This is a genomic window from Cellulomonas sp. SLBN-39 (genome assembly GCF_006715865.1).
GTDB lineage: Bacteria > Actinomycetota > Actinomycetes > Actinomycetales > Cellulomonadaceae > Cellulomonas.
On sequence record NZ_VFOA01000001.1, the window covers coordinates 2,858,712 to 2,916,382 of the forward strand.

A 57,671-nucleotide genomic window follows, 5' to 3' on the forward strand; every position below is an offset into this window, starting at 1 on the left:
GGCGGTCAGGGCCGCCACGATCTCGCCGGTCGTGGCGTCCAGCTCGGCCGACGCCGCGGCGAGGTCCGCGGACGAGCGCTGCGTGGCGCGCACCAGCTCGGACATCGCGTCCAGGGAGCGGTTCAGCGACCGCGCCATGCCCGCCACCTCGTCCTGGCCGCGCACGTCCACCCGGCCCGAGAGGTCGCCCTCGGCCACGGCGTCCAGCACCGTGGTCACCCGGGCGAGCGGACGACGCACGCCGGACGCGACGCGGGTGGCGACGACACCCGCCGCGACCAGGCCGAGCGCCGTGACGAGTGCCACGACGAGCGTGACGCGCGCTCCCTCCGCGCGGGCGTCCGCGACGGCCTGCGCACCGCGCTCCTGCTGGGAGGCGACCGCCGAGGCGAGGGCCTGCGAGACGCCGGCCGAGAGCTCGTTGTACCCGGCGATGCCCTCGTCGGCGGCCGCGACGTCGCCCGCCGCCATGGCGGCGCCGATGCTGTCGAGCATCGCGAGCATGCCGGCGAGGTTCTCCTCGACGAGCGTGAGGGAGGCCTGCGCCTCGTCCGTCAGCGGCATCGCGTGCGCGGCGGCGATCCCCTCCTCCACCCGGGCCAGGGCGGCGTCGGCCTCGGCCTGCGTGACCGCGGCCTGGTCCGGCGTGATGCCGACCAGCCGCGTGCGCGCCGACCAGGTCTGGTACTCCCAGTACGTGCGCTCGATCGTCAGGAGCGAGGCCAGCGGCACGCTGGACCCCTCCTGCACGGTGGTGGTCTGCGCGACCGCGGACCGCAGGCCGACGACGCCGACGGTGCCGACGAGCGCGGTGAGGAGGGACAGCGCGGCGAACGCCAGCAGCAGCCGGGCGTGCACGGAACGGCGGGGCGACATCGTCATCGAGGGGCTCCTGGTCTGAGGGTCTCGACGTCCGGTCGACCGCGCGCACCCCGCCCCTGAGCGGTGCCGCCCCGAGATCACCCCGGCGGGGCGTCACGATCACCCGCGGCGGCGCACCAGGTCCACCACACCCACGCCCAGCGCGACCACGAGCAGCGCCACGGTGGCCAGCAGCCCGTGCGTGACACCGCCGGTGCCGTCGCCGCCCGCAGCCCCCGCGAAGTACAGGGCACCCACGGCCGCGATGCCCACCGCCGAGCCGAGCCGCTGACCGGTCTGCAGGACGCCGCCCGCGGCGCCCGCCTGCCCGACGGGCACGTGCTCCAGCGCCAACGTCTGGTTGGGCGAGATCACGAGCCCGCTGCCCAGACCGGCCAGCAGCAGCGGCAGCGCCAGCACCCAGCCCGTGCCCGGTCCGGCGTCCGTGACCCGCACGAGCACGTCGGTGAGGACCAGCCCGACGATCACGACGACCAGCCCCGCGACCACGACGGCCCGCCCGCGGCCCGAGACGAGACGGCCCCCCACCGCCGACGTCACGGCCGAGCCGAGGGCGAACGGGGTGATGACCAGGCCCGCGAGCAGCGGGGAGTAGCCGACCTCACCCTGCAGGTAGAGCGTCAGCACGAAGAAGATGCCCGTGAACCCGGAGAAGTACACGAGCCCCAGCAGCGCACCGCTGGCGTAGCCCGGCACCCGGAACAACGACCCGCGCACCATGGGGGTGCCGCCGCGCGCGACGACCCGCCGCTCCCAGCCGACGAACGCCCCGAGCAGCACCAGGCCCAGCGCGAGCACGGCCGCGTCGACCGGCTCCCAGCTCTCGCTGACCAGCGGCCAGAGCACGCCCACGACCCCGCCCCCGAGCAGGAGCGCGCCGACCGCGTCGAGGTCCTTGACGGGCTCCGGGTCCGCCCGCCCGGGCAGGTACCGCAGCGACAGCAGCACGGCGAGCGCACCGACGGGCAGGTTGACGAGGAACACCCACCGCCAACCCTCCTCAGGTCCCACCACGGCGAGGATCACCCCGCCCAGCACGGGCCCGATCGCGGTCGAGATGCCGATGGTCGCCCCCAGCCGGCCGAACGCCCGGCCCCGCTCGGCACCGGTGAACATCTGCTGGATCACGCCGGAGACCTGCGGGTTGACGATCCCGCCGCCGACGCCCTGCACGAGGCGGGCCACCACCAGCCACTCGGCCGTCGGTGCCAGGCCGGCCGCGAGGGACGCCAGCGTGAACAGCACCACGCCGACGACGAACAGGGTCCGGCGGCCCCGGGCGTCGCCGAGCCGCCCGGCCGCCACCAGCACGAGGCCGAACGTCAGGGCGTAGCCCGACACCACCCACTGCAGGGCCGCGTCGGACGCGTCGAGCTGGTCGGCGATCGACGGCAGCGCCACGTTGACGATGCTGACGTCGAGGAGCGTCATGAACCCCGCGGTCAGGCAGACGCCCAGCGCCTTCCAGCGGCGGGGGTCGGGGGAGCCGTCCCCGGTCGAGGGGGTGGGCGGGTGCGCGTGCGCGCGGGGGTCGGTCACGCAGGGACTCTAGGTCGCCCCGCGTCGACCCACCCGTCGGGAGCGGCGGCCGGGCGTGGCGCGGGCCGCGTCCGCGTCCTGCGCGAGCCCGTGGTCAGCGCGGCGCAGGCCACGGCGATCACCGACGCCAGCACGAGCGCGCCCGCCGGTGCCGCGGTGGCCCACGGGGCGCGCTCGACGTAGTCGATGCCCTCCGCGAGCAGCAGCCCCCAGTCGGGCGTCGGCGGCTGGGCGCCCAGGCCCAGGAACCCCAGCGACGCGAGCGCGAGGACGACCCCGGGCAGGCGCAGCACCGCGTGCCGCACGAGCGGCAGGACGACGAGCGGCAGCACGTGCCGCACGGCGATCTCGAGACGGCCGGCGCCCGCCACGGGCAGCCACCGCACGTGCGGTGCGGCCCGGGCCTCGTCCACGAGGGCCGCGGCGTGCGCGACCATCGGCGGCCAGCTCACCCACAGCACGGCCACCGCCGCGCCGAGCAGGCTCGGGCCCGCGAGGGCGGCCACGAGCACGCCCGCGACGACGGGCGGCGTCGCGTTGGCGACCTCCACCGGGCCGCGCACCGCGTCGACCGCGAAGCCGAGCCCGAGCGCGACCACCGTGGCGACCGCCACGACCGCGACGGCCGGCACGAGCGTGCCGACGGTCCCGTGGGCCACCCGGGCCAGCAGGTCGCGCCCGCTGGCGTCCGCCCCGAACGGCAGACCGGGCGCGGGCGGTGCCAGGCGCCCGTGCACGGTGGCGTACGGGTCGCGGGGCAGGCCCGCGACCAGCAGCACGGCCAGGGCGCCCACCGCGGCGACGAGCGTGCGCCGCGCCCCCCGCCCGTCGCGCACGGGTTCGGGCGGCGGGGGCAGCGCACCGGGCGGCAGCGTGCCGCCGAGCAGGGCGCGCCGGGCGAGCGCCGTTGCGGTCCCGACGAGCACCGCGACCAGTGCGACCGCGAGGATCCCGGCCTGCAGGGCGGGCAGGTCCTGCGCGTTCGCCGCCCCGAGCAGCAGGCGCCCGATGCCGGGCACCGCGAAGACCTGCTCGACCGCGACGGCGCCGCCCAGCAGCCCGATCGCGACGAGGCCCACCTGGTCGACGACCGAGGCCCCCGCGCGTCGCAGCACGCCGGCGGCCACGGTGCGCCCGGGTGCCCCGGCGGACCGCCACACCCCGACCCACCGCTCGCCGGCCGCCCCGGCGACGGCGTCGGCCAGGAGCCGCCCGAGCAGCCCGCCGGCCGGCAGCCCCAGCGCCAGCGCCGGCAGCACGGTGTGCGCGGGCGTCGACCAGCCGTACGGCGGCAGCCACCGCAGCTGCACCGCGACGACCACGAGCAGGGCGCTGGCCAGCAGGAACTCCGGCAGGGCGGTGAGCACGACACCCGCCGGCCCGGGCGTGCGGACGGGCCTGTCCCGGGCCACCCGGTCGAGCGTCGGCCAGACGAGGAGCGTGGCCACGACCAGGGCGACCAGTCCCGCGGCCCCGGTGAGGGTGGCGGACATGCCCAGCGCCTCGACGATCCCCGGCCCGACGGGCCGGCCGCTGACCCAGGAGTCCCCGAGGTCGCCGCGCAGCACCCCGGACCACCAGGTCAGCGTGGTCGCGAGCGGCCCGCCGTCGAGCCCGAGCTCGGCGCGCACGGCCGCCAGGGCCTGCGGCGTCGGCTCGAGCTCGGCGTACCGGGCGCGCAGCACGGACGCCGCCGGGTCCCGGCGGGACAGCCAGGGCAGTGCGCCGACGCAGGCCAGCAGCACCGCCCCGGCCGCCAGCCGGGACGTCGCGACGACGAGGTCAGGACGACGCATCGACGCGCGTCGCCGTCGTCACCAGCGTCCGCTCGCGCGGGTCGCGCGCGGCGCCGACCAGACCGGGCCCCTCACCCTGCACGACCCGCTCGTGCAGGAGCGGCACGGCCGCGTCGAGGGCGAGCACGTGCGCCTCCGCGAGCATGATCGCCTCGCGGCGCGCGTCGCCGGGCTCCGTCGCCGATGCCTGCGCGACGGCCTCGTCGACCGCGGCGTCGCACAGCTGGGCGATCGAGAACCCGCCCTCGCAGCCGAAGTCGCTGGCCAGGTACGCCACGGGGTCGCCCGAGTCCAGGACGGTCGCGCGCGACAGGATGAACGCGTCGAACGCGCCGTCGAGGGCGTCGGCCTCGATGAACTGGTACTCGCGCACGTCCTGCTCGACGACGAAGCCGACGGCCTCGAGCTGCTGCTCGAGCTGGACGGCGACCTCCGGGAGCTCGGCCCGGTCGGTGAAGGTCCCCAGGGTGATCCGCACGCCGTCGACCTGCGCGGGCTCCGCGCGGCCGGCGAGGATCTCGGCGTACGCGTCGGAGTCGCGCAGCTCGGCGGCCCAGGGCAGCGCCGGGCCGAGCAGGCCCTCGGCGACGTCGGCGCGTCCCTCGTACACGGTCTCCACGATGGTGGCGCGCTCGACGGCCTCGCGGGCCGCGGCCCGCACCGCCGGGTCGGCGAACGGGCCGGACTCCGTGTTCAGGTACAGCGTGTTGGTGCGGGGCATCGGCACCTCGTGGACGCGCTCGGGGTCGATGCTCGCGATCTGCCCGGCGGGCACCGTCTCGACCAGGTCCGCCTCGCCGGTGCGCAGCGCGGCGGCGCGTGCGGTGCCGTCGGGCACGAACGCGACGTCGATGCCCGCGGCGGCGGCGGGCTCGCCCCAGTAGCCGTCGTACCGGTCCAGCGTGGCGCCGGCCACGCCGTCGACCGCCACGATCTCGAACGGCCCGGTGCCGTGGCCGACGGGGTCGACGGTGCCGTCGGTGTACGCGGCGGGCGACAGCACGGCCAGCTGCGGGCTCGACAGCCGCTGCGGGAGCAGGGGGTCCGGGTCGCCGGTGGTCACCACGACGTCCCCGCCGTCGGCCTCGACCTGCAGGTCGACGCCGTCGAGGATCCGTGGCACGGGGCTCGCCTGGGCGGCCGCCTGCAGGGAGTTGACGACCGCCGCGGTGTCGAGCGTGGTCCCGTCGTGGAACGTCACGCCCTCGCGGACCGTGAACCGCCAGGTCCGGTCGTCCTCGCGGGTCCACGCGGTCGCCAGCCCGGGCAGCGCCTCGCCGGCCTCGTCGAGCGTGACCAGGGTCTCGGCCGCGCTCCAGCGGGAGAGCTTGAACGCGTCGTCGCTGAGGGGGTTCAGGCCCGAGCGCGGCGGCTGCATCATGGCCACGGAGATCCGGGCGTCGCCGGCGGTGCCCGACGCGGCGGGCTCGGCACCGGGGGACAGGCAGGCCGTCAGCGCCAGCGTCGTGCCCAGCGCCAGGGCGAGGCCGGCGGGTGCGCGGTGGCGCCGGCTGCGGGGGGTGCGGGAGATCATCGGGTTCCTTCCGGGGAGGCCGTCACGGCGAGGGGGTGCGTGACGGGCGGTGCAGGGGTGCCGGCCGGACGGGGTCCGGCCAGACGGGGCAGGGCACGGTGCGCCGCGACGGCGGCGACCGCGGCGGTCGCGGCGGCGCACGACCAGGCGGCGGGCAGCCCGTGCGCATCGGCCACGGCACCGGTCAGTGCGGACAGGCCGAGCGACCCCAGGCCGCCGGCCGTCGCGAGCGCCCCCAGGCGGGTCGCCCGGCGCGCGGGCGGGCCGGCGGTGGCCAGGCACCGCTGCGCGGCGGGGCCGCCGAGCATCTGGGCGAGCGCGACCAGGGCAGTCGTGCCCGCGAGCGCGGCGGCGTGCGCGCCGGGGGCGGTCGCGCGCTCGGCAACGGCACCGACGACCCCGGCGGCGGCCGCCAGCACGAGGGCGCCCGGGACGGCCCGTCGGACGCCGAGGCGTGCCGCCACGCGGGAGACGGGCCACTGCAGCGTCAGCGTCAGCACGGAGAGCAGGGCCACGAGCCGCCCGACCAGCGCGGGGTCGCCGGCCCGGGCGACGACGGCCAGCGGCACGAGCGTCGCGAGCTGGGTGTACGTGGCGAGCAGGACACCGGCCGGCACGACGACGGCGAGCAGCGCGCCCACGCCCGGTGCGGCGACCGGCTCGGCGTCCGGTCCGGGGCCGGGCGTGCGCGGGGCCCGGTCCGTCGTGGGGGTGGGTGCGGGGCCGGGCAGCACCCGGCCCAGGACGACGAGGGCGACGAGGAAGACGCCGGCCGAGACCGACGTGGCCAGGACGGTCGCGTGCGGGATCAGCGCGCCGCCGACGACCGCACCCACGGCGCCGCCGGCCTCGCCGACCATGGCCAGCGCGGCGAACGGTGCCGGTCCGCGCCGGTGCGTGCCCCGTGCGTCGACCGTGCCGACGAGGGCCTCCAGCGCGGGGGAGAACAGGGCCCCGGCGGCGCCGACGACGACCACCCCGACGAGGAAGGTCGCGGGGTCGGGGGCGAGGCCGACGGTGAGCAGGCCGGCGGCGCGCAGGCCGCAGCCGGCCACGACGAGCCGGCGGGCGCCGTACCGGTCGGCGAGTGCGCCGCCGACGAGGAACATGCCCTGCTGCGCGGCGACCCGTGCGCCCACGACGACGCCGACGGCCGCCGCGTCCATGTCCCACCGGTCGTGCGCGACCACCGCGAGGTACGGCACGACGGCCGAGAACCCGACCATGAACGCGGCCTGGGCGAGCAGCAGGGTCCGCAGGCGGGGGACGCCCGGGCTCATGCGCCCTCCTCGACGGCGTGCCCGGCGGTCAGGAGCACCTGGCGGTCGCAGCGGGCGGCCAGGTCGGGGTCGTGCGTGACGAGGAGCAGCGCCCGCCCGTCGCTGCGGGCGAGCGTGAGCAGCTCGTCCGACACGGCGGCGGCCGTGGCGGGGTCGAGCGCGCTGGTGGGTTCGTCGGCGACGAGCAGCGCGGGGTCGGCGACGAGCGCGCGGGCGAGGGCGGCGCGCTGGGCCTGCCCGCCCGACAGCTGCGCCGGGCGGCGGTCGAGCAGCGCCGGGTCGAGCCGCACGGTGGCGGCGGCGCGGTCGGCGCGGGCCTCGGCGTCGTCCCCGGGCACGAGGCGCCGGGCGGCGGTCGTGAGGGTGCGGCGCACCGTCCAGGCGGGGGGCAGCGACGCGGCGGCGTCCTGCGGCACCCCTTGCACCAGCCCCCGGACGCGCCGTCTCGGCGGGCGGCGAGCGTCCGCCCAGCGCTGCCCGGCGACCAGCACCCGGCCCGTGGTGGGTCGGCGCAGGCCCAGCGCGAGCTCGGCGAGCGTGGTCTTGCCTGCCCCGGAGCGCCCGACGAGAGCGACGGCCTCGCCGGCGTGCACGGACAGGTCGGTGGGGTGCAGGGCCACGGTGGCGCGGCGCCCGTGCCGGTAGGTCACCCCGGCGGCGTCGAGCCGGAGCACGGGGGCGGGCGTCACCGGGCGCCGGCCGGGGACGTGGCGGGTGCGTCAGCGGCGCCCGTGGCGGCGTCGGCGCCCGGGCGCAGACGCCCGTCCTCGACGTGCACGGTCCGCGCCCCGAGCAGCGCCGGCACCGCGGTGTCGTGGGTCGCGACGACGAGGGCGGCGGGGGAGTCGCCGGCGACGAGGGAGAGGAGCAGGGCGACGGTCTCGTCCCGGCTCGCGGGGTCGAGCGCGCTGGTGGGCTCGTCGGCGAGCACCACCTGGGCGCCGCTGAGGGCGGCGAGCGCGACGGCGGCGCGCTGGGCCTGCCCGCCCGACAGCTCGGCGGGGCGGCGGCGGGCGACCGCGGGGTCGGTCAGGCCGAGCCGGGCGAGCGTGGCGGCGACGTCCGCGGCCGGGCGGCCGGTGGCGCGGCGCAGCTGCGTGGCGACGGGCAGCAGCGGGTGCAGGGCGTCCTGGCCGCGCTGGGGGACGCTGCCGGTGCGCAGCCCGGGGGCGGCCCGGCGGGTGCCGCGCAGCACGACGCCCGCGGGCGGGCGGCCGGCGAGCGCGGCGAGCAGCATCGACTTGCCGGCGCCCGAGGGGCCGACGAGGCAGAGGCGGTCCCCCTGCTGCACGTCGAGCGCGTCGACGTGCAGCAGGGTCGACCCCTCGCGCGTGGCGACGAGGTCCATGTCGCGCAGGCGGACGAGCGGGTCGGTGGGCACGGCCCGCACTGTAGATGTTCATGAGAATGAGTTGCAAAATCGTCAGGCGTCCGAGTGATCCTCCGTCCGGCGCCCGGTGATGTCGGCCGCGCCGGCTGCGAGGAGCGCGTCGACGCCGGCCACGTCCGTCGGCCGGGCCAGGCCGAAGCCCTGCGCGAGGTCGACCCCCAGCCGCACCACGGCCGCGCGCTGCCGGTCGGTCTCGACCCCCTCGGCCACCACGGTCAGGTCCATCGACCGACCCATGGCCACCATCGACGCCGTGATCGCGGCCTGCGTCGGGTCGTCGTCCACATCCGTGATGAACAGACGGTCGATCTTCATCATCGAGACCGGCAGCCGCCGCAGGTACTCCATGCCGGCGTGCCCGGTGCCGAAGTCGTCGACCGCGACGCCCACGCCCGCCGCGCGCAGCGTCTCCAGGTCGTCCATCGTTGAGTGCGCCGAGCGCACGACCTGCCGCTCCGTCAGCTCCAGGCACAGCGACGACGGGGCCAGCCCGTGCTCGGCGAGCATGCCCTGGACCTGCCCCGCGAGCTGGTTGCGCCCCAGCTGGCCGGCCGACACGTTCACCCACAGCTGCGGCGCCGCGTCCCCGAACACGTCCCGCCACCGGCCCGCCTGCCGGATCGCCGTGCGCAGGATCCACAGGCCCAGGGGCCACATGAGCGCGCGCTCCTCGGCGACGTCCAGGAACGCGCCCGGCAGCAGCAGCCCGCGCACGGGGTGGTGCCAGCGCAGGAGCGCCTCGACGGACACCAGCCGGCCCGTCGTCATGTCGAACCCCGGCTGGTACACCAGGTGCAGGCCCTGGTCGGTCGGGGCGTCCCCGTGCTCGGCGTCGCGCAGCGCCTGCCGCAGCTCCGCCTCCAGGGAGACCTGGCGCAGGGCGCGTGCCTGGAGCGCGGGGTCGGCGACCTCGTACCGGTGCCGCCCGTTGCGCTTGGCCTGGTACATCGCCGCGTCGGCGTCGCGCAGCAGGTCCTCCGCGCGCACGTCCGCCTCCTCCGGGAACGCGAGTCCCACGCTCGCGGTGACCGAGATCGACGTCGCGCCGACGACGATGTCCAGCGCGAGCGCGTGCTCGATCCTGCGGGCCAGCGCGACCAGCTCGTCGATCGAGGTCAGGCCCGGGCACAGCACGACGAACTCGTCGCCGCCCAGCCGGGCGGTGGTGTCGGTGTCGCGCACGCACCGGCGCAGCCGGGCGGCGACCTCGACGAGCAGCGCGTCGCCCGCGTCGTGACCCAGCGAGTCGTTGACGTCCTTGAAGTTGTCCAGGTCGAGGTACAGCAGGCCCAGCCGCCCGCCCGTGCGCCGCGCCCGGGCGATCTCCTGCTCCATGTGGTCCACCAGGAGCGTCCGGTTGGCGAGCCCGGTCAGCGCGTCGAACAGGGCGGCGTGCGTCAGCGCGGCCTCGGCGGCCTTGCGCGCGGTGACGTCGAGGTACTGGGAGACGACGTAGGTCGGCGACCCCTGCCCGTCGCGGGCCAGCGCGACCGACAGGTCGACCCACACCGGCGTGCCGTCCGCGCGGCGGAACCGCCGCTCGCCCCGGAACGAGTCGAGCTCGCCCTGCACGAGCTGCCGCATGACCTCCATCCCCTCGGCGAGGTCGTCGGGGTCGATGACCGCGGCGACCTGCGTCCCGACGAGCTCGTCCTGCTCGAACCCGAGCATGTCGCACAGCGCCTGGTTGACCTGCAGGTACCGGCCCCGGACGGGCTCGGCGAGGCCCACGAGCGCCATGCCGGTGGTGGCGTGGTCGAAGGCCAGGCGGAAGCGCTGCTCGGAGTCCGTCAGGGCCCGGACGCGTTCCATGCCGTCGGTGACGTCGGTCGCGACGACCAGCAGCCCCGTGGGCTCCTCGGGACCGCGCTGCACGGTGAACGTCACCAGGACGTCACGGGCCGTCCCCGTCTCGGACCGGACGTGGAGCAGCCGGGTCCGGGGGCCGTCGACGTCCGTCGCCAGCCGGAGCCAGCGGCCCGGGGCACCGCCGCCGTCCGGGAACAGCGCCGTCAGGTCGCCGGGCTCGACGAGGTCGTCCAGGAGGCGCCCGACGACCCGGTGGGACCGGTGCCCGAGCAGCACCTCGGCCCCCGGGCTGGCGGCGCCGATCCTGCCGTCGGGGTCCGTCGCGAGCACGGCCTGGCCCGTCGCGGCGTCGAGCAGGCCGGCGAGCATGCGCGGCCCCGCGTGCGGTCCCGCGGCGGGGGTTCCCGCTGCGGCGGCACGGGTGCCGACGTCGCGTGCGCTGACCACGAAGGCGGGGGCGTCGTCGATCCGGGTGGCCCCCACGAGCACCTCGACGGGCACGGTGCTGCCGTCGCCCCGCCGGAGCGTGACCGTCAGCGGTCCGGACGCCGTGGGCACGCGCGCCGCGGCGCGCAGCAGCTGCTGGTCGTCCTCGCCCGGGACGAGGTCGGTGTACGGGTGCCCGACGACCTCGTGGCGTGCACGCCGCAGCAGCGCCAGGGCGCGGGTGTTGACGTGCAGGACGACCCCGTCGGCGTCGCACGCCAGCACGGCGTCCGGCAGGGCCCGCAGCATCCGCTCGGCCCGTTCGGCCGGCGTGCCGGGCTGCCGCGACCGGGGCGACTGCTCCTGCTCGTCGAGCACGACGAGCCCCACGGCCGCGACCCGACCCCCCTCCAGCAGCGCGCTGAGCCGCACCTGGACCCGCACGTGGGCGCCGGTGCTGCGGCGCAGCGTGCACGCCAGGGCGACGTCGGCACCGCCGGACCCGACCGCGCGGACCGCAGCCCGCAGCCGGGGGCGGTCCGCGGGGACCGCGAGATCTGCGACGAGGGCGTCCTCGTGCAGCCGTCCCGGGTGGCGGTCGAGGAGCGTCGCCAGGCGCAGGTTCAGCCCGACCAGCCGGCCGTCGGGCGTCGCCTCGGCGTACCCGACCGGTGCCTGCTCGAAGAGCGCGGCCAGACGCTGCTCGGACCGCTCGACCCGCTGGGTCCGCTCGGCCTCGTCCGAGACGTCCACGAGCTCGGTCAGGACCGCGGGCTCGCCCTCCCACAGGATCCGGCGCGCGTGCACGTCGACGGTGGCCCGCCGGTCGCCGCTGCGTCGCGCGCGGTGCACCCGGGTGCGCAGCACCTCCCCGGCGAGCACCCGCACGTACGCGTCGCGCAGCTCCTCCCCCTCGACGGGGTCGATAAGGTCCAGCAGGGAGACGCCCACCAGCCGGCGTGCCCACGACGTGCCGTGCACGCGGGCCGCCGCCTGGTTGCTCCACCGCACCACCTGGTCCGGCCCGGCGGTCACGAGCGTGGCCGTGCTCGACTGCTCGGCGAGCGCCCGGTAGCGGCCCTCGGCGACCGCCAGCTCGTCCGCGAGCTGCCGTGCCGCCGCGACGTCGACCGAGATCCCGCCGATGCCCCAGACCGCACCCGTCGCGTCCCGCAGCGGGAACTTCGACGCCAGGTACTCCCGGGGCTCGCCGTCGGGCCCGGGCGCCGTCTCGGTGAACATCTGCGGACCCTGCGCCGCGACGAGCGCGTCGTTGCGGTTGAGCTCCTCCGCGACGTCGGCGGGCAGGAGCTCGTCGAGCCGTCGGCCGACGACGGTCCCCGGCTCACGGCCGAGCACGTCGTGCGTGGGGGCGTTCGCGAGCAGGAACCGCCCGGTGAGGTCCTTGGCGAAGATCGGCCCCGGGGCGTGGTCGAGCACGGCGTTGAGCACCGCCTCGGACTGCGCCGCGCGGGCGGCGGCGACGGACATCGTGTGCGCGGCGTCGTCCGCTGCGCGGCGGTCGTGCTCGAGCGCCAGCACCGCCCCCGTCTGCTCGGCCAGGAGCACCAACGACCGGCGGGCGCCGTCGCCGAGCCGGCGCGGGACGACGTCGACCACGCACAGCACCCCCACGACCGCGCCGTCGGGCAGGACCACGGGGAACCCTGCCGCAGACCGCGGCGCCCCGTCCGCGCCCGGGTCGTCGCCGAGGTCGTCGACGACCACGGGCGCCCCCGTGCTCAGGACGCGCTCGCGCAGCGCCTCGACGCGGGCGTCGACCACGTGCTCGGGGTGCCCCTGGGCCGCCGAGGGCGTCGGCTCCGCACGCAGGTGCACGAAGGCTGTCGCGTGGTCCGCCGCCAGGGCGGCCAGCTCGACGACGCGTCGCAGCTCCGCGGACAGCGCGATCGCGGCGGCGGTCGTCCGCCGTCCGGCCGACCGGCGCGCCGACCCGTCCGACGTCGGCGCGCCGGACCCTGCGCGGGCCCTCACCTCCGCCCGCTGGCTCACGCCACCCCTGTCAGGAGCCGCTCGACGTCGTCCGCCGGCATCGGCCGCGCGAGCCAGAAGCCCTGCTCGAGGTCGCAGCCCAGGGCCACCACGACGTCGTGCTGGGCGGCCGTCTCGACCCCTTCGGCGACGATCTTCAGGTCCATCGAGCGGCCCATCGCGACCATCGACGCGGCGAGCGCGGCGTGCGCCTCGTCGAGCGTGACGTCGTTGACGAAGCTGCGGTCGATCTTCATGACCGTGACCGGCAGGCGCCGCAGGTAGTCCATCCCGGCGTGCCCGGTGCCGAAGTCGTCGATCGCGACGTCCACGCCCGCCGCGCGCAGGACCGACAGGTCGCCCGTCGTCGAGTGCGCGCCCCGCACGACCTGCCGCTCGGTGATCTCGACGCACAGGCGGTCGGTGGGCAGGCCGTGGTCGACGAGCAGCTGCAGCGTGCGCTCCGCGAGCAGGTTCTTGCCGAGCTGCCCCGCCGACACGTTGACCCACATCTGCGGCGCAGCGGCACCGAGCCGGGCGTACCAGGTGGCGGCCTGACGGACCGCGGTGCGCATGATCCACAGACCCAGCGGCCACATGAGGGCACGCTCCTCGGCCACGTCGAGGAACGCGTCGGGCGAGAGCAGCCCGCGCGTGGGGTGCTGCCACCGCAGCAGCGCCTCGCACGCGACGATGCTCCCCGTCCGCGTGTCGTACGACGGCTGGTAGACCAGCGACAGCCCCGTGCCCGGCACGGCGGTCCCTCCCTCCGCCTCGCGCAGCGCCTGCCGCAGCTCGGCCTCGAGCGAGAGCTGCCGCAGCGCACGGGCCTGCAGCGCGGGGTCGGCGACCTCGTAGCGGTGCCCGCCGTTGCGCTTGGCCTGGTACATCGCCGCGTCCGCGTCGCGCAGCAGGTCCTCGGCGTCGACGTCGGTGTCGTCGCGGAACACCAGCCCTGCGCTCACGGTGACCGACAGCGACGTCGCGCCCACGATGATGTCGAGGGCGAGCGCGCGCTCGATGCGCTGCGCCAGCGCGACCAGCTCGTCGATCGAGGTCAGGCCCGTGCACAGCACGACGAACTCGTCGCCGCCCAGCCGGGCCGCGGTGTCCACGTCGCGCACGCACCGGCGCAGCCGACCGGCGATCTCCACGAGCAGCGCGTCGCCCGCCTCGTGGCCCAGCGAGTCGTTGACGTCCTTGAAGTTGTCCAGGTCGAGGTAGATCAGGCCCAGGCCGCCGCCGTCGCGTCGCATCCGGGCGACCTCCTGCGTGACGTGGTCGACCAGGAGCGCCCGGTTGGCCAGCCCCGTCAGCCCGTCGTGCATCGCCGCCCGCGTGAGGGCCTCCTCGGCGACCTTGCGGCCCGTGACGTCCTGGTGCTGGGCGACGACGTACGCGGGCGTCCCGTGGGCGTCGAGCACCACCGCGAGCGACTCGTCGACCCAGATCGTCGCGCCGTCGGCCCGCCGGTACCGCACCTCGCGCCGTGCGGAGCCCAGCCGCCCGGTGCGCAGGTCGTCCAGCACCGCGGTGGTCGCGTCGAGGTCGTCGGGGTGCGTGATCGCCGTCAGGTCGGCGCCCAGCAGCTCGCCCTCGCTGTACCGGACCAGGTCGCACAGCGCCTGGTTGACCTGCAGGAAACGGCCCGGCACGCCGCTCGACAGGTCCGCCAGCGCCATGCCCGTGGTCGCGTGGTCGAAGGCGAGGCGGAACCGCTGCTCGGAGTCGGCGAGCGCGGCCTCGCGCGCCAGGCGGTCCGTCACGTCGGTCGCCACGACGACCAGCCCCACGACGCCGCCGGCGCCGTGGCGCACCGTGATCGACTGCAGCACGTCCCGGACCGTCCCCGCGCGCGTGACGTAGCGGCGCGGCGTCGTCCGGGTCGACGTCGTCACCGCCCGCGCGACACCCGCCCAGCGCTCGTCCGGGGCGTCGGCGAACAGCGCGGCCAGGTCGCCGGGCTCGACGAACTCGTCCAGACGCCGGCCGACAGCCTCCGCGGCCGGGCACTGCAGCAGCAGCTCGGCGCCGGAGTTGAACACCTCGACGACCCCGTCGAGGTCGATCGCGACGACCGCCTGCTCGGTCGCCGCGTCCAGCACCCCCGCCAGCAGGTCGCGCGAGTGGGCCAGCTCCTGGCTGAGCCGGCGCGAGGCGGTCATGTCGCGCACCGACGCGACCACCGCCGGCCCCGTCCCGAGCGTCACCGCGCTCAGGAGCACCTCGACGGGGATGCGGCGCCCGTCGCGCGTGAGCGCCTCGATGTCCAGGCCGGTCGACATGGGCGCCGCGTGGGACGTCGCGACGAAGCGGTCGCGGTGCCGCACGTGGCGCTCGGCCCGCTCGACCGGCACGAGCGTCTCGACGGCCAGGCCGACCATCTCGCCCGGCGGGTACCCGAACAGGGCCTCCGCCTGGTCGTTGACCTGGGTGATCGTCCCGTCCTGGCTGCAGATGAGGACCGCGTCCGGCATCGCGCGGACGAGCTGCTCGAGGCGGCGGCCGCGCTCGACGGCCTCCGTCCGGTACCGCTCCGCCTTCCGGTCGTCGAGCACCACGCCCGCGAGCCGGTCCACCGCGCCGTCGTCGTCCCGCACAGGGGAGAGGTGGACCTGCACCGGCACGTGCTGGCCGGTCGCGGTGCGCAGCGACCACGCGGTCCCGCCCTCGTCCTGCTCCCCGGCCGTGGCCCGGCGCAGCCGCGCCCGCAGCGCGGCACGGTCGCCCGGGACGAGGAGGTCCTCGACCATGCGTCCGGCCCAGTCCTCCACCTCGCGGCCCAGCAGCAGCGCCAGGCGGTGGTTCACCGCGTGCAGACGTCCGTCGGTCCCCGCCTCGAAGTAGCCCACGGGCGCCTGCGCGAACAGCGACGAGAGACGGCGCTCGGAGCGGGCGACGCGCTCGGCGTCCTCGGCCTGGTCGGTCACGTCGAGGAGCTCGGTCACCACCGCGGGCTCGCCGTCCCACTGCATGCGCCGCGCCCGCAGGTCGACGACGCCCTGGCGCTCGCGGTCGGTGCCCGGGTTCAGGACCCGGTAGGCGCGGGTCTCCAGCGGCTCGCCGGTGAGGACGCTCGCGTACTGCGCACGCATCTCCTCGCGCTCCAGCGGGTCGACCGTCTCGAGCAGCGACCGGCCGACGAGCTTGTCGACCCGTGCGACGCCGTGCATGCGTGCCGCCGCGAGGTTGCACCAGCGCACCACGTGGTCCGGGCCGGCGGTGACGAGCACGCCCGTGGTGGCGGACTCGGCGAGCACGCGGTACTGCTCCTGGGTGATCGCCAGCTCCGCGCGCAGCCACTCGGACGTCGAGACGTCGAGCGCGACCGCACCGATCGACCGCACCTCGCCGTCGTCGTCCGTGATGGGGAACTTCGCCACGACGAAGTCGCGGGCCCCGTGGACACCGGGCACGGACTCGGTGAAGACCTGCGGACCGTGCGAGAGCACCGCCGCGTCGTTGCGGAGCGCGTCCTCGTGCACCACGGTCGGGGTGACGTCCTCGAGCCGGCGCCCGACCAGGTGCCCCGGGGCCACGCCGAGCGCGCGGTGCGCGGCCGCGTTGGCCACGACGAAGCGCCCGTGCAGGTCCTTCGCGAAGACGGGGCCGTGCGCCTGCTCGACGAGGGCGGCTGCCAGCACCGGGTCCGTGGGCGCGGTCGTCGGCCGCGGCGCGGCCGTACCGGTGACGTGCCGAACGCCCTCCGGACCCGTCCCCGCCGGGTCCGGCCCGTGCTGGTCAGACGTCTGCTGCATCCTGGCGCCCCCGAACCCCACAGGCTGTCCCGCCCAGGATGGGCGGCCTGCCCGCCGGTGGGAAATGCTGGGTCGGGGCGTGCCGCGGCCGGACCCCGGCGCCGTGCGGCCCCCGGGTCCGGGGGCGTGCACGTCAGGTCTGCTCGTGACGTATCAGCGGGGACCGGGTCGCACCGACGAGCCCGTGCGGGGCGGGGCAAAGATCACCCGGTGGTCAGGCGCTGCCGCGCCACACCACCGGGGTGTCGAGCAGGATCGCCGCCGGCTCGCGCTGCTCGCCGGCGATCTGGGCCAGCACGCTGCGCGCCGCCGCCCGCCCGAGGCCCTCGGCGGGCTGGCGCACCGTCGACAGCGGCGGTGTGCACCGCGAGGCCCACGCGGAGTCGTCGAACCCCACGACCCCCACGTCCTGCGGGACGCGCCGCCCCGCGCGCAGCAGGGCCTCCAGCGCCCCCGCGGCGAGCGCGTCGGAGGCCGCGAAGACGCCGTCGACGTCCGGCGCCCGCTCGAGCAGCTCCGTCATCGCCCGCACGCCGTCGGAGTACGCGTAGTGCTCGACCCGGGCCACGAGGTCGGCGTCGAACCGGTCGCCCAGGGCCTGCCGGAAGCCCGCGAGGCGGTCGGCACCCGAGTCGCGGTCGAGCGCCGCCGCGATCATCGCGACCCGGTGCCGCCCGGTCGCCAGCAGCCGGGATGTGATCTCGTGCGCGGACGTGACGTTGTCGATGCCGACCCACGACATGTCCTGCAGGTCGGGCGGGTGGCCGACGAACGCCACGGGCAGCTGCGCGGCCCGCACCACGGCGGTGATCGGGTCGTGCTCGCGGGCGGAGACCACGACGCAGCCGTCGACGAACCCCCCGCGCAGGTACCGCCCGACCCGCTCGGCGTCGCGCCCCGAGCCGACGACCAGGCAGACCATCTGGTGGTCGGCCTCGGACAGCGCCTCGTTCGCGCCGAGCAGGATCGCCCCGATGTTGGGATCCTCGAGGAACAGCGCGTGCGGCTCGTGCACGACGAACCCGACCGCGTTGGTGCGCTGCCGGACCAGGTTGCGCGCGGTGGTGCTCGGCACGTACCCGACCTTGCGGATCGCGGCCTCGATGCGCTCGCGGGCGTCGGTGGAGACGTACCCGTCGCCGTTGAGCATGCGGCTGATCGTGCCGCGGGAGACGCCGGCCTCGCGCGCCACGTCGTGCACGGTCGCACGCTTGCGGGGGAGGGGGGAGGCGGTCACGAGCGTCACTGTAGCGACGCACGGACGGGTGACATCGGGACGGAAGGGGCTCTCCGGCGTTGACCACCCTGCAGGTCGTGCTTAATGTGTGCACGTGCACACATCCCGTCGTGCCTGACGCGCCGGGACGATGTGTGCACGTGCACACACAAAGGAGTTGCGCACGATGACGACGACCGTCGCACCCACGACGGCTCCGGCCCCCGCCGGTCACCGCCCCCGCTTCCGCCACACCGGCGTCGCGTTCGGCTGCGACTGGAACCCCGAGCAGTGGGACCGCGCCACCTGGCGCGAGGACGCCCGGCTCATGCAGGAGGCCGGCGTCGACCTCGTCGCGATCAACGTGTTCGGCTGGTCCCAGCTCGAGCCGTCGCCCGGCCGCTACGACTTCACCGACCTCGGCGAGGTCATGGACCTCATGGCCGCCTCCGGCGTGCGCGTCAACCTCGGCACCGGCACGGCGTCCACGCCGCCGTGGCTGACCACGCTGCACCCCGAGGTCCTCCCCGTGGCCGTCGACGGCACGCGGCGCTGGCCCGGGGGCCGGCAGGCGTGGTGCCCGTCGTCGCCGGTGTACCGCGAGCGCTCCCTCGCCCTGGTCGCGCAGGTCGCGGACCGCTACGGCGACCACCCCGCGCTCGCGCTGTGGCACGTGTCGAACGAGCTGGGCTGCCACAACGCCCTGTGCTGGTGCGACGTCAGCGCCGACGCGTTCCGCCGCTGGCTGGCCGGCCGCTACGGCGACGTCGCGGCGCTCAACGACGCGTGGGGCACGTCGTTCTGGAGCCAGCGGTACTCCTCGTTCGACGAGGTCCTGCCGCCCCGGGCCACGGTCTCCACCCGCAACCCGGGCCAGGTCCTGGACTTCCACCGGTTCTCCTCCGCCGAGCTGCTCGGCCAGCTCCAGGCGGAGACGGCGGTCCTGCGCGAGCGCAGCGCCGTCCCGGTGACCACGAACTTCATGGTCACCGACCACATCCGCAACCTCGACTACTGGTCCTGGGCCCCGCACGTCGACGTCGTGGCCAACGACCACTACCTCGACCACCGGCTCGCGGACCCGACCACCGAGCTCGCGTTCAGCGCCGACCTCACGCGCGGGCTGGCCGGCGGCGACCCGTGGCTGCTCATGGAGCACTCCACCGGAGCCGTGAACTGGCAGCCGGTCAACCTCGCCAAGGACGCGGGGGAGATGGTGCGCAACTCCCTCACGCACGTGGCGCGCGGCGCCGACGCCGTCTGCTTCTTCCAGTGGCGGGCCTCCACGCAGGGCGCCGAGAAGTTCCACTCGGCCCTCGTGCCGCACGCCGGCACCGACACCCGCCAGTGGCGCGACGTCGTCGACCTGGGCGCGACCCTCGACCGGCTCGACGAGGTCGCCGGGTCCCGCGTCGTGGCCGACGTCGCCGTGCTGTTCAGCTGGGAGGCGTGGTGGGCCGCCGACGGCGACAACCGCCCCTCCACGGCCGTGCGCTACCGCGAGCAGGTGCTCGACGCCTACCGGGCGCTGCGCGCGCAGGGCGTCACGGTGGACGTCGTGTCCCCGGCCGACCCGCTCACCGGGTACCGGCTCGTCGTCGTCCCCGCGCTGTACCTGGTCTCCGACGCGGACGCCGCGCACCTGACGCGGTTCGTCGAGGACGGCGGCACCGCGCTCGTGACGTTCTGGTCGGGCATCGCCGACGAGCGCGACGCGGTCCGTCTCGGCGGGTACCCCGGCGCCTACCGGGACCTGCTCGGCGTGCGCGTCGAGGAGTTCGCCCCCGTGCTGCCCGGCACCGTGCTCACGCTCGACGACGGCTCGCGGGCCGCGCTGTGGAGCGAGCGGTCGCAGGTCGTCGACGCGGAGGTGCTGGCCCGGTTCGCCGACGGGCCCGCCGCCGGGGAGGCCGCCCTCACGCGCCGCACCGTCGGGCGGGGCAGCGCCTGGTACCTCGCCACGTCGCTGGACGCCGCGTCGGGCGCCGCGCTGGCCGCCCGGCTGTGCGCGGACGCCGGCGTCGCCACCGACCCCGGCCTGGCCGCCGCGGGCGTCGAGCGCGTCGTGCGCACCCGTGACTCGATCACCTGGACCTTCGTCGTCAACCACGGAGCGGACGACGTGACCGTCCCCGCCCGGGGCCACGAGCTGGTCACGGACGCCGTCGTCCGTGACGCCCTCGTCGTCCCCGCGCGCGCGGTCCGCGTCCTGCGAGAGGAGCCCGTCCGATGACCACCGCCCCTGCCGCGCTCGCGCGGCCCCCGGCCCCGGGCCGGGCCACCCGGCGCGCGCCGCGGCGCTACGGGAAGGCGATCGCCTTCTTCGTCGCACCGTTCGGCCTGCTCTTCACGCTGTTCTACGTCGTGCCCATCGCCGCCGCGGTGTGGCAGTCGCTGCTCACGGTCGAGCGCGACGGCACGTTCGGCGCCGCCCGGCAGGTGTTCGGCGGGCTCGTGCAGTACGAGGCCGTCTTCCGCAACGAGGCGTTCTGGGAGTCCGTCGGCCGGGTGCTGCTGTTCGGCGTCGTGCAGGTGCCCGTCATGCTCGGCCTGGCGCTGCTGTTCGCGCTGCTGCTGGACTCCCCGCTGGTGCGCGGCAAGAAGTTCTTCCGCCTCGCCTACTTCGTGCCGTACGCGGTGCCCGGCGTCATCGCCGCGATCATGTGGGGCTTCCTGTACTCCCCGCGCCTGTCGCCGTTCACGGCCCTGACGGCCAACGTGCCGATCCTCGGCGCCGACCTCGTGCTGTGGGCGATCGCCAACGTCGTGACCTGGGTCTACGTCGGCTACAACATGCTCATCATCTACTCGGCGCTGCTGGCGATCCCCGGGGAGGTGTCCGAGGCCGCCGTGCTCGACGGCGCCGGCCAGGCGCGGATCGCGCTGTCGATCAAGGTCCCGATGGTCATGCCCGCGATCTCGCTGACCGCGATCTTCTCCATCATCGGCACGCTCCAGCTGCTCGCCGAGCCGCAGGTCTTCCGGTCCTTCAGCTCGGCCGTGACCAGCACGTTCACCCCGAACATGACCGTCTACGCGACGTCGGCCGTGCCGAACACGTCGTTGGCCGCCGCGTTCTCCGTGGTCCTGGCCCTCATGACGTTCGTGCTGTCGTTCGGGTTCCTCAAGCTGTCCCAGCGCAAGGAGGCGCGATGACCACGCTCCAGGCCCGCCCCGCGCGCAGCGCCGCGGCGGCCAGCGCCCCGGGCCGCTCGGTCCGCACGCCGGTGGTCCCGCGGATCGCCGCGATGACGGTCATGGTGGTCTTCACCGGGTACTTCCTGTTCCCGCTGTGGTGGCTGCTCGTCGCGTCGTCCAAGACCCGCGGCGACGTCCTCGGCACCAACCCGCTGTGGTTCGCCGACCTGCACCTGGTCGACAACGTCCGCGACGTCCTGACGTACCGCGACGGGCTGTTCGGGCAGTGGATGGGCAACTCGCTCCTGTACGCCGGCGTCGGTGCCGCGGTCGCGACGCTGCTCGCCTCGATGTGCGGCTACGCGCTGGCCAAGTACCAGTTCCGCGGCCGGGAGGCGCTGTTCAACGTCGTCCTGGGCGGGGTGCTCGTGCCCGCCACGGCCCTCGCGCTGCCGCTGTTCCTCATCTTCTCCGCCGTCGACCTCACCGACACCTACTGGTCGGTGCTGCTGCCGAGCATCGTCAGCCCGTTCGGGGTGTACCTGTCGCGGATCTACGCCGCGGCCAGCGTGCCCGACGAGCTCATCGAGGCCGCCCGCCTCGACGGCGCCGGCGAGATCCGGACGTTCTTCGGGGTGTCGGTGCGCCTCATGGTGCCGGCCCTGGTGACCGTCTACCTCTTCCAGTTCGTCGCGATCTGGAACAACTTCTTCCTCCCGCTGATCATGCTGCGCGACGAGCGCAAGTTCCCCGTGACGTTCGGGCTCTACACCTGGAACTCCCAGGTCAACCAGATCCCCGAGCTCAACACGTTCGTGCTCGTCGGCGCCCTGCTGTCGATCATCCCGCTCGTCGTCGCGTTCCTCGCGCTGCAGCGGTTCTGGCGGGGCGGCCTCGGCGCCGGCTCCGTCAAGTGACACCCCCAGACCACACCCCCAGCAGCAGTACGTCCCATCCCTCGATGAAGAAGGAAACCCCCATGCACCAGCGCACGCGGACGGGCACCGTCGCCCTCCTCGCCTCCTCCCTCCTGGTCGGCACGCTCGCGGCGTGCTCGACCGGTGACGACACCGCCGCCGGCGGCGCCGACGCCGCGGCCTGCGAGCCGTCCGAGGGCACGGTCGAGCTGAGCTTCACGTCCTGGATCCCCGGCATCGAGACCGCCGTCGAGACGTGGAACGAGGCCAACCCGGACATCCAGGTGACGGTCCAGACCGGCCCCAACGGCAACTCCGGCACCTACCAGAACTTCTTCAACCAGCTCGAGGCCGGCAACGCCCCCGACCTGGGCCAGATCGAGTACGACGCGCTGCCGAACTTCCGCGTCCAGGACGGCCTGGAGGACCTCTCGGCGTGCGCCGACGTCGTGGCCGCGCAGGAGCAGTTCGTCGACTGGACCTGGGGCCAGGTCACCCTCGGCGACGAGGAGTCGGTCTGGGCCGTCCCGCAGGACTCGGGCCCGATGGCGCTGTTCTACCGCGCCGACCTGTTCGAGGAGAACGGCATCGAGGTGCCGACCACGTGGGAGGAGTACCAGGCGGCCGCGGAGCAGATCCGCGAGCTCGACGGGTACATCACCAACTTCTCCCAGTCGGACGTCAACCAGTTCGCGGGCTTCGTGTGGCAGGCCGGCGGGCAGTGGTTCGCCAACGACGCCGACGGCTGGTCGGTCACGCTGGCCGACGACGCCTCGACGCAGGTCGCCGACTACTGGCAGGGCCTGATGTCGGACGACCTCGTCGCGACGTACCCGGCGTGGACCCCCGAGTGGGACAACGCCTACAACTCCGGCGAGGTCTGGACCTGGGTCTCCGCGGTCTGGGGCGCCAACTCCATCGCGTCGGGCGCGCCCGACACGGCCGGCAAGTGGGCGGTCGCGCCCATGCCGCAGTGGGAGGCCGGGCAGAGCGCCGCGGGCAACTGGGGCGGCTCGTCCACCGCGGTCTTCAAGGGCACCGAGCACCTGTACGAGGCCACGAAGTTCGCGCTGTGGCTCAACACGTCCGAGGAGGCGCTGACCATCCTCAACGAGGAGGCCAACATCTACCCGGCCACCACCGCCGGCCTCGAGCTGCCGGTGCTCCAGGAGGGCGTCGAGTTCTACGGCGGCCAGGCCATCTACGACGTGTTCGCCGAGGCGTCCGCGCAGGTCAACCCTGACTTCGTGTGGGGCCCGACGATGACGCAGGTCTACACCGACGTCTCCGACGGCTTCAAGGAGGCCGCGACCGGCCAGGGCACGCTCCTGGACGCGCTCGAGGCTGCCCAGTCCTCCACGGTCGAGGCCCTCGAGGCCCAGGCCATCCCCGTGAAGCAGTGACGCGATGATCCACCACCTGCGTGCCGGGGGCGTGAGCCTCGTGGTCGACGCCCCCGGCACGCAGGTGCCGTCGGTCCTGCACTGGGGGGCCGACCTCGGGCCCCTGCCGGCCGACGCGCTCGACGCGCTCGCCGGGGCGGTCCTCCCCGCCGTCCCGCCCAGCTCGATCGACGTCCCGCTGCGGCTGTCCCTCGTGCCGACCCTCGCCGAGGGCTGGTCCGGGCAGCCCGGTGTGGCGGTGCACCGCGCGACGGGTCCCCTCGACGTCGCGCTCGTCTCGACCAGCGTCGAGGTGCGCGGCGAGGACGGCGACCAGGTGCTCGTCGTCCTCGCCGCGGACGCGGCCGCCGCAGTCGGTGTCCGCACCGAGCTGCGCCTGGCGCCCGAGGGCGTGCTGACCGTGCGCCACACCCTGACGAACACCGGCGACGACGCCCTGCACGTGCAGACCCTCGACGTGGTGCTGCCCGTGCCCGACCGCGCCCGCGAGCTCGCCGACCACACGGGCCTGTGGAGCCACGAGCGCCGCCAGCAGCGGCTGCTGCCCGGGCACGGGGTGTGGCTGCGCGAGGGCCGGCACGGCCGCCCCGGCCACGACGACGCCTACCTGCTCGTCGCCGGGACCCCCGGCTTCGGCACCCGCACCGGTGAGGTCTGGTCCGTCCACTGCGCGTGGAGCGGCGACCGCCGGCTGTGGTCCGAGCGCTCCCCGCTCGGACCGTCCGCGCTCGGCGGCGGCGAGCTCTGGGCCCCCGGCGAGATCACCCTCGCCCCGGGCGAGGAGCTGACCACGCCGTGGCTCGTGGCCACCTGGTCCGGCGACGGCCTCGACGGCCTCAGCGACCGCCTGCACGCCCGTCACCGCCGCCGCCGCGGGCCCCTGCGCCCCCGGCCCCTCGTGCTCAACACCTGGGAGGCCGTGTACTTCGACCACGACCTGCCCACGCTGTCCCGCCTGGTCGACGTCGCCGCGCGCGTCGGCGTGGAGCGGTTCGTCCTCGACGACGGCTGGTTCCGCGGACGTCGCGACGATCGCACCTCCCTCGGCGACTGGACCGTCGACCCCGACGTCTGGCCCGACGGCCTGCACCCGCTCGCGGAGCGCGTCACGGCGGCCGGCATGGAGCTCGGCCTGTGGGTCGAGCCCGAGATGGTCAGCGCCGACTCCGACCTGGCCCGCGCGCACCCCGACTGGGTCCTCGGCCGCCCCGCCGCCCTGGAGTGGCGCCACCAGCGGGTGCTCGACCTCGCGCACCCCGGGGCGTGGGCCCACGTGCACGACGCGCTCGTCGCGCTGCTCGAGGAGTACCCCGTGCGGTTCCTCAAGTGGGACCACAACCGGGACCTGCTCGTGCCCGGCGCCCACGCGCAGACCGCCGCCCTGTACCGGATGCTCGACGCGCTGCGCGCCCGGTTCCCCGAGGTCGAGGTCGAGTCGTGCGCGTCCGGCGGCGGCCGCGTCGACCTGGGCGTCGCGGAGCGCGTCGACCGGTTCTGGGCCTCGGACACCAACGACCCGCTGGAGCGGCAGGAGATCCACCGCTGGTCCACGCTGCTCCTGCCGCCCGAGCACCTGGGCGCGCACCTCGGCGACGCCCGCGCGCACACCACGGGCCGCACCAGCGACCTCGGGTTCCGCCTGGCCACGTCCCTGTTCGGGCACGCCGGCATCGAGGGCGACCTGACCCGGTCCGACCCCGCCGAGCTCGCCGCGGTCACCGCGTGGGCGCAGGCGTACCGGCGGCTGCGCGGCCTGCTGCACACCGGCACCGTCGTGCGTGCCGACGTCCCCGACCCCGCCCTGGCCGTGCACGGCGTGGTCGCGGCTGACCGCTCGGAGGCCGTCGTCGCGCTGGTCGCGCTCGCCGCGCCGCAGGCCGCCCTGCCCGCACCCGCGCGCGTGCCCGGTCTCGACCCGGCGCGGTCCTACCGGGTGACGCACGTCGACCTCGGCGCCGGTGCGCCGCTCACCGTCGGCGACGCACCGCCCGCGTGGTGGGCGGACGTTCTCGCGGGCCGGGACGTGGTGCTGCCCGGTGCGGTGCTCGCGCAGACCGGGCTCGCGCGGCCCCTGCTCGCGCCGCAGCAGGCCGCCGTGCTGCACCTGGTGGCCGTCGACGGCTGATCGTCCCGCCGCGCACGACCCCTCCGGTGCGCGGCGGGCCGGGGTCGGTCAGCGTCGCGCGGGGACGGGCGTCAGCAGCAGCCCGCGCAGCGCCAGGTCGGCCGCGCGCTCCACGGCCGCGGCGGCCTCCTCCGGTGCACGGAGCGCGACCACGCCCTCGAGCATCGCGAAGACGAGCATCACGTCGGCGGTGGTCGCGTCCGCCCAGGCGGCCCCGGCGGCGTGCGCCTCGGCGAGCGCCCGGGCCAGCAGCCCCCGCACCCGCGCGGTGACCTCCGCCAGATGGGTGACGCCCTCCGGCGAGCGGCGCAGCGTCGTCAGCAGGCCGGGCGAGCTGGCCTGGCGGGCCCCGACGGCGTGCACGAGCAGGTGCAGCGCGTCCGCGCCCGGCATGCCCGCCACGCGGCGCTCGAGGGCGTCGACACGCGCGTCGAACACGGCGGCGACGAGCGCGGGCCGGTCGGGGAAGTGCCGGTAGAGGGTGGCGCGTCCCACCCCGGCGTGCTCGGCGACGAGGTCGAGCGACACGGCGGACCCGTGCGTCTCGAAGACCTCCTCGGCGGCGGCGACGAGGCGCGCGCGGTTGAGCCGGGCGTCGCGTCGTTGGGTCATGACGGCAGGCTAACGACGGCCCCGGCGAGGGGCCTCGTCGGGTGCGGGTGAACCTCGGGCGTGGCCCGGGTCACACCGGTCGTCACCGTCGGGGTCACGGGGTGGTGTCACGCAGGGCCGACCGGGTGATGTGCCCGTGGGCGGTCCGGCCGGGTCGTCCCGGTCTGCGACTGCGCCACGCGGGGGAACCTCGCCGTGCCGGGAGTCTTCGCCCTGGCCTGCGGCGTTCCACGACGCGACCCCGTCCGACTACCCGGTGGACGGACCCGACCGGACGTCCGTCCAGAACCAGGAGGACACCCCCGTGCTCACCCGCAGCCGGACCCGCTCCGAGCTCGACCGTCTCGCCGGCGAGGCGACCCGCGCGCAGGCCGACGTGGCCGCCATCACCCAGGTGGCGCAGGTCATCCAGGCGGCCCGCACCCTCGACGAGGGCGTCGTCGCCGCGCTCACGGTCGTCCGCGAGCAGTTCGGCTGGGCCTACGGGTCGTACTGGGCGATCGCCCCCGGCGAGAAGGTGCTCCGGTTCGTGGCCGAGTCCGGCGACGCGGGGGACGAGTTCCGCCGCGTCACCCGCGAGGCGTCGTTCGCCGAGGGCGTCGGCCTCTCCGGCCGGGCGTGGCGCGCGCGGGGTCTCGTCAGCGTCCGGGACCTCGGTGAGCTCGCCGACTGCGTCCGCGCCCCGGCCGCGCAGCGCGCGGGTGTCCGCTCCGGCGTGTGCTTCCCCCTGACGGTGAACGGTCAGGTCGTCGGCACGATGGACTTTTTCACCACCACGGTGCTCGAGCTCGCGCCGACACGGCTGCGCGTCCTGGAGACCGTGGGCCTGCTCGTCTCGCAGGCGCTGGAGCGCCTGGCGGTGGCGGCGCTGCAGGCCCAGGCCGTCCACGACACGGAGGCCACGACGGCGGTGCTGCGCGCCGTCTCGTCGGCCACGAGCGCGCCCGACGTCCTGCGCGGTGCGCTGGACACCATCCGGGAGGGCTTCGGCTGGGCGTACGGGTCGTTCTGGGAGATCGACGCGCAGGACCGCGTGCTGCGGTTCGCGCAGGAGTCCGGCGACGCCGGACCGGACTTCCGCCGCGTGACGCGCAAGGCGACGTTCGCCGAGGGGGTCGGGCTGGCCGGGCGCGCCTGGCGGGCGCGCGAGCTGGTGTTCGTGCCCGACCTCGCCGAGGTGACCGACTGCGTCCGCGCGCCCGCGGCGCGCGCCGCGGGCGTGAAGTCGGGCGTGTGCCTGCCGATCGTCGTCGACGGCGCCATCGTCGGCACCATGGACTTCTTCGTCCTGGAGACGATCGCGCTGACGGACGGGCGCCGCGCGGCGCTGCAGAACACGGCGTACCTCGTCGGTCAGGCCCTCAGCCGGTTCGCGGCGGCCGACCGGCTCCGGTCCGCGGGCGAGGAGCTCATCACGTCGATCGAGGAGGTCGAGCGCAACGTCGTCGCGGCCACGTCGGTCGCGGCCGACGGGCAGCGCCTCGCGCTCGCCGCCGACCAGGACGTCGCCGGCCTGGGCCGGTCCAGCGAGGAGATCGGCCAGGTCGTCAAGACGATCCAGACGATCGCCGCGCAGACCAACCTGCTCGCTCTCAACGCGACCATCGAGGCCGCCCGTGCCGGTGAGGCCGGCCGCGGGTTCGCGGTCGTCGCCAACGAGGTCAAGGAGCTCGCCAACGAGACCGCGTCGGCGACCACCGAGGTCGGCGAGAAGGTCGGTGCCATCCAGAGCCAGGTGGCCGCCGCGGTCGCGTCGCTCGCGGGGATCCGCGACGTCGTCGAGCGCATCAACGAGACCCAGAACGTCATCGGCTCCGTGCTCACCGAGCAGGTCGCGGTGACGCGCGCGATCCTCGACTGACCGGGCCCGCCCCCCGGGGGGTGCGGACCGGTGGTGCTCTATAAGTCGTCAGTGATATACAGGAGGCATGGAGGCACTCGCCGCGCTCGCCGACCCGGTGCGCCGCTACGTCCTGCAGGTGCTCGCGCTCGGCGAGCGCCCCGCCGGTGACGTCGTCGCGGCCGTGCACGGTGAGTTCGGCATCAGCCAGCCGGCCGTGTCGCAGCACCTGCGCGTGCTGCGCGAGCACGGCCTGGTCACCGTGCGCGCCGAGGGCACCCGTCGCGTGTACGCGCTCGACCCGCGGCCGCTCGCCGCGGTCGAGGCCTGGCTCGCGGACCTGCGCCGGGGCTGGGAGCAGCGGCTCGACGCCCTCGGCACCGAGCTCGCGCGCGGTGCCCGGTCGCGCCCCGACGCACCCTCTGCACCGCCCGCGTCGACCGGCGTGGACGTGACCGGCACCTCACCGAGGAGGACCGCATGAAGGACATGCTCGACGAGATCGGGGCGACCAGGCGGGCCGTCACCACAGGCACCCTCCCCGCCGGTGAGGCGCACGTCGTGGCGCTCACGCGGGAGTACCCGGCGGCCCCGGCCGACGTCTGGGACGCGATCACCACGCCGGAGCGCATCGCCCGCTGGTTCCTGCCGGTGAGCGGCGACCTGCGGCTGCACGGCACCTACCAGCTCGAGGGCAACGCCGGCGGGCAGATCCGCGTGTGCGAACCCCCGCGGCGGCTCCGGGTCACCTGGGTGCTCGGCGAGCCCGGACCGGAGGACGACTCGCGCGTCGAGGTGCGCCTCGACCCGACCCCGACCGGCGGCACGCTCCTGCACCTCGAGCACGTCGCCGTCGTCCCCCCGGCGTTCTGGGACCAGTACGGGCCCGGTGCGGTCGGTGTCGGCTGGGACCTGGGTCTCCTCGGCCTGGCCGCCCACCTGGCCGGGACCGACCCCGGCGACCCCGCAGCCCTCGAGGCCGACCCGGCGATGCACGAGGTCATGCGCACCAGCGCCCGCGCCTGGGGTGCTGCGCACGTCGCCTCCGGCGCCGAGCCGGCGGCCGCCCAGGCGTCCGCCGCTGCGACCACCGCCTTCTACGTGCCGTCCGACGGCGCGTGAGCGGGCCGGCGCTCGTCCTCGTCGGCCGGGGACGGTACGCCGACCCGTGGCACGACACGGCCGCCACCGCGGGCCGGCTGCACCCGCTGCTGGTCGAGGCGGGGCTGGAGCCCGCGGTCCACGGCACCGCCCCGGACCTCCTCGGCCCCGACGGGCTCGCGAGCCGCGAGGTCGGACGGCCCGACCTGCTCGTCGTGGTCGCGGGCACCGGCCGCGTCGACCCCGGGTTCGACGGGGACGACGCGGCCTGGGCGGGGTTCCACGCCGCGCTGGCCGGACTCGTCGCCGACGGCGTGCCGCTGCTGGCCCTGCACGCGTCGGCCAACGCCTTCCACGACGCGCCCGGCTGGTCGGCGCTGCTGGGCGGGCGCTGGGTCGACGGCCTCTCCTGGCACCCGCCGCTGGGCGCCGCGCGGTTCGACGTCGCCGACCCCGACCACCCCGTGACCGCAGGGCTCGGTGCGGTCGAGGCCGTCGACGAGCAGTACCTCGACCTCGACGTCGACCCGGCCGCCCACGTGCTGCTCACCACCCGGCACGACGGCGTCGACCACCCCGTGGTGTGGGTCGCACCCGGGCCCGGCCGGGTCGTCTACGACGCGCTCGGGCACGACGTGCGCTCCTGGGCGAGCCCGGGGCGCCGCGACCTCGTCCGACGGACGGTCCGCTGGCTGGTCGGCTCCCCGGGCTGACGCGCCCGGGTCAGGGTGTCCCGGGCGCCCCCGCGAGGTCGTCCTCGGCCACGGGGAACCCGGGGAACCGGCTCAGCCGCACCAGCGGGATCGCGCGCATCATCTCCCCGTGCTGGGTGTCCTCCAGCAGCGTCGCGAACCCGCTGCCGGCGAGCCGCTCGCGCAGCCACGGACCGGCCTGCGGGTCGGCCAGCCACGCCGCGACCGTCGAGGCCGGGCCCACGGGCTCGGTCACGTCGACGCCCGGCAGCTCGACCGTCAGCCGCGCCCGCACGTCCCGCGACGACGCCGCGACGCGCACCTCGAACGCCCCGCCCTCGACGACCCACGTGCCGCGGGCGGTGTGCCACCACGCGAACGACCGGTCGTCGAGCGCGACCCGCACCCGCCGGCTCTCGCCCGGGGCGAGCGGCACCCGCACGAAGCCCTTGAGCTCCTGCTCGGGGCGCGCCACCGTGCTCACCGGGTCCGCGACGTACACCTGCACGGTCTCCGTCCCCGCCCGGTCGCCCGTGTTCGTCACCGTCACGTGCACGTCGACGCGCCCGGCCGCGGCGTCGACGACCTCGACCGCGGCGTCCGACCACGCGAACGTCGTGTACGACAGCCCGTGCCCGAACGGGTACGCCACGTCCAGGCCCCGCGTGTCGTACCAGCGGTAGCCCACGAGCAGACCCTCGGCGTAGCGCACGTGCCCGAGCTCGCCGGGGAACGCCCCCACCGTCGGGGTGTCGAGCTCACGCAGCGGGATCGTCTCGGCCAGCCGGCCCGACGGGTCCGCCCGCCCCAGCAGCAGGTCCGCGACCGCCGAGCCGCCCGCCTGCCCCAGCAGCCACCCCTCCAGCACCGCCCGGGTCCGGTGCAGCCACGGCATCGTCACCACGGACCCGTTCGACAGCACGACCACGACGTCCGGGTTGACCGCCGCGACCGCCTCCAGCAGCGCCACCTGCGCGTCCGGCAGGCGGGTGTGCTCCCGGTCGTACCCCTCCGACTCGTAGGACGCCGGCAGCCCGAGGAACAGCAGCACCACGTCCGCGTCCCGCGCCGCCGCGACCGCCTCGGCGACCAGCACCGGGTCGCCCGCCTCCTGCTCGACCACGTACCCGGGCGCGAACACGACCTCGCGCCGCCCCGCGAGCCCGGCCCGCAGCGCGCCCAGCGCGTCGTCCAGCCGCGTCGGGTTCACCTGCGAGCTGCCCGCACCCTGGTACCGGGGGCTGCGCGCGAGCTCGCCGACCACGGCCACCGTGCCGCCGTGCTCCGGGTCCAGCGGCAGCAGACCGCCCTCGTTGCGCAGCAGGACCGCGCTCGCGGTGGCGGCCTCGCGCGCCAGGGCGTGGTGCGCGTCGAGGTCGACGGTGCCGCCCGCGGCCAGGCCCGGCTGCGCGCGGGCGACGAGCTCGAGCACGCGCCGCGCGGCCCGGTCGACGTCGGCCTCGGCGAGCGTGCCCGCGGCCAGCGCGTCGAGGACGCGGCGGGTGCCCGCACCCCCGGACGACGGCATCTCCAGGTCCAGCCCGGCCGCGACGGCCGCCGCCCGGTCGTCGACCGCGCCCCAGTCGGACACGACGAGCCCGTCGAAGCCCCACTCCTCGCGCAGCACCCGGGTCAGCAGCCACGGGTCCTGCGACGCGTACACGCCGTTGACCTTGTTGTACGAGCACATCACCGTCCACGGGCGTGCCTCGCGCACCACGTGCTCGAACGCCGGCAGGTAGATCTCGCGCAGCGTGCGCTCGTCGACGTCGGCGGACACCGTCATGCGGTCGGTCTCCTGGTTGTTGACCGCGAAGTGCTTGAGCGAGGCGCCGACGCCCTGGCGCTGCACGCCCTCGACGAGCCCGGCCGCGAGCCGCCCGGCGAGGAACGGGTCCTCGGACAGGTACTCGAAGTTGCGTCCGCACAGCGGGGACCGCTTGATGTTGACGCCGGGGCCGAGCAGCACCGCGACGCCCTCGGCACGGGACTCCGCACCGAGGGCCTCGCCGACGCGGCGGGCCAGGTCGACGTCCCACGAGGAGGCCAGGCCGGCCGCGGGCGGGAAGCACGTGGCGGGCACGGAGTCGGTCAGGCCGAGGTGGTCGCCGCCCTCGACCTGCTTGCGCAGGCCGTGCGGGCCGTCGGTGACCAGCAGGGCCGGCACGCCCAGGTGCGGGACCGGCTCGGTGTGCCAGAAGTCCGCGCCGTCGAGCAGCGCGACCTTCTCCTCCAGGGTCATCTCGGCCAGCAGGGCCGCGGGGTCGGTGGTCGGTGTGCTGCCGGCGGTCGGGGTCGGCGTGGTCTCTGCGGTCGTCATGGGGTGCTCCTGGGCTGCGGTCCGTTCCGGACCGGACGTGCGGTCGGGGGAGGGAGGCGGGTCAGTCGTCGCGGCCGTCGTACGTGACGGCGTCGACGACGACCTCGCCGTCGACGGCGTACACGCCGACGACGCGGCCGGTGAAGGACGCGGCGGTCTCGGCGGTGAGGTAGCGGCCGTCGAGGGCGGCGAGCTCGACGCGGCCGTCGGGCCCGTCGAAGCCCAGCCGCACGACGTCCGAGGTCATCGACGCGAAGCCGACGTCGGTGACCGGCTCCGTCTCCACCCACAGCGTGACGGGGCCGCCGGGTGCGGGCGCCGACCAGGTCTGGGCGATGCCCGCGACGCGCCCGCGGGCGACGACGGTGCCCCGCCCGAGCTCGACGTCGTAGTGGTGCAGCTCGTCGTAGCGGACGGCGACGCCGCCGAGGCCGGCGGTCGCGTCCACGCGCGCCGCGAACCGGGAGCGGTGGTGCGCCTGGCGGATCCCGACGAAGACCGCGCGCGGGTCGTCGAGGTCGGTGCCCTCGCCGCGCAGCACCGCGTGACCGGGGCGGGCGGCGAGGTCCATGAGCTCGGCGGGGGTGCGGCGCAGGCCGATCCACTCCCCGTCGGGCACGGGTCCGTCGAGGTCGTCACGGAACGACCCGGCACCCGGTGCCGTCAGCTCCACCGGGTCGACCACGGGCCAGCCGTCCTGCCAGGTGACGTGCGTGGAGAACGTCTCGCGGCCCATGGGCGAGAAGCCGCGGGTCGCCCCACGGGTGCGCATGCCGAGCAGCACCATCGCCCACCCGCCGTCGGGGGTCTGCACGAGGTCGCCGTGCCCGGTGTTCTGCACGGGGCGGCTCGTGCTGCGCGCGGACAGCACGGGGTTGGTCGGCGCACCCTCGAAGGGGCCGTCGGGGCGGGTGCTGCGGGCGACGGAGACGCTGTGCCCGCGCTCGGTGCCGCCCTCGGCGATGACCAGGTACCACCAGCCGTCGTGCCGGTACAGGTGCGGCGCCTCGGGGAACATCAGCCCGGTGCCGGACCACAGCGAGCGGGGCGTCTCCAGCGCGCGCCCGGTCGTGGGGTCGATGCGGACCTGCTCGATGCCGTCGTGCGCGCCCACCCGGTCGCCGGTCAGGCGCAGCGCCGAGTAGGTCAGGTAGCAGGTGCCGTCCTCGTCCCAGGCGAGGTCGGGGTCGATGCCGTCGACCTCGACGACCGTCCCGTCGCTCCACGGGCCGGCCGGGTCCTGCGCGGTGAACAGCAGCGTGCCGCGGCCGAGGGCGTCGGTGACCGCGACCCAGAACAGCCCGTCGTGGTGGCGCAGGGTCGGGGCCCACGCGCCGCCGCCGGTGGGCACGTGCGCGACGGCGAGCTGGTCGGATCGGGTCACCACGTGCCCGACGCGCGTCCACGTGGTCAGGTCGCGGCTGTGCAGCACGGGGATGCCGGGCAGGTACTCGAACGTCGAGCACGCCAGCCAGTAGTCGTCCCCGACGCGCACGACGGACGGGTCGGGGTGGAACCCCGCGACGGTGGGGTTGCGCAGGTCGGTCGTCATCGGGTGCCTCCGGGGTGCGGGGTGTCGACGAGCACGCGGACGTCCCACGGGCCCAGGGCCAGGGCGGCGCCCACCGGGGTGCCGTCGAGCACGTCGACGAGGGGGGTCGGGGGAGCGGGGACCTCGACGTCGCCCCACCCCCAGTGGTGCAGCACGTGCAGGGTCCGGCCGTCGGCGGTGGTCATGGTGGTCGCGCGCACGTCGGGCGGCAGCGCGTCCCAGGCGCCCGCGGCGGGCCGGGCGACGGTGCCCGCGAGCAGCGTGCGGGCGAGGTCCTGGTCGGGGACGGTGCCGACGACGGTGATCCGCCCGGCGCCGTGCGCGCGGGTGGTCACGGCGGCCCACGCGCCGAGGTGCGGGTCGTCGTAGCCGGCGAGCACGTCGGCGCCGTCGGGGACGAGGTGGTCGACCCACCCGGTGGCGGTCGCCCCGGCGGGGACGTCGAGGCCGGCGGTGCCGCGGACGGGCACCGCGCGGGTCAGGCTCGCGGACTCCTGGTACCGCACGCCGGCGGCCTGCGCGAGCAGCGCGGGCTTGACGTCCCGACGGGCCCGGGCCTCCTCGTCGGCGTAGCCGGTGCGCGGTCCGAGGACCAGGTGCCCGCCGGCGTGCGCGTAGTCGGCCAGCCAGGTCAGCTCGGCGTCGGTCGCGGTGTAGAGGCCGACGACGACGAGCACGGGGCGCCGGGCCGCGAAGGCCGCGGGGTCCTCGCCGGCGCGTGCGTGCGGCCCGGTCTCGCGGCTGCCGAACAGCTGGGCGGGTCGCACGGTGTTGACCTGCAGGCCGGCGTCGAACGCCCCGCGGTAGAACGGCAGGACGAGGCGGCGGTACGCGTCGGCGTCGCCCCAGCCCGCGGCGTCGGGCAGCGGCGCGGTCGGCCCGAACCCCAGGGCCCAGCGCGAGTCGGAGCAGTACAGCAGGGCGACGTCGGCGTCGGGCGTGGCGCCCACGACCAGGTCGGACGCGGTGGCGAGCTCGGCGCCGAGGCGGGCGATCTCGCGGTAGGCGCGCCCGGGCTGCTGGTCGTGGGGGAGCACCCCGCCCCAGAACGTCTCGGTGCCGAAGTGCAGCGTGTGCCAGTGCCAGTACTCGACCATGCGGGCGCCGCGCGAGACCAGGGCCCACGCGGCCTGCCGCCACTGGCCGTCGTACGGCACGACGCCGGGCGTGGCGCCGAACCCGATGGAGCCGGCGTTCGTCTCGGTGACGAGGAAGGGCTCCTGGCGGGAGGACCACATGAGGTCGGCGAGCTGGTACACGGCCCACGGGCCGCGCACGATCCACCCCGGCGCCATCGGCTCGCGGTACGGGTGCGCGAGGGCGTCCTGCGTCTCGTGGTAGGCGTTGCCGGCGGCGACGGTCAGGCGCGCGGCCAGGCGCTCGTCCTCGACGCCGACCTGGTCGTACGACAGGCAGGTGGTGACGAAGCGCTCGGGGTGCGTGGGGTGCACCTCGTCGCGGACGAGCTGGGCCTGCCAGCCGATGAGGTCGGTGACCAGCTGGGCCTGGAACCGGCGCCAGGCCAGGTCGTACTGCGGCTGGGCGTTGCCGTCCGGCACCCACAGGTCCGCCCACGTCGACAGCCGGTGCGACCAGTAGACGAGGCCCCACGCGTCGTTGAGGCGCTCCACGGTGCCGTAGGTGTGCCGCAGGTGGTCGACGAACCGCTGGAAGACCCCGTGGTTGTGCAGCAGGCGGATGCCGGGCTCGTTGTCGACCTGGTACCCGACGACCGCGGGGTGGTCGAGGTAGCGGCGCACGATGGCGCGCACGAGCCGCTCGGCGTAGAAGCGGAACGCGGGGTGCGTGAAGTCCACCTCCTGGCGCATGCCCCACCGCATGGGCGTCCCGGTGGCGGTGTCGCCCGCGATCTCGGGGTGCAGCCGCGCCATCCAGGGCGGCACGGCGTAGGTCGGGGTGCCGAGGACGACACCGATGCCGCGGGCGTGCGCCCCGTCGAGCACTGGCTCGAGCCAGTCGAGGTCGAACCGCCCCTCCTCGGGCTCCCACGTCGACCACACGGACTCGCCGACGCGGATCACGGTGAACCCGGCCTCGGCCATGAGGTCGAGGTCCTCGTCGAGGCGGGGGGACGGCTGGTACTCGGCGTAGTAGGCGGCGCCGAACAGCAGGCGCGGGCGTGCGGGGTCGGGAGTCAAGAGCATCGTCGGTCTCTCTCGCGAGCGGTGCCCTGCGCGCCGGGGCGCGACGGGCGGTGCACCCGTGCCGTGCGTCGACGGGCGGGCTGGTGCCATGCTGGCAGCAACTCATACGATTCAGCAAGAGGTCGGGGCCAGAATGCCCATACGCTTCGGCCGCGCCGATCAGGACGTCCGCGCGCCCGGTGGCGCTAGGGTGTCGACGACCAGGGGGAGATGGACGTGGCACCAAGACGCGTGACCGCCAAGGACGTCGCACGACGCGCCGGCGTGTCCCAGAGCACCGTCAGCTACGTGCTCAACGACACGCCCAACCAGACCATCAGCGCGGCCACCCGCGAGCGCGTGCACCAGGCGGCCCAGGACCTGGGCTACACGCCGTCGGCCGCCGCCCGTGCGCTGCGGCGCGGCTCCAGCGAGACCGTGCTCATCGTGCTGCCGGACGCGCCGATCGGCGAGAACATCGCCCTCGTGGTCGAGACGGTGACCGAGGTGCTCGAGCCGCACGGGTTCACCGTCGTGTACCGGCGGCAGAAGGACGGGCACAGCCTCGCGGCCCTCTGGCACGAGCTGATGCCCGCCGCCATCGCCAACATGGCAGCGTTCCCACCCGGGGACGAGGCTGCGATCCGCGAGGCGGGGATCCCCGTCGTCAGCTCCACGCTGGACACCGGGGAGGGGCCGGCGATGCGGATCCCCCAGGTCACGGTGGGGCACGTGCAGGTCGACCACCTGGTCGAGCGCGGGCACCGGCACCTGGCGTTCGCCGCGTCCGACGACCCGGAGGTCGCGGAGTTCATGACCCGGCGCCTGGCCGGGGTGCAGGAGCGGTGCCGGGCGCTGGGGCTGCCCGACCCGCTGGTGGTCGAGGTGCCGCTGGACGCCGAGGGTGCCGCCGGTGCGGTGCGCACGATGCGGGACCGGGACGAGCCGGTGACCGCGGTGTGCGCGTACAACGACGAGATCGCGTTCGCGGTGCTCGCCGGGATGCGGGTCCGCGGGCTCGCGGCACCCGCGGACCTGGCGGTCGTCGGGGTGGACAACATCACGATCGCACCGTTCGCGGTGCCGCCGCTGACCACGGTCGACATCCACGCGGACCTCGTCGGCGCCGACCTGGGTCGCCTCGTGCTGCGCCTGCTCAAGCCCGAGCTGGAGGTGCCTGAGCCGGCGCACGAGTCGGCGGTCGACCTCGTGGTGCGCGCAAGCACCTGACCGCCGGTGGGGTGCGTGCCGGTGCGGGGCGTTGCCGATCCGTGACGCCGGGGGTCTTGTCCCCCGGGCCGGTGCGGGCCTACAGTCGCTGATACGTCACAGTACTGATACGTCACAGTGACGCCCGGCACCCCTCGCCGGGACATGGGAGAGTGGACCCGGGCGGGTCCTCATCAAAGGAGATGACCATGCGACGACGCATGCTCGCGTTCGCGGCGGCCGCCGCCGTGCTGCTCACCGCAGCCTGCGGCGGTGGGGACGAGGCCGCCACCGGCGGCGAGACCACGGGGTCGACCGCGTCCCTCGTGCTCGGGCAGACCGACATCCCGGCGTCGTTCGACGTCCTCGGCTACGCGTCGGGCACCAAGACGCAGTACTTCACGGCGGTGTACGACACCCTGCTGCGCCAGGACGGCTCCGGCGCGATCGTCCCCGGCCTGGCCACCGACTGGGCGTACGACGACACCCGGACCGTCCTGACCCTCACGCTGCGCGAGGGCGTGACGTTCACGGACGGCGTGGCGCTCGACGCCGACGCCGTCGTGGCGAACATCGAGCACTTCCGCGGCTCCAGCACCCCCGACCTGTCGAACGCCGCGTACATCGACACCGTCAGCGCGGTCGACGCCACCACGGTCGAGATCACGCTCACCGAGCCGGACCCGATGATGCTGACGTGGCTCACGCAGCCGCTGGGCTACATGTCCTCGCCGGAGTCGTGGGAGAACGAGGACGTCGCGACCAACCCGGTGGGCAGCGGCCCGTACGTGCTGGACACCGAGGCGACCGTCGTCGGGTCGACGTACGTGTTCACGAAGAACCCCGACTACTGGGACGACTCCCTCCAGCTGTTCGACACGCTCACGATGAACTACTACGCCGACCAGTCCGCGCTGCTCAACGCGCTGCAGGGCGGCCAGGTCGACGCCGCGCCCTTCAACCAGTTCTCCGCCCTGGAGCAGGTCGAGGCCGCCGGCTACGAGTCGAACGTCTCCCGGCTCGACTGGGAGGGGCTCATGCTTCTCGACCGGGACGGCGCGCTCGACCCGGCCCTCGCGGACGTGCGCGTGCGGCAGGCCATCAACCACGCGATCGCCAAGGACAGCATCCTGTCCGCGATCCTCCTCGACCACGGCACCGCGACCAGCCAGATCTTCGGCCCGTCCACCGACGGCTACGACGAGTCCCTCGACGGGTACTACACGTACGACCCCGACAAGGCGAAGGCGCTGCTCGCCGAGGCCGGGTACGCCGACGGGCTCGAGCTCACCATGCCGAGCACCTCGGTCATCGACCAGGCCCTGCTCACGTCCATCCAGCAGCAGCTCGCCGACGTCGGCATCACCGTGTCGTACACCGACGTGGGCACGAACTTCATCTCCGACCTGATGGGCGCCAAGTACGGCTCGTCGTGGATGCGTCTGGCCTCGTCGTCCGACTGGCAGACCGCCACGTTCGCGCTCACGCCGGACGCGCTGTTCAACTCCTTCCGCACCCAGCGGCCCGAGGTCGACGCCCTGCTCGAGACCGTCCAGAAGGGCACCGAGGAGGAGGCGGCCGCGGCCGCCCAGGAGCTCAACCGGTACGTCGTCGAGGAGGCGTGGTTCGCGCCCTTCTACTTCGTCGACAACGTCTACGTCTCGAAGCCGACGCTGGACGTGACGCCGGCGGCCGACATGGTCGTGCCGTACCTGTACCTCATCCAGCCCGCCGCCTGACCACCCGTCCCTGCCCGCCCCGCCCGGGGCGCCGGGCGTCCGTGACCCTCGGTCCACGGACCGCGGGCGCCCCGGCGCGGGACGGTGAGCCCCCGGGAGGGCGGCATGCTCAGATTCCTCGTCCGGCGGACGGTCGCCGGTGCCGCGATGCTGCTGGTCATCAGCACGCTCGCGTTCACGCTGCTGTACCTGACCGGCGCCGACATCGCCCGCAACCTGCTCGGCGACAACGCGTCCCAGGAGGCGGTCGACCTGCGTGCCGCCCAGCTCGGCCTCGACCGGCCGCTGGGGGAGCGGTACCTGGACTGGCTGTCCGGCGCCGTCCGCGGCGACCTCGGCACGTCGTGGTTCGGCGGGTCGTCGGTGGTCGACCTGCTGGCCTCCCGGCTCGGGGTCACCCTGTCCCTCGTCGTCCTCTCCACGCTCCTGTCCGCGGTGGTCGCCACCGTGGTCGGCGTGTGGGCCGCGGTCCGCCGCGGCTGGGTCGACCGTGTCGTGCAGGTCTTCTCGATGGCCGGCGCCGCCGTCCCCAACTACCTCGTCGCGCTCGGGCTCGTGCTGGTCTTCGCGATCGACCTGGCCTGGTTCGCCCCCACCGGGTACACCCGGCCCGAGGTCTCGGTCGGGGCGTGGCTCGCGTCGATCGCCCTGCCGGTCGCGGCGCTGACCGTCGGCTGCATCGCCGGTACCGCTCAGCAGGTGCGCTCGGCGATGATCGACGCGCTGCGCCAGGACTACGTGCGCACGCTGCGCTCGCGCGGCCTGCCCGAGCGGTCCGTCGTCTACCGGCACGTGCTGCGCAACGCCGCCGGGCCCGGGCTGTCCGTGCTGGCGCTGCAGTTCGTCGGGCTCCTCGGCGGGGCCGTGGTCATCGAGCAGATGTTCGCCGTGCCCGGCCTCGGTGCGCTGTCCGTCGCCAGCACCCGCCAGGGCGACATCCCCGTGATCATGGGCGTCGTCGTCGTGATCGCCGTCATCGTCATCCTCGTCAACCTGCTGATCGACCTCGCGCAGGGCTGGCTCGACCCGAAGGCACGGACCGCATGAGCGACGTCGCCCCCACCCCCGCCGGCTCGGCCGCCACCGCCGACCGCTCCGTCGTGCGCCGCCTGCTGCACGACCCGCTCGGCGCGGTCGCGCTCGGGTTCCTCGCGCTCGTCGTCCTGGCCGTGACGTTCGCCCCGCTGCTCACCCCGCACGACGCCACCACCGCCGTCATCACCGACGCCCTGGCCTCGCCCGGCGAGGGCGGCCACCTGCTCGGCGCGGACAGCGCGGGCCGTGACGTGTGGGCCCGCCTGCTCTTCGGCGGCCGGTTCAGCCTCCTCGGCGCGCTGCTGGCCCTGACCGTCGCGGTCGTGGTCGGTGGGCTCAGCGGGCTCGTCGCCGGGTACGTCGGCCGCTGGTTCGACACGCTGGCCTCCGGCGCCGCGGCCGTGCTCATGGCGCTGCCCGGCATCGTCGTGCTGCTCGCGGCGCGCTCGGTCATCGGCCCGTCGGCCTGGTGGGCGATGGCGATCTTCGGGGTGCTGCTCTCGGCGTCCGTGTTCCGCCTCGTGCGCCAGACCGTGCAGTCCGTGCGCGGGGAGCTCTACGTCGACGCCGCGCGCGTCGCCGGGCTGTCCGACACCCGCATCGTGCTCCGCCACGTGCTGCGCGTGGTGCGCGCGCCGATCATCATCCAGGCCGCGTTCATCGCGTCCGTCGCGATCGCCGTGCAGGCCGGCCTGGAGTTCCTCGGGCTCGGCGACCTCACGCTGCCCACCTGGGGCGGCATGCTCAACGACGGGTTCTCCCGCATCTACCAGCAGCCGCTGCTCGTGGTCTGGCCCGCCCTGGCGATCTCGCTGGTCTGCCTGGCCCTGACGCTCGTCGCGAACGCGCTGCGCGACGCGCTCGAGGGCACGGGCAGCACGCGGCGGGTGCGCCCGGCACCGGCGACGGCGGCGGTGCAGGCCACGCCCGCGCCGGGTGCCGCGTCCGTCGACGAGCGCACGATCCTCCAGGTCGAAGGACTGCGGGTCGGCTACGCGCTGCCCGACGGCTCCACCACGGAGGTCGTGCACGGCGTCGACCTCACGGTCCGGCGCGGCGAGGTCGTGGGCCTGATCGGCGAGTCCGGGTCGGGCAAGACCCAGACCGCGTTCTCCGTGCTGCGGCTGCTGCCCGAGGGCGGTGCGATCCTCGGCGGGCGCGTGCTGTGGAAGGGCCGCGACCTGGCGGCCCTGTCCGCCCGGGAGATGACGGCGGTGCGCGGCGCGCAGATCGCGTACGTGCCGCAGGAGCCCATGAGCAACCTCGACCCCTCGTTCACGATCGGCTCCCAGCTCGTCGAGCCCATGCGCGTGCACCTCGGGCTGAACCGGGCGCAGGCCCGGGCCCGGGCGCTCGAGCTGCTCGACCGCGTCGGCATCCGCCGGCCCGAGCAGGTGCTGCGCGCCTACCCGCACGAGGTCTCCGGCGGCATGGCCCAGCGCGTGCTGATCGCCGGGGCCATCAGCTGCCGGCCCGAGCTGCTCATCGCCGACGAGCCCACCACGGCCCTCGACGTCACCGTGCAGGCCGACATCCTCGACCTGCTGCGCGACCTGCAGGCCGAGCTCGACATGGGCGTGCTGCTCGTCACGCACAACTTCGGCGTCGTCGCCGACCTGTGCGACCGGGTCGCGGTCATGCAGGACGGCCTCGTCGTCGAGCGCGGTGCCACCCGCGAGCTGTTCGCCGCGCACCAGCACCCGTACACGACCCAGCTCTTCGACGCGATCCTCGACCCCGCGCAGCTGCGCGAGCCCTACCGTCCGCCGCACGCGGACGCCCGACCGCAGGAGGTGGGTCAGCCGTGACGCAGCCGCTGCTCGAGGTCCGCGACCTCGTCGTGGAGTACCCGGCGCAGGGGTTCCGCGCCGCGCCGTTCCGGGCCCTGAAGGGCGTGAGCATCGACGTGCGCCCCGGCGAGTGCGTCGGGCTGGTCGGGGAGTCCGGGTCGGGCAAGACCACGCTCGGCCGGGCGGTGCTGGGCCTGGCGCCCGTCACCGCGGGGTCCGTGCGCCTCGACGGGCGGGAGATCAGCCGGCTGCGCCCGCGCGAGCGCCGCCGTCTCGGCGCGGACGTGCAGGTCGTCTTCCAGGACCCGTACACCTCGCTCAACCCCTCGATGACGATCGGGGACATCCTCGCCGAGCCGCTCACCGCCCGGCGCGTCGGACGCGCGCAGGCGCGGGCCCGGGTCGCCGAGCTGCTCGACCAGGTGCGCCTGCCCGCCGACGCCCTGCACCGCCTGCCGCGCGAGTTCAGCGGCGGCCAGCGCCAGCGCGTCGCGATCGCCCGGGCCCTGGCGCTGTCCCCGCGGCTCATCATCTGCGACGAGCCCGTCTCCGCCCTGGACCTGTCGACGCAGGCGCGGGTGCTGGACCTGCTCGTGGAGATCCAGCAGCGCACGGGCGTGGCGTACCTCTTCGTCACGCACGACCTCGACGTCGTGCGGCACGTGAGCCACCGGGTCGCGGTCATGTACCAGGGCGAGATCGTCGAGCGCGGCGAGGCGGGCGACGTCACGCGCGCACCCGAGCACCCGTACACGCAACGGCTGTGGGCCGCGGCTCCCGTCGCCGACCCGGTCGCGCAGGAACGGCGCCGGGCGGACCGGCACCGGCTGCTCGCCGCGCAGGCGGCTGCCGACGAGCAGGCCGGCGCCGTCGCCTGACGCGACGGCGCCCCGGACCGTGCGGTCCGGGGCGCCGGGGGTTGTTCCCGTCAGGCGGGCAGGGCCGCGAGGCGCGTGGCCCCGGCGGCGTGCCGGGCGCGGACCACGGCGAGCACCGAGAACGCCACGGACCCGACGGCCCACACGACGAGCCCGGCCGCGGGGCCGCCGAGGCCGCCAGCGGTCTCCGACGTCGCGGTCGCGAGCGCGTCGACCCCCGGGCCCAGGGGGCCGAGGTTGCCGACGAGGCCGAGCCACGCGGGTGCCGAGGCGGCGAGACCGGCGACGAGCACCGCGAACGCGACGACCACGGCGAACGCGCGGCCCACGTGCCCCGTCCAGGCGGCGAGCGCCTGGTGGAAGGCCGCGAACGCCAGCGCCGCGAGCACCGCGAGGCCGACGAGGCCGAGCCCGGCCCCGGCCGACCGGTCCGTGACCGCCCACACGAGCCCGCCGACGAGCACGCCCTGCGCGACCGCGACGGCCGCCGGGACGGCCAGGGCGCCGAGGACCGACGAGAACGCTGAGCGCGTGGTGCCGACCACCCGCGCCGGCAGGGTCGGGAACGCGAGGAACAGCGCGAGCGCGCCGAGCCACAGGGCGACGGCCGTGAGCGTCGCGACCGGGGCGAGCGACGTCGCCGTCACCGTGGCGGGGGCCGCGACGGGGGCGGAGATGACCTCGGCGAGCGTGGTGCGCTCGGCCTCGTCGTACGTCGGCACCTGGTCGACGGCCTCCTGCAGGCCGTCGGCGAGGTCGCCCGTGCCGTCGGCGAGCTCGGCGCTGCCGTCCCGCGCCTGGCCGAGGCCGCCCGCCAGCTCCCCGGCGCCCGACGCGAGCTGCGTCGCCCCGGACGAGAGCTCGCTCGCCCCGGACGCGAGCCCGGACGTGCCGGTCGCGAGCTCGGACGCCCCGTCGGCGAGCTCGTCGGCGCCGCCCGCGAGCTGGGTGCTCCCGGCGGCGAGCTGGTCGATCCCGTCGGCCAGCTGACCGGCGCCGGCCGACAGGTCCTGCGTCCCGTCCGCGAGCCGGCTCGCACCGTCGGCGAGGTCCGCGGCGCCGGCGGACAGGTCGGAGACCCCGTCCTGCAGCGCGAAGAGTCCGTCCCCGCGCTGCTCGGTGCCGACGATCGCATCCAGCGCGCCGGCGACCATGCCGATGTCCGTGCCGTATGCCGTCACCGCTGCCTGAAGGTCGGCCACGAGGGCGTCGCACGTCGGGCCGACCGGCTCAGGGACGCACCCGGCCCCGGCGAGCTGCAGGGTCAGGCCCTGCACCTGCTCGACGAAACCCGGGAGGTCCTCGACGTTCTCCGCAGCAAGGTCGGCGTAGGTCCGGGCCGTCTCGGGTGTGCCCTCGAGCCCCTCGCTCAGGGCCGCAGTCCCGTCTGCCAGCTGTCGGGCGCCGGTGGCGAGCGTCGGCGTCTGCGACGCGAGCCCGGCCGTGCCGTCCGCCAGCGTGCGGGCCCCCTCGGCCGACCGGCCGGCGCCGTCGGCGAGGTCCTGGGTGCCGTTCGCGAGGGTGCGGGCGCCCTGGGCGAGGGTGTGGGCACCGGTGGCGAGCTGGGCGGCGCCGGACTGGAAGGTGCCGAGCCCGGTGGCCAGGCCCGTGGTGCCCTCGGCGAGGGTGGTGGCGCCGTCGGCGAGCTGGGACTGGCCGTCGGCGAGCTCCTGCGTGCCGTCGGCGAGCTGGTCGGCGCCGTCGGCGGCCTCGCCGAGCTGGTCGGACAGGGTGGTGAACCCGAGCAGCACGTTGTCCAGGTACGTCTGCGTGAGGTCGCGGCCGAAGGCCGTCGTCGCCGACGCGGCCAGGGCGCTGGTCACGGCGTCGTCGGTGGCCGACGAGCCGTCGGCGGTGACGATGTCGATGGTCGCCTGCCGGGCGTCGGCGGGGTCGTCGGAGCCGAACGACGTCGCGGCGGCCGAGAAGTCCTCGGGGATCGTCACCACGGCGGCGTAGGTGCCGTCGGCGAGGCCCGCGGCGGCGGTCTCCTCGTCGCTGATGAGCCAGGTCCAGCCGTCGGCGTCGTCGCTGGTCTCGACGAGCTGGGCCGAGAGCTGGCGCCCGAGGGGGGCGATCTGCCCGTCGACGGTCACGGGCTCGTCGTTGTTGACGATCGCGGCCTGCACGTCGCGCGTGCGGTCCGTGGGCGTCCAGAGGCCGGCGAGCAGGGTGACGACGAGCGCGAGCGGCACCGCGAGGGCGACGATCACGGCGGGCAGGGTGCGCGTGGGACGCATGGGGTGGTCCTTCCGGGGTGTCGTCACGTCACACCGCCGCGGGGGCGTCGGCGGACGCACCGGCAGGTGCGGGGGAGAGCGTGATGCGGGCCGTCGGCACACCGGCGGGCAGCAGGTCGTGCACGTCGCCGGACGCGCCGAGGACGAGGGTGGTGCCGGCCGCGGACGCGCTCCGCAGCGCGTCGCGGGCGGTGGCCCGGGTCGCGGGGCTCAGGGCGCCCGTGCCGTCGACGACGAGCACGGCGGGCCGCTCGGCGACCGCGTCGGCGAGGGCTCCCACCGGTTCGGTGCGCAGGTCGACCAGCGCGACCCGGCGCCGCACGGCGGCCGACCGCTCGGGCAGCAGCAGGCCCGCGACCTTGACGTCGCCCCCGGCGGGTTCGAGCCGGCCGGCGAGCGTGAGCAGCAGCCCGCTGACCGGGCCGGGGGCGGCGCCGTCGACGACGAGGGCGCCGCGCTCGGGCACCTCGAGGGCGATCTCGCCCTCGAGCCCGGCGCGCGGGTCCAGGCGCAGGCCGCGCGCGGCCAGGGCGGTGCCCTCGGCGGGCCAATGCGCCAGCGAGAGCTCGCGGTGCAGGCCCTCACCCTCGACGTCGAACGACGGCAGGGCCTTGTCGAGCCAGCGCGGCATCCACCACGCCTTGTCGCCGAGCAGCTGCATGACCGCGGGCACCAGGGTCATCCGCACGACGAACGCGTCGACGAACACGCCGACGGCCAGGCCGAGCGCGATGGGTTTGATGTTGGTGTCGCCCTCGGGGACGAAGGCGAAGAAGACCGCGAACATGATGACGGCGGCCGCGGTGACGACCTTCGCCGAGCCGAGGAACCCGGTGCGGATCGAGGCGAGCGCGTCGCGGGAGTGCACGTAGTCCTCGCGCATGCGGGACACGAGGAACACCTCGTAGTCCATCGCCAGGCCGAACAGCACGCCCATGAGGACGATCGGCATGAACGAGATGATCGGGCCGAGGCGGGCGACGTGCAGCAGGTCCGCACCGACGCCGTGCTCGAACACCATGGTGACGACGCCGAACGCGGCGCCGACGGACAGCAGGTAGCCGAGGGTGGCCTTGATCGGCACCGCGACCGAGCGGAACACCATGGTCAGCAGCACCAGCGAGAGCCCGACGACGAACAGCGCGAACGGCAGCAGCGCGGCCCCGAGCTTCTCCGAGACGTCGATGCCGACGGCCGTGGAGCCGGTGACGGACAGCTCGACGCCGTACTCGTCGAGGAAGTGGCCCTGCAGGGAGCGGATCTCGCGCACGAGGTCCGCGGTGGCGACGTCGGTGGGGCCGGTCTCGGGGACGACCTGCACGATGCCGGTGTCGGCGGTCTCGTTGGGCGTCGACAGCGGCACGTCGGCGACGCCGTCGAGCTGGGCGATCTCGTCGCCGATGTCCTCCATCAGCCCCAGCGGGTCGTCGCTGGTCACGATCGAGCCGGTGACGATGAGGGGGCCGTTGGCGCCGGGGCCGAAGTGGTCGGAGATCCGGTCGTAGGTGATGCGGGCCTGGTTGGACTCCGGCAGCGACCCGGCGTCGGGCAGCGCGAGGCGCAGGTCCAGCGCGGGCAGGCTGAGCGCCCCGACCGCGGCGATCACCAGGACGATCGTCAGCGCGGGCCAGCGGGTGGCGTTGCGGACCCAGCCGGCGAAGAAGCGGTTGTGGTGCGGGGGCAGCTCGGCCCACTCGCTCTCGGTGTCTCCGGCAGCGCTCGCGGGGGTGCCCGCCGACGGCGCGGCTGCGGCGGCGGCTTCGGCGCGGGCGGCGCGACGACGGGCGCGCCGGCTGGTGCCGGGGCGCAGCCGCTCGCCGGCGAACCCGAGCATGGCGGGCACGAGCGTCAGGGACACCAGCACGGAGACGCCGACGGCGACGGCGCCGGCCACGCCCATCACGGTGAGGAACGGGATGCCTGCGACCGACAGCCCGACGAGGGCGATCATGACGGTCAGGCCGGCGAAGACGACGGCGGAGCCGGCGGTGGCCACGGAGCGGGCCGTGGACTCCTCGGCGTCGGTGCCGGTCAGGAGCTGGTCGCGGTGCCGGGACACGATGAACAGCGCGTAGTCGATGCCCACGGCCAGGCCGAGCATGAGCGAGAGCAGCGGCGTGGTCGCGGTGATGGGCGTGAACGCCGTGGCGAGGAACACCAGGATCGTGGAGATCCCCACGCCCAGCAGCGCGTTGACGATCGGCATGCCCGCGGCCACGAACGACCCGAGCGTGAGGATGAGCACGACGAGCGCGACGAGCACGCCGAGGGCCTCGGTGAGCGTCATGCCGGGGAACTCGTTGGCGTAGAGCTGCCCGCCGATGGTGGCGTCCCACCCGGACGGCAGCGCGGCGGCGAGCTCGGTCGTGGCCTCGCTCAGCGCCTCCTTGACGTCGTCGCCGATGGACGGGCCCTCGCCCTCGACCTGCACGGTGATCAGGGCGGCGCGGTCGTCGTCGCTGAACGTGTCGGGGTTGCCCTCGACGAACGGCGAGACGACGGTGCTCACGGCGTCGACGTCCTCGTAGGCGGTCACGGCGTCGGCCACGGCGTCCTGCGCCGCGTCGTCGCGGACGTCCACGCCCTCGGGGGCGAGCACGAGCACCTGCGCGCTGGTGCCGCTGACCTGCGGGAACGTGGCGGCGAGCCGGTCGAGCGCGGCCTGCGACTCGGTACCGGGGATCGTGACGTTGTTGTCGAGGCCCTGGTTGAAGAGCCCGGCGGCGCCGCCGAGCACGACGAGGGCGGCGACCCAGACGGCGATCACGGTGCGGCGTGCGCGGTAGGCCCAGCGGCCGAGGCGGTACAGCACGGAGGACACAGGTGCTCCCGGGTTCGGGGGTGCGAGGGGGGTGCGGACGACGGCGTCCGATGCGCAAGCGTATGCGATACATCGCTGTATGCAATACGGAGCCGTATGCGATACATCACTGTATCGAGCGCGCTAGGATCGGACCCGCGCACCCGCGCCCACCACCATCCTCCGAGGGGAGACGCACGCATGGCACGCGCCGAGGCCGCCGCCCCCGAGGAGGCCGCGACCACCAGCACCCGCCGGCAGCGCACGCGCGAGCGTCTGCTCGACGCCGCGTTCGACCTGTTCGCCGAGGAGGGCTTCGAGGCCGCGTCCATCGAGGCGATCTGCGAGCGGGCCGGCTTCACCCGCGGCGCGTTCTACTCCAACTTCGCCGACAAGGCCGAGCTGTTCATCACCCTCGCCGCCCGCGAGCACCGGCGCCGCATGACCGAGCTGCGCGACGCCATCGCCGCCGGCCTGCCCGGCCTCGACCCCGGCCGTGAGCTCGACCTCGACGCCATCGGCCGGATCGTCGCGCACCTGCTCGGCGCTATCTCCGACGACCGCCGCTGGCGCCTGCTCCGGGCGGAGTTCGACCTCGTCGTCATGCGGCACCCCGAGATCGCCGCCGACTACGTCGCCCGCGACCAGACCCTCATGGACGAGCTCGCCGACGAGATCGACCGGCTCGCCGAGCTGCTCGGCCGCCGGCTGCTCATCCCCGCCCGTGGCCTCGTCCGGCTGCTGAACTCCGGCTACCTCGCCGACCTGCGCCTCGCCGACCTGTGCGGCGGCACCCCCGGCGCCCCGACGGCCCCCGAGCTCGCCGCCCAGTGGCTCCCCGTCGTCGCCGAACGCCTCACCGAGCCCCTGGCCGCGCCCGGCCGGAACGCCCCCGGCTGAGTCGTCGCCGGCCGGTGACGCCCCGGGGTCGACGGCCGCGGGTGCTGGATGCGGGCGGGCGCCGTCGCAGGTGCGCCCTTCTTGTCCGCCTCACCCCGGCTCGGCGATCCCCTCGTCGCGCAGGTGTCGCACGATCCGGAGCTCCTGGCGGTGGTCGCGTCGGGTCGTGTCGATGGTGACGACAGCGTCGGACCAGCCGCGCCTGACCATGAAGTCGATCTGGTTGCCGACGGAGGTGGTCAGGGGTGCGAGCGACCGCCAGCGTCCGTCGAGGAGCTGCGGTCGCCGGACGACGACCTGGGTCTCGGGGTTGCGGCGACCGCGCAGTGCCTCGACCCAGCCTCACACGAGAGAGCTGTCGGCGGTGCACGATCCTCTTTCCTCCGCCGACCCCGGTGGTCGATCCGGCGGCTCGGCGGTGCCTGGCGGGGGCGGCGGTCGGTGGTGGCGCTCAACGCGACAGGCCCAGCGTCGCGATGAGGTCCTCGTGCAGCTCGAACCACACGCGGTGGCAGGAGTCGCAGTCGGTGGCGGTGATCCACGCAGGCTCCGCGCGGGCGCGCCCCAGGGCGCTCGTGAAGCGCTCGTGGTAGCCGCTGAACCGCGCCAGGTGCGCGGTCAGGCGGCGCTCGATCCCGGCCAGCGCCGCGGCAGGGGCCTGCAGCGCCGCGGTCGTGGCGGCGACGGACGGCGTGCGCTCGCCGACGCCCAGGTCGGCCAGCTGCCACGCGGTGCACGCCGCAGCCACGGGGTCGTTGTGCCGCAGGAACTCCCGGTGGGCGGCCTCGACCTCTGCCCGGGCGCCCGTGGCGTCCAGCTCTGCCGCCAGCAGCAGCTCGCCGTGGGCCTTGCCGGACTCGGTCAACGACCAGCCGGCGTCCCCGGCGAAGGAGGTGAGCGTGACCCAGCCGTGCGCCTCGGCGTCCAGGAGCCGCTCGGCGACCAGGTCGACGGGCGCGTGCGTGCGTGCCGCGACGCGGGCGGTGGCGGCGTAGCCCATCGTCCGTACGGCGTGCAGCACCCGGTGCTCGAGGGGGGAGGTGTGGCTCATGGCTCGTCCTGGTCGTCGGTCGTGGTGACCGTGCCCGCGGTCCCGTCGACGGTGACGCGCTGACCGTCCCTCAGGGCGGACGTCGCGTCGGGCACGGCGAGGACCGCCGGGATGCCGAACTCGCGAGCGACGATCGCCGCGTGCGCGAGCAGGCCGCCGACCTCGGTCACGACGGCGGCGGCTCGAGCCAGCACGGGGGTCCAGGCCGGCGAGGTCGTGCGGCAGACCAGCACGTCCCCGGTGGCGAAGCGGCGGAAGTCGTCGAGCCCGTCGACGACGCGTGCCGTCCCCTGGGCGGTGCCGGGGCTGGCGGGCGTGCCCGTCGCGAGGACCCGGCGGCTCGCCGGTCCGGCAACCGCCCGGTCGCGGTCCAGGTCGGCGAGCGTGGTGATCGGGCGGGACTGCAGCACCCAGGTGGTGCCGTCCGCGATCGCCCACTCGACGTCCTGGGGGCACCCGAGCAGCGCTTCGAGGCGGCGCCCGGTCGCTGCGAGCTCGAGGACCTGCGCCCGCCTCAGCGGCTCGCCCGGCCGACCCGCGCGGCGGACGACGGTGCGGCCGTCGACCGTCCACGACCAGGGCGTGACGGTCCCGCCGACGACGGGCTCGCCGGTCCCGCGGCCGGCCTCGACCACGACCTCGGACGCTCCCGTGACGGGGTGGCGGGTGAACGTCACGCCGGCGACCTCGGCGCGGACGAGGGTCTGGACGATCACCGGCACGACCGGGGGAGGTTGCCGGCCGGTCCGGGCGGCGTAGGCGACGACCCGCGCGCTGGTGCCCGAGCCCGCGACGCGACGGATCTCGTCGACGACCTCGGCCGGACCGCTCAGGCCCAGCGAGGAGCGCAGCTGACCGGCGAACGAGGCCTCGGCCCCGTCCTCGTGCGGCGCGGAGGAGCGCACGGCGACCTGCGGTGCGCCGAGCTGATGCAGGGCCGCCTCGATCTCGCCGACCCAGGCGTCGGATCCCTGCGCGTCGACGACCACGAAACCGGGTGGGACGGGGGTGCCCGCGCGCAGCAGCCGGGCCAGGTTCGCGGCCTTGGCGCCGCACCGCTCGTCGGCGTCGGCCAGGGGGACCAGCACCGCTCAGGCCCCCGGTGTCGAGACGCCCGTGCGGCCCAGGATGCGACCGAGACGCTGCTGAGCGGCCTGGGCGGACCCGAGCCCGAGCGACTCGGCGATCTGCGGCCACGTCATCCCGGAGGCGCGTGCGGCGAACAGCAGTCCGGACTCGATCTGGTCGAGCTCGGCGCGGGCGGGGGTCAGCAGGCGCAGCGCGGCGTCCAGGACGGCCGGGTCGACGGTATCCGGGTGCCGGGCGCTCCACGCGGCGAACCGGACGAGGTCGACGTCGGACGCCGGCTGCCCGGGGTGCTGCCACGGCCGCGGGGCGAGCCCGGCGGCTCCTGCCCGGTTCACGGTCGCGCGGGAGCGGTCCAGGTCCGCTGCTCGGTGCAGGTCGTCGGCGGGCATGGGACCACCTCACGGCATCAACGCGGTGTTGTCAACAGTCTGTTGATCACCGTGCGCCCGTGGTCCTGCCGGCGTCGCGAGGGCTGGGAGGGTCAGCGCGCGGCGCTGGTCCTGCCCTCGCGCTGCCCCGGAACGGCGTCGGTGCGGGGCGCGCCCCGGCTCGCGCCCGGCCCGCGGTGGGCGTGCCGCAGCGCCAGGGCTGCGCGCGCCGGCGCGGGCAGGGCCCGCAGTGCGGCCAGCCGCTCGAGGTGGACCGCGCGGCGCAGGGCGCGGTCGGCCGCGGCGACCTCCGCAGCCGTGCCGTCCGACGCCTCGGGCACCGGCGTCAGCACCGCCTGTCACATGGGCGAATCATGGAGTGATGGTAGAACATGACTGGCGGTCGTGGAAGTCGGGCGCAGCACCCCGCCGCGGCGCCCGGCCCCTCCGCACGGTCGGCGCCCGGTCAACGAGGAGCGTGCAGGCCCGTGGTGCGGCTGGTCGGGCTGGTGATCGCCCGGCGGACGGCGGCGTCCGTGGCCAGGATCCGCACGTGGTGCCGGGCGCGGGTCACGGCCGTGTAGAGCAGCTCTCTGGTGAGCAGGGGGGAGCCCTCGGGCGGGAGCACGAGGGCGACGCGGTCGTGCTGGCCGCCCTGGGCCCGGTGCACCGTGCTGGCGTCGGCCGGGGCGGCCGCAGGCAGGAGGTGCGGGCGGACGAGCTGCGGGGCGTCGGGGTCGCCGAACGCCACGAGCGGCCCGTCGTCCTCGACGACCACGCCGAGGTCGCCGTTGGCCAGCCCCGTGGCGGTGTCGTTGGCGGTGACCGTCACCGGGCGGCCCGGTGCCCACGGGCCCGCCGGGCCGCCCGTCGCCGCGTCGACCCAGCCGCGCGCCAGGGCCTCCCACCGGGCCAGGCCCGCCGGGCCGCGGCGGTGCGCCACCAGCAGGCGGTGCGCCGGCAGGGCGCGCAGGGCGGCAGCGGCGTCACCGGCGCGGGCGGCGTCCACCAGGGCGGTGCCGGCGCGGACCACGTCGGCGCGCAGGGCGTCGAGGGCACCCGCGTCGCCCGGGGCGGCCAGGGTGGCGTGCGGGCCGCCCGCGTGCAGCAGCGCCAGCGCCGTGCCGTCGTCGCCCGCGCGCACCGCGTCGGCCAGCGCACCCAGCTCGGTGCCGAACCGGTGCCGCACGGTCAGGCGCACCACCGCGTCGTCGTGCGCCGCCACCAGGTCGCCCAGCACCGCGCCGACCTCGACCGACGTGAGCTGGTCCGGGTCGCCGACGAGCACGAGCCGCGCGTCCGGGCGGACCGCGTCGAGCAGGCGTGCCAGCAGCGGCAGCGAGACCATCGACGCCTCGTCGACCACCACGACGTCGTGCGGCAGCGGGTGCCGGGGGTCGTGGCGCGGGTGCGGCGAGCCGGGGCGCAGGCCGAGCAGCGCGTGGAGCGTGCCGCCGGGGGTGCCGGCCAGGGCGGGGAGGTCGGCGTGGACGGCCTCGGCCAGCCGTGCCGCGGCCCGGCGCGTCGGAGCGGCCAGCGCCACCCGGGGCACCGGGCCGGCCGCGTCCTGCACCACGTCGTGCAGCACGGCCAGCACGCGGGCGACCGCGGTCGTCTTGCCCGTGCCGGGCCCGCCCGTCACGAGCGTCAGCCGGTGCCGGGCCGCGTGCTCCGCGGCCTGGCGCTGCCGCTCGTCGCCAGGGCCGGGCAGGTGGCGGTCCAGGGCCGCGCGCAGCGCGTCGTCGTCCACGGCCGGCCGTGCGGCCAGGCGCGCGTCGACGGCGCGGCGCACCACCTGCTCGTCACGCCACCAGCGGTCCAGGTACAGCCGGTCGTCGACGAGGCGCAGGGGACGGTCCACGGGCGCGCCCGGCACGTCCGGCCCCGCCGGCCCGTCGGCGACGAGGACGCTGCGGCGGACCGCGTCCGCCCACGCCGCCGGGTCGGGCCACGGCACGTCCGGCACGGCACCGTCGTCAGCCGCCACCGACCCGGGCAGGTCCGCGAGGACCACGCACGACGACCCCGCGCGCACGGCCCGCACCGCGCACGCCACCGCCAGGTGCACCCGCTCGTCGTCCTCCCCGGCCAGGGCGCCCAGGCGCTCGGCGACGCGCACGTCCGCGGACGTCAGCACGCCCGCCGCCGCGAACGCACCCAGCAGCGGGCCCGTGCGCCACGGGACGCGCGGGTCGCCGGGGTCGGGGGCCACGCTCATGCCGGCCGCCCGCCCAGCAGCGCCGACAGGTCGGTGACCAGCGCCGTCGGGGGCCGCCACGACAGCACCCCGCACGGTGCACCGTCCACGACGGGCGTTCCCGGGCCGACCATGCCGCGCACGAAGAGGTACACCCCACCGCCCAGGTGCACGTCCGGGTCGTAGCCGGGCAGCCGCCACCGCAGGAACCGGTGCAGCGCCACCGTGTACAGCAGGAGCTGCAACGGGTAGTGCGCGTCGACCATCGCCCGCACCAGCGCGTCGGGGCGGTAGTGCCACGCGGTCACCGGCTCGTCCGGGGGAGCGAGCCGGTTCGTCTTGTAGTCCACCACCACGTACCGGTGGTCCGACGCCTCCGCGGCGGGCACCCGCAGCACCGCGTCGACGCTGCCCGTCAGGTACCCGCGCAGCAGCGTCGGCGCCCGGCCCGCCGGGTCGAGCGCCGCCAGGCGGTCCGCGTAGCCCGCGAACGGGTCGGCCGGCGTCAGGTGCGTGCGCAGCAGGTCCGCGACGTCCGCGAGCCGGGCGGGGCGGCGTCCGGTGCCGACGTCCCCGCCGGCCAGCGGCAGCTCCACGTCCAGCTCGGCCAGCCGGTCCGCCGGGGCGACGTCGGCCAGCGCACGCCCGCCCAGCAGCGGCCCGCACGGCGTGCGCAGCGTCGGCAGCAGCGCCGCCGCCAGCGCCCGCGGCTCCGGGCCACCGGGGCGCCACGCACGCACGCACCGGTCCAGCACCTCGCCCGGCAGGTCGTCCGCACCCGTGTCGACGTGCTGCAGCACGTCGTGCACCACCGTGCCGAACGCCGTCCCGCCCGGCAGGTCGCTCCACGGCGACCCGACGGCCCGCAGCGCCGCCACGGCGTCCGGGCTGCCCGCCCCGCCCGGACCGTCCGCCGGCGCCCGGTCCTGCTCGTCGACGACCCCCGTCTCCTCGGGCTCGTCACCCACGCCCGCCGCCGCACCCGTCGGCCCGCCCGCTACCGCGTGCGCGTCGGCCGTCAACCCCGAGTACGACGTGCGCCGCCACGTCACGTCCACCGGCCGCCCCAGCCGCGCGACCTCCAGCTCCGGGACCTGCGGCACCGGCGCCGACCACCGCACCGCACCCGGTGCCGCCGTCACCGCCTGGTGCACGACGGTCCCGCCGCTGCGCGCCGCGAGCGCGTCGAACGCCGCCGCGGCCTGGTCGTCCCGCGGCACCGGCACCGTCGCCGGCGGGCTGCCGTCCGGGCCGCGCCCGCCCAGCACCAGCCGGCCCACCGCCCCCGACGTCGACACCGTGCTCGGCGCCCACCACACCACCACCCGGCTGCTCGCCCGCGTCAGCGCCACGTACGCCAGCCGCAGGTCCTCACCGGCCTCCTCCGCGTGGTGGCGCTCGCGCGCCTCGTCGTAGCCCGGGCTGCCCGGCCCGCCCACGTGCAGCACCCGCGCACCCGACGGCGCGTGCAGCCGCAGCACCTGCGGGGTCCGCGGCACGAACCGGTCCCACGCGAACGGCACCATCACCATCGGGAACTCCAGGCCCTTGGCCGCGTGCACCGTCACCACCTGCACCGCCGCCGCATCGGTCTCCAGCCGGCGGCTGCGCTCCGTCGCGTAGTCCGCCCCGGCCTCCTCGATGCGCGCCCGCAGCCACTCCGTCAGCGCCGCCGGACCCAGGCCGCGCTCGCGGGCCTCGGCGTGCAGCACCTCCCCGACGTGCCGGACGTCAATCACCGCCCGCTCGCCGTCGACCCGGGCGAGCAGCCGGGCGTGCAGGCCACCGGCCACGGTCGCCTCGAGGAGGGCCGCGACCCCCTGGGTGGTCAGCACGTGCGACCAGCGCTGCACGCGCTCGGCCAGGCGCTCGTGCGCGGCCGGGTCGTCGGCCGCCAGGTCGTGGGCGTCCCACCCGACGAACGGGGTCAGCGCGGCCGCGGCGGTGCGCCGGCGGTCGTCGGGGCGGGCGAGGGCGTGCAGGAGCACCAGCCAGTCCCGGGCCGCGGGGGTCGCGAACACGCTCGACAGGCCGGAGACCACCGCGGGCACCCCCGCGGCCACGAGCGCGTCCCGGGTGGCCAGGGCGTCGGCGTTGCGGCGCACGAGGACGGCGACGTCGCCCGGGCGCAGCGGCCGCCACCCGTCGCCCGCAGCCACCTGGTCGTGCTCCAGCGCGTGCACCACCTGCGCGGCGACGTCCCGGTGCACCAGTGCCCGGACCGGGCCCACGCGCGGGGCTCCGCTCGTGGCGCCGACCGCCCGCCGGTCGACACGGCGCAGCGTCACCGGCGGCCCGCCGCGCACGCGCCGGCCGGGGCGTGCCGCGCGCACGGGGTGCACGACGATCTGCGGGTCGCCGAGCGCGGTGCCGCCGAGCAGGTGCGCGAGCCCGTCGAGCAGCGGTGCGTCCGCCCGCCAGCTGTCGGGCAGCGTCGCGGTCCGCGCGTCGGCCCGCGCCGCCAGGTAGGTGTGCACGTCCGCGCCGCGGAACGCGTAGATCGCCTGCTTGGGGTCGCCGATGAGCACGAGCGTGCGGTGCCCGGCGAAGGCCGTGCGCAGGATCTGCCACTGCACCTCGTCGGTGTCCTGGAACTCGTCGACCATGACGACGTCGAACCCGGCCCGCACCCGCTCCGCGGCCAGCGGCCCCGTCTCGGGGTCCGCGAGGGCGTCGCGCAGCAGCACTAGCAGGTCGTCGTAGTCGACGACGCCTGCCGCGCGCCGCCGCGCGACCATCCGCGCCCGGGCTGCGGCGGCGAGGCGACGGCGGTGGTCGGCGGGGCTGCCGGGCGGGGCGTCGACGGGCTCGAGGTCCGCCGCGTGGTCGCTGACCGCCGCCCGCGCCACCGCCCGCGCGTCGTCGAGCGCGAGGACGGGCGCGTCGTGGTGCACGTACGCCGCGAGGTACAGGTCGTCGACGACCTCGTGCTCCAGCGCGGCGACGTCCGGCAGCAGGACGGCCCCGGGCTCGACCGTGCCGCCGCCCGCCGCCGTGCCCAGGCCCCGCAGCGCCTGCTGGCAGAAGCCGTGCGTCGTGGTGATCGTGGCGGCGTCGACCTGGCTGAGCGCCACCGTCAGCCGTGCCTGCCGGCGGGCCAGCTCGGCGTCGTCGACGGCGGCGAGGTGCCGCACGAGCGCGTCGGGGTGCGTGCGGGCCGACGGGTCGCGCAGGGCGCGCTCGGTCTCGACCAGCCGGGCCCGCACGCGGTCGCGCAGCTCCCCGGTGGCCGCGCGGCCGAACGTCACGAGCAGCAGCCGGGGGAGCTCGGCCACACCCTCGGCGACGTACCGGGTCGTCAGCGCGGCGATCGTGAACGTCTTGCCCGTGCCCGCGCTGGCCTCCAGCACCGTCGTGCCGGTCGGCAGGGCGCCGAACAGGTCGAACTCCTCGGTGGGCGGCCCCGCGGCCGCGGTGCTCACGGTGGGCCTCCCCGGGCGTGCACGAGCAGCGGCTCCCACACCTCGCGGGCCAGCGCGCCCAGCAGCGTCGGCTCGTCGGGCCAGCGGGTCCGCTCGACGTCGCCCGGGGTGCCGGCGACGTCCAGGAGCCGGGCGTGCGGGCCCCACGCGAGCACGTGGTGCTCGTCCTCGTGCTCGTGCCGGTCCTCGAACGCGTGCTGGGCGTCGGCGAGCGCCCCGGCGGGGTCGTCGTGGCCGTGCCGGCGGGTCGCGTACGTCGCGGCGGCCGCGACCGGCAGGGGCAGCGGCTCGGTCAGGGCCCGGTCGTGCACCGCGACCAGCCGCCCCAGCACCTCGTGCGCCGTCGCGGGGTCGGGGGCCGCGAGCCACGCCGTCGCGGCGGTGGGGCGCGTCCCCGGTCCGCGGCCCACGGTCGCGGCGCCGCGCAGGGCGCCGCCCGCCGCCCCGCCCGCGGACGCGACCGCAGCCAGCAGCGCGACCCACGTGCGGAGCCGCTGCCGCGCGGACAGCCGCGCGTACGCGCCCCGCACCAGCAGCGCGTCGTGCACGTCCGGCACGGTGCCCGTGAGCAGGCGGCCGTCGGCGAGCCGGACGTCGACGGGGACCGTGCGTCGCGGCGACGTGCACAGCCGCCCGACCGCCTCGGCCACCGCGTCCACGCGGGTCGCGACGTCCAGCAGCGCGGCCGTGCCGAGGCGCCCGGGCGGCACCTGGCCCCGGCGGCGCTCGGCCGCCAGCGCCCGGTCGGGGTCCACGCCGTCGAGGCGGGCGGTCAGCAGCCGCTCGCCGACGGCCCGTGCCACCCGCGCGTCGAGCACCAGCGGCAGCCGGTCGTCGAGGTCGTCGACCTCCCCGGGCACACGCACGCCCAGCCGGTCGCCGACGAACGCCCGCACCGGGTGCACGAGGACCCGCACCAGCGTGTCGAGGTCGAGCGTGCCGCCCGCCGGCGGCGGGGACAGCGGCGCGTCGAGCAACGGCGTGCGGCCGGTGCGGGGGCCCCGGGCCGCGCGGGCCGCCGCCAGGTCCGCCTCCGCGAAGCTGAACGGTCCCGGCCGTCCGAGCGCACCGGGCACGAAGCCGCGCGCGTCCACGGTCTGCAACGGGTGCCGCACCACCAGCGCCGACCGGGCCGGGCGCCCGCCGGGGAGCGCGACGCACTCGTCGACGGCGTCGAGCAGCTCGCCCACCGGCACGGCCGGCGCCAGCACCGCGCCCGTGCGCTCGTCGGCGCCGCTGTGCACGACCACGAGGTAGTCGACCGCGCTGGTCACCGCGTCGAGGAAGAGCTGGCGGTCCTCCGTGCGGCGGTCCCGCTCGCCGACCAGCGGGTCACGGGCCAGCACGTCGTCGCCGTCCGGCGCCGTCGCCCGCGGGAACGCGCCGTCGTCGGCGCCGAGCACGCACACCACCCGGTGCGGGACCGCGCGCATGGGCTCCAGCGAGCACACCGTCAGCGCGCCGGTGCGGAACCCCGCCCGGGTGGG

38 protein-coding genes (2 of these 38 cut by a window edge) are annotated in these 57,671 nt (G+C 76.0%); 15 read left to right on the forward strand and 23 right to left on the reverse strand.

Translation table 11 applies throughout. The features are described from left to right. From FBY24_RS13185 to FBY24_RS13230, 10 genes are all read right to left on the reverse strand, one after another. Window positions 1-882, reverse strand: partial view of a methyl-accepting chemotaxis protein gene (locus tag FBY24_RS13185; protein ID WP_142161223.1) — the 5' portion only. It extends 705 nt beyond the left edge of the window; the window shows 882 of its 1,587 coding nt (coding positions 1-882); it begins with the start codon at window positions 880-882; its stop codon lies beyond the left edge, outside the window. A 99-nt stretch (window positions 883-981) separates the two neighbouring features. Beyond that, window positions 982-2,421 (reverse strand): MFS transporter, encoded by a 1,440-nt coding sequence (locus FBY24_RS13190; RefSeq protein ID WP_255432386.1) that lies wholly within the window; start codon window positions 2,419-2,421, stop codon window positions 982-984. Beyond that, window positions 2,418-4,217, reverse strand: a complete 1,800-nt coding sequence (locus FBY24_RS13195; protein ID WP_142161225.1) for an ABC transporter permease subunit — start codon at window positions 4,215-4,217, stop codon at window positions 2,418-2,420. Before FBY24_RS13195 ends, FBY24_RS13190 begins: the two co-directional genes overlap by 4 nt. Further along, complete coding sequence (locus tag FBY24_RS13200) at window positions 4,204-5,751, reverse strand: ABC transporter substrate-binding protein (RefSeq protein WP_142161227.1); 1,548 nt, start codon at window positions 5,749-5,751, stop codon at window positions 4,204-4,206. The genes FBY24_RS13195 and FBY24_RS13200 overlap by 14 nt, the downstream gene beginning before the upstream one ends. Then, complete coding sequence (locus FBY24_RS13205; RefSeq protein WP_142161229.1) at window positions 5,748-7,031, reverse strand: MFS transporter; 1,284 nt, start codon at window positions 7,029-7,031, stop codon at window positions 5,748-5,750. Before FBY24_RS13205 ends, FBY24_RS13200 begins: the two co-directional genes overlap by 4 nt. Next, a complete protein-coding gene (locus tag FBY24_RS13210) occupies window positions 7,028-7,705 on the reverse strand; it encodes an ATP-binding cassette domain-containing protein (protein WP_142161231.1) in 678 nt (225 codons plus the stop codon). The genes FBY24_RS13205 and FBY24_RS13210 overlap by 4 nt, the downstream gene beginning before the upstream one ends. An 11-nt stretch (window positions 7,706-7,716) precedes the next feature. Further along, window positions 7,717-8,412, reverse strand: coding sequence for an ATP-binding cassette domain-containing protein (locus FBY24_RS13215; protein WP_142161233.1), 696 nt, complete (start codon window positions 8,410-8,412; stop codon window positions 7,717-7,719). A gap of 42 nt (window positions 8,413-8,454) precedes the next feature. Next, the gene (locus FBY24_RS13220; RefSeq protein WP_160158509.1) at window positions 8,455-12,651 is read right to left on the reverse strand and encodes an EAL domain-containing protein; all 4,197 of its coding nucleotides are present in this window, start codon (window positions 12,649-12,651) and stop codon (window positions 8,455-8,457) included. Between the two features lie 14 nt (window positions 12,652-12,665). Further along, window positions 12,666-16,292, reverse strand: coding sequence for a PAS domain S-box protein (locus FBY24_RS13225; protein ID WP_160158510.1), 3,627 nt, complete (start codon window positions 16,290-16,292; stop codon window positions 12,666-12,668). A gap of 328 nt (window positions 16,293-16,620) precedes the next feature. Continuing rightward, window positions 16,621-17,643, reverse strand: a complete 1,023-nt coding sequence (locus FBY24_RS13230) for a LacI family DNA-binding transcriptional regulator (protein WP_255432387.1) — start codon at window positions 17,641-17,643, stop codon at window positions 16,621-16,623. Window positions 17,644-17,809: 166 nt separating this feature from the next. On the opposite strand from FBY24_RS13230, the gene FBY24_RS13235 reads away from it, so the two are divergent. From FBY24_RS13235 to FBY24_RS13255, 5 genes are read left to right on the forward strand one after another with little or no spacing between them, the layout of a single operon-like run. Beyond that, on the forward strand, window positions 17,810-19,855 hold the full coding sequence (locus FBY24_RS13235; RefSeq protein WP_142161239.1) for a beta-galactosidase: 2,046 nt from the start codon (window positions 17,810-17,812) through the stop codon (window positions 19,853-19,855). Next, window positions 19,852-20,778 carry a carbohydrate ABC transporter permease gene (locus FBY24_RS13240; protein WP_140460754.1) on the forward strand — a complete coding sequence of 309 codons (927 nt, stop codon included), beginning with the start codon at window positions 19,852-19,854 and terminating at the stop codon, window positions 20,776-20,778. Before FBY24_RS13235 ends, FBY24_RS13240 begins: the two co-directional genes overlap by 4 nt. Then, complete coding sequence (locus FBY24_RS13245; RefSeq protein WP_203793510.1) at window positions 20,775-21,677, forward strand: carbohydrate ABC transporter permease; 903 nt, start codon at window positions 20,775-20,777, stop codon at window positions 21,675-21,677. The genes FBY24_RS13240 and FBY24_RS13245 overlap by 4 nt, the downstream gene beginning before the upstream one ends. 44 nt (window positions 21,678-21,721) lie before the next feature. Then, window positions 21,722-23,080: an ABC transporter substrate-binding protein gene (locus FBY24_RS13250; RefSeq protein ID WP_142161241.1), complete on the forward strand. Its 1,359-nt coding sequence runs from the start codon at window positions 21,722-21,724 to the stop codon at window positions 23,078-23,080. Between the two features lie 4 nt (window positions 23,081-23,084). Then, window positions 23,085-25,205: an alpha-galactosidase gene (locus FBY24_RS13255; RefSeq protein ID WP_142161243.1), complete on the forward strand. Its 2,121-nt coding sequence runs from the start codon at window positions 23,085-23,087 to the stop codon at window positions 25,203-25,205. 48 nt (window positions 25,206-25,253) lie between these two features. Here the strand turns inward: FBY24_RS13255 and FBY24_RS19175 are convergent, their stop codons facing one another. Continuing rightward, entirely contained in the window at window positions 25,254-25,817 is a 564-nt protein-coding gene (locus FBY24_RS19175; protein ID WP_186343262.1) for a TetR/AcrR family transcriptional regulator, read from the reverse strand. Window positions 25,818-26,073: 256 nt separating this feature from the next. Here FBY24_RS19175 and FBY24_RS19690 point away from each other — a divergent pair, with 256 nt between their 5' ends. The 4 genes from FBY24_RS19690 (at window position 26,074) to FBY24_RS13280 (ending at window position 29,471) form a co-directional block, all read left to right on the forward strand. Then, window positions 26,074-27,678, forward strand: a complete 1,605-nt coding sequence (locus tag FBY24_RS19690; RefSeq protein WP_304515643.1) for a GAF domain-containing protein — start codon at window positions 26,074-26,076, stop codon at window positions 27,676-27,678. Window positions 27,679-27,745: 67 nt separating this feature from the next. Continuing rightward, a complete protein-coding gene (locus FBY24_RS13270) occupies window positions 27,746-28,141 on the forward strand; it encodes a helix-turn-helix transcriptional regulator (protein ID WP_142161245.1) in 396 nt (131 codons plus the stop codon). Then, a complete protein-coding gene (locus FBY24_RS13275) occupies window positions 28,138-28,779 on the forward strand; it encodes an SRPBCC domain-containing protein (protein WP_142161247.1) in 642 nt (213 codons plus the stop codon). The genes FBY24_RS13270 and FBY24_RS13275 overlap by 4 nt, the downstream gene beginning before the upstream one ends. Further along, window positions 28,776-29,471, forward strand: coding sequence for a ThuA domain-containing protein (locus FBY24_RS13280; RefSeq protein ID WP_142161249.1), 696 nt, complete (start codon window positions 28,776-28,778; stop codon window positions 29,469-29,471). Before FBY24_RS13275 ends, FBY24_RS13280 begins: the two co-directional genes overlap by 4 nt. A gap of 10 nt (window positions 29,472-29,481) precedes the next feature. On the opposite strand, the gene FBY24_RS13285 is transcribed toward FBY24_RS13280, so the two are convergent. The 3 genes from FBY24_RS13285 to FBY24_RS13295 all read right to left on the reverse strand — a co-directional run bounded on the left by FBY24_RS13285 (window position 29,482) and on the right by FBY24_RS13295 (window position 35,487). After that, window positions 29,482-31,770, reverse strand: a complete 2,289-nt coding sequence (locus FBY24_RS13285) for a glycoside hydrolase family 3 C-terminal domain-containing protein (RefSeq protein ID WP_142161251.1) — start codon at window positions 31,768-31,770, stop codon at window positions 29,482-29,484. A gap of 61 nt (window positions 31,771-31,831) precedes the next feature. Next, window positions 31,832-33,322, reverse strand: coding sequence for a glycoside hydrolase family 43 protein (locus FBY24_RS13290; RefSeq protein WP_142161252.1), 1,491 nt, complete (start codon window positions 33,320-33,322; stop codon window positions 31,832-31,834). After that, window positions 33,319-35,487 (reverse strand): beta-galactosidase, encoded by a 2,169-nt coding sequence (locus FBY24_RS13295; protein WP_142161254.1) that lies wholly within the window; start codon window positions 35,485-35,487, stop codon window positions 33,319-33,321. Before FBY24_RS13295 ends, FBY24_RS13290 begins: the two co-directional genes overlap by 4 nt. 231 nt (window positions 35,488-35,718) lie before the next feature. Here FBY24_RS13295 and FBY24_RS13300 point away from each other — a divergent pair, with 231 nt between their 5' ends. From FBY24_RS13300 to FBY24_RS13320, 5 genes are all read left to right on the forward strand, one after another. Next, a complete protein-coding gene (locus FBY24_RS13300) occupies window positions 35,719-36,696 on the forward strand; it encodes a LacI family DNA-binding transcriptional regulator (RefSeq protein WP_160158511.1) in 978 nt (325 codons plus the stop codon). Between the two features lie 188 nt (window positions 36,697-36,884). Then, entirely contained in the window at window positions 36,885-38,414 is a 1,530-nt protein-coding gene (locus tag FBY24_RS13305) for an ABC transporter substrate-binding protein (protein ID WP_160158512.1), read from the forward strand. A gap of 105 nt (window positions 38,415-38,519) precedes the next feature. Beyond that, a complete protein-coding gene (locus FBY24_RS13310; protein WP_142161260.1) occupies window positions 38,520-39,461 on the forward strand; it encodes an ABC transporter permease in 942 nt (313 codons plus the stop codon). Continuing rightward, on the forward strand, window positions 39,458-41,257 hold the full coding sequence (locus FBY24_RS13315) for a dipeptide/oligopeptide/nickel ABC transporter permease/ATP-binding protein (protein WP_142161262.1): 1,800 nt from the start codon (window positions 39,458-39,460) through the stop codon (window positions 41,255-41,257). Before FBY24_RS13310 ends, FBY24_RS13315 begins: the two co-directional genes overlap by 4 nt. Then, entirely contained in the window at window positions 41,254-42,117 is an 864-nt protein-coding gene (locus tag FBY24_RS13320) for an ABC transporter ATP-binding protein (RefSeq protein WP_142161264.1), read from the forward strand. Before FBY24_RS13315 ends, FBY24_RS13320 begins: the two co-directional genes overlap by 4 nt. A 50-nt stretch (window positions 42,118-42,167) precedes the next feature. Here FBY24_RS13320 and FBY24_RS13325 read toward each other — a convergent pair whose 3' ends face one another. Together FBY24_RS13325 and FBY24_RS13330 are read right to left on the reverse strand one after the other, a co-directional pair. Further along, window positions 42,168-44,357: a YhgE/Pip domain-containing protein gene (locus tag FBY24_RS13325; protein ID WP_142161266.1), complete on the reverse strand. Its 2,190-nt coding sequence runs from the start codon at window positions 44,355-44,357 to the stop codon at window positions 42,168-42,170. Between the two features lie 28 nt (window positions 44,358-44,385). Continuing rightward, a complete protein-coding gene (locus FBY24_RS13330; RefSeq protein ID WP_142161268.1) occupies window positions 44,386-47,178 on the reverse strand; it encodes an MMPL family transporter in 2,793 nt (930 codons plus the stop codon). Between the two features lie 180 nt (window positions 47,179-47,358). Here FBY24_RS13330 and FBY24_RS13335 point away from each other — a divergent pair, with 180 nt between their 5' ends. Further along, window positions 47,359-48,057 (forward strand): TetR/AcrR family transcriptional regulator, encoded by a 699-nt coding sequence (locus tag FBY24_RS13335; protein WP_160158513.1) that lies wholly within the window; start codon window positions 47,359-47,361, stop codon window positions 48,055-48,057. A gap of 451 nt (window positions 48,058-48,508) precedes the next feature. Here FBY24_RS13335 and FBY24_RS13340 read toward each other — a convergent pair whose 3' ends face one another. The 7 genes from FBY24_RS13340 to recC form a co-directional block, all read right to left on the reverse strand. Beyond that, window positions 48,509-49,108, reverse strand: coding sequence for a hypothetical protein (locus FBY24_RS13340; RefSeq protein ID WP_142161272.1), 600 nt, complete (start codon window positions 49,106-49,108; stop codon window positions 48,509-48,511). Further along, window positions 49,105-50,196, reverse strand: coding sequence for a PEP/pyruvate-binding domain-containing protein (locus FBY24_RS13345; protein ID WP_142161275.1), 1,092 nt, complete (start codon window positions 50,194-50,196; stop codon window positions 49,105-49,107). The genes FBY24_RS13340 and FBY24_RS13345 overlap by 4 nt, the downstream gene beginning before the upstream one ends. A gap of 3 nt (window positions 50,197-50,199) precedes the next feature. Then, window positions 50,200-50,586 (reverse strand): hypothetical protein, encoded by a 387-nt coding sequence (locus FBY24_RS13350; protein WP_142161278.1) that lies wholly within the window; start codon window positions 50,584-50,586, stop codon window positions 50,200-50,202. 92 nt (window positions 50,587-50,678) lie between these two features. Continuing rightward, on the reverse strand, window positions 50,679-50,918 hold the full coding sequence (locus FBY24_RS13355; RefSeq protein WP_142161280.1) for a hypothetical protein: 240 nt from the start codon (window positions 50,916-50,918) through the stop codon (window positions 50,679-50,681). A gap of 113 nt (window positions 50,919-51,031) precedes the next feature. Continuing rightward, a complete protein-coding gene (gene recD, locus FBY24_RS13360) occupies window positions 51,032-52,783 on the reverse strand; it encodes an exodeoxyribonuclease V subunit alpha (RefSeq protein ID WP_142161282.1) in 1,752 nt (583 codons plus the stop codon). Then, the gene (locus FBY24_RS13365) at window positions 52,780-56,184 is read right to left on the reverse strand and encodes a UvrD-helicase domain-containing protein (RefSeq protein ID WP_142161284.1); all 3,405 of its coding nucleotides are present in this window, start codon (window positions 56,182-56,184) and stop codon (window positions 52,780-52,782) included. Before FBY24_RS13365 ends, recD begins: the two co-directional genes overlap by 4 nt. Continuing rightward, window positions 56,181-57,671, reverse strand: the end of a protein-coding gene (gene recC, locus FBY24_RS13370) for an exodeoxyribonuclease V subunit gamma (protein WP_255432389.1). Its footprint extends 1,887 nt past the window's final position; 1,491 of the gene's 3,378 nt are visible here — the last part of the coding sequence; its start codon lies beyond the right edge, outside the window; its stop codon occupies window positions 56,181-56,183. The genes FBY24_RS13365 and recC overlap by 4 nt, the downstream gene beginning before the upstream one ends.

Bases quoted from the DNA above. Each gene is read 5' to 3' on its own strand.
- FBY24_RS13275 (WP_142161247.1), top strand. From the start codon at position 28,138: ATGAAGGACATGCTCGACGAGATCGGGGCGACCAGGCGGGCCGTCACC.
- FBY24_RS13240 (WP_140460754.1), top strand. From the start codon at position 19,852: ATGACCACCGCCCCTGCCGCGCTCGCGCGGCCCCCGGCCCCGGGCCGG.
- FBY24_RS13195 (WP_142161225.1), bottom strand. From the start codon at position 4,217: ATGCGTCGTCCTGACCTCGTCGTCGCGACGTCCCGGCTGGCGGCCGGG.
- FBY24_RS19175 (WP_186343262.1), bottom strand. From the start codon at position 25,817: ATGACCCAACGACGCGACGCCCGGCTCAACCGCGCGCGCCTCGTCGCC.
- FBY24_RS13295 (WP_142161254.1), bottom strand. From the start codon at position 35,487: ATGCTCTTGACTCCCGACCCCGCACGCCCGCGCCTGCTGTTCGGCGCC.
- FBY24_RS13315 (WP_142161262.1), top strand. From the start codon at position 39,458: ATGAGCGACGTCGCCCCCACCCCCGCCGGCTCGGCCGCCACCGCCGAC.
- FBY24_RS13310 (WP_142161260.1), top strand. From the start codon at position 38,520: ATGCTCAGATTCCTCGTCCGGCGGACGGTCGCCGGTGCCGCGATGCTG.
- recD (WP_142161282.1), bottom strand. From the start codon at position 52,783: ATGAGCGTGGCCCCCGACCCCGGCGACCCGCGCGTCCCGTGGCGCACG.
- FBY24_RS13335 (WP_160158513.1), top strand. From the start codon at position 47,359: ATGGCACGCGCCGAGGCCGCCGCCCCCGAGGAGGCCGCGACCACCAGC.
- FBY24_RS13235 (WP_142161239.1), top strand. From the start codon at position 17,810: ATGACGACGACCGTCGCACCCACGACGGCTCCGGCCCCCGCCGGTCAC.
- FBY24_RS13325 (WP_142161266.1), bottom strand. From the start codon at position 44,357: ATGCGTCCCACGCGCACCCTGCCCGCCGTGATCGTCGCCCTCGCGGTG.
- FBY24_RS13290 (WP_142161252.1), bottom strand. From the start codon at position 33,322: ATGACGACCGACCTGCGCAACCCCACCGTCGCGGGGTTCCACCCCGAC.
- FBY24_RS13340 (WP_142161272.1), bottom strand. From the start codon at position 49,108: ATGAGCCACACCTCCCCCCTCGAGCACCGGGTGCTGCACGCCGTACGG.
- FBY24_RS13285 (WP_142161251.1), bottom strand. From the start codon at position 31,770: ATGACGACCGCAGAGACCACGCCGACCCCGACCGCCGGCAGCACACCG.
- FBY24_RS13305 (WP_160158512.1), top strand. From the start codon at position 36,885: ATGCGACGACGCATGCTCGCGTTCGCGGCGGCCGCCGCCGTGCTGCTC.
- FBY24_RS13250 (WP_142161241.1), top strand. From the start codon at position 21,722: ATGAAGAAGGAAACCCCCATGCACCAGCGCACGCGGACGGGCACCGTC.
- FBY24_RS13205 (WP_142161229.1), bottom strand. From the start codon at position 7,031: ATGAGCCCGGGCGTCCCCCGCCTGCGGACCCTGCTGCTCGCCCAGGCC.
- FBY24_RS13255 (WP_142161243.1), top strand. From the start codon at position 23,085: ATGATCCACCACCTGCGTGCCGGGGGCGTGAGCCTCGTGGTCGACGCC.
- FBY24_RS13245 (WP_203793510.1), top strand. From the start codon at position 20,775: ATGACCACGCTCCAGGCCCGCCCCGCGCGCAGCGCCGCGGCGGCCAGC.
- FBY24_RS13350 (WP_142161278.1), bottom strand. From the start codon at position 50,586: ATGCCCGCCGACGACCTGCACCGAGCAGCGGACCTGGACCGCTCCCGC.
- FBY24_RS13200 (WP_142161227.1), bottom strand. From the start codon at position 5,751: ATGATCTCCCGCACCCCCCGCAGCCGGCGCCACCGCGCACCCGCCGGC.
- FBY24_RS13270 (WP_142161245.1), top strand. From the start codon at position 27,746: ATGGAGGCACTCGCCGCGCTCGCCGACCCGGTGCGCCGCTACGTCCTG.